This is a genomic window from Dasania sp. GY-MA-18 (genome assembly GCF_024734385.1).
Taxonomy (GTDB): Bacteria; Pseudomonadota; Gammaproteobacteria; order Pseudomonadales; family Dasaniaceae; genus Dasania; species Dasania phycosphaerae.
In genome coordinates this window covers 1-57,671 of the sequence record NZ_JANHAP010000016.1, presented here as the reverse complement: position 1 = coordinate 57,671, position 57,671 = coordinate 1, and the positions used below count along the sequence as shown (strand labels likewise).

Sequence of the window (57,671 nt, the reverse complement as noted above, 5' to 3'; positions counted from 1 at the left end):
CAGGTACAGCTGACGCTAGGTATATTCTTTTTAGGTTATGGTTTTGGCCAATTATTTTTTGGGCCACTCTCAGATAGCTTAGGCAGGCGACCAGTATTACTGGCTGGTTTATATATTTATACCGCCTCTAGCTTGCTATGCGCGCTAAGCAGCGATATTAATTTTCTCATTGCCAATCGCCTGCTACAGGCCCTAGGTGGCTGTGCGGCAGCGGTAACATCGCGGGCAATTATTCGCGATTGCACCCAAGGCGAAGAAACCGCCAGAGCCATGGCCGGGGTCATGACGGTGATACAGATCGGCCCTCTTATTGCGCCAACCATCGGTGGCTTAATACTGTTGTTTGGCCCCTGGCCCGCCACCTTTTACACCCTAACAATCTACGGCCTCATATGCATAGTCGCCGCCCACTTGTGGATAAAAGAAACCCATCCACCGGAAAAGCGCCAAAGCATACACCCGTTTAATATTGTTAAGGGCTACTGGGAAACTTGCTTAAATAAATCTGTGATGCTGTTGCTGTTTGCCGAGATTGCAGCGTCCATCTCTTTGCTGACGTTTGTCACTGGCTCTGCCCGCATTTTTAGTCATTACTATGCGCTTAGCGCCCAGCACTACGGCCTGCTTTTTTCACTGATGGCCAGCGGAATTTTGGCGGGGTCGTGGCTGAGTAAACACTATGTCGCCAAGCTGGGTACCCACAAGATTATTACTGGCGGTTTAATACTGGCCGCTTGTAGTAGCGCCCTATTGCTGTATCTAACTAAACACAATCCAGAGCAGCTACTGCTAGTGGTTATTACGCTGTGGTTTTGTTTATTGCCCTGCGGTGCAATACGCCCCAACTATGTGGCTCTAGGCTTACAGTATCTACCCAGCCGCACAGGCACACTGTCAGCCTTATTTGGCGCATTCAGCCTAGGTATGGGTGGTGTTACTGCAATTATTATTGGCGGCTTTACCGATTACAGCCCCTATACCATGGCCATCATGATCGCTGTGGGCTTTGCCGCTTCGGCTAGCTGTTACACACTCTGGCGTCTGCTTGAGGCCAAACAGGCCGCATAAGCTTAGCTAAACTCGTCGCGTTTACCCATCTTGCTCAGCACTGCCATCTAAACCTGACAGTATGCGACGGCGAAACTCTCTGGGGGATGAGCCCGTTTTTTTAGTGAAAAAACGACAAAAATAAGCAGGATCTTTAAAACCCAGCTCATCAGATATGACGTTGATGGACTCAGCCGTATAAATCAGCTGCCATTTTGCTTCTTCTATTTGCCGCTCGTAGACTAAGCTTTTCGATGAACCACCAGAAAGGCGTCGACAGATATCGGCTAAACGGCTAGGGGAAACATTTAAAGCTGCCGCATACTCTGACAGCGGCCAATGTTTTTTATAATTTTTCTCTATGAGCTCATGAAAAGATTGAAAAATTTTCATCTCTTCATGCCCCGACTCCAACTGCCTGGCTGGCAACTGCGACAGGCGAAACACACAAACCAATACCAAATTAACCAGCGCGGGCAAGGTATGCTTACGCCCCGGGCGGCGCTCAAAAAACTCTTCGGCCAACATTTCCATTAGCTGCTCAAAACGCTTGGCCTCCTTAGCCAAGCTACCTGCTACGGCGTGCAACTCAGAAAATACTGGCACCGTAAAACGTCTCTCTAAGGCAGCATCTTCATTGCCAGACACCAGCCTGTGCACCACCTCTCTGCGCACGGTTAATACTAAACCGGCGGGCTGTGCATCCAATTGAAATGAGTGCGGAATAGCAGGCGGGGTAAAGTAAAACAACGGCGCGCTGCCGCTATAAGATTGCTCCCCCAGCTGCACTTTTACGGCCCCAGACTTCAGCCAATGAATTTGATAAAAGCGATCATGGCGGTGACCCGGCATATCAGCACCAAAAAAATCTGCTAGATTAGCTAAGGTATCTACATGAATATCGGCGCCTTTATAGCGCTGATCATAGGTTTTTCCTATGTCTATATTGGGTATCAATGGTGGTTTACTGGGGTTAGCCATCACTTAAGGCCTACTTTCATCTAGGAGTACACAACTACAAAAAGTACAAGTTTTTGCTAAGTTTGTCTATGGATTAATCCTCTACACTGGCAGATTATAGTAACCAAACAGACCAACTACAGGTTACAGAAGGGCTTAAAATGAATACTAAAACAGAAAATACAGCAGCCACCACGTCACCGGCAGAAATAGCATCGAATCTCGATGCCTGTCAATCACTCACTGAAAAAGTACAGGTCATACTGCCAATTATTGCCAACAATGCGCAGCTGGCCGAAGAAGAGCGCAAGGTTCCCAAAGAAAACATCGAACTTCTTAAAAAAATCGGCTTTACCAGAGCGTTTCAACCTAAAGCCTATGGCGGCCTAGAAGTGACCTTGGCTGAATTTGGCGAATGTGTTGCCACCTTGGCTGGTGCCTGTGCCAGCACCGCCTGGGCCTCTAGCTTGCTGGCTACCCACAGCCACCAACTAGCTCTGTTTTCACCCAAATTACAGGAAGAGGTATGGGGCCAAGACCCACTAGCCACTCTTAGCAGCAGTGTTGCGCCACTGGGCAAAATTGAAGAAGTAGAAGGCGGCATACGCATTAGCGGTGACCTGACCTGGAGCAGCGGCTGTGACCATGCCGAGTGGGCCATCTTGGGCTTTATACGCAAAGGCAATGAGCACTTCCCCGAGCCACACACCCATTTTGCGGTAGTGCCCCGCAGCGATTATGAAATCATAGATGACTGGTATGCCTGTGCTATGAAAGGCAGCGGTACTAAAACCTTAAAAGTACGCGATGTTTTTGTACCCAACTACCGCATAGAATCAGCAAAAGCCTTAATGGAAGGAAAATCTTCTGGCTATGGTTTATACCCTGACAGCGAAATATTTTTCTCACCCTATCGCCCCTACTTCGCCTGTGGTTTCTCGGCGATTAGCTTGGGCATAGCCGAGCAAATGATAAAGTGGTTTATTGTACGCAGTAAAACCCGCGTACGTGCCTACACTGGCGCCGAAGTTGGCAAAGATGTGCCCGCCTATATGCGCTTGGCTGAATCCCGTCATCAGGTTAATGCCGCCAGAGCCTTACTGGAAAAAGACTGGAACGACCTTACTCAACAAAGTAAATCGCAAGTACTACCCAGCGCCGACCAACTAGCTAACTGGCGGACCAACCAGGCCTACGCCGTTAAAATGTGCATACAAGCTGTAGATCGTCTGTTTGAATCCAGCGGTGCTAATGCCTGGTTTAATCACAACGAGGCCCAGCGCTTGTTCAGGGATTCTCATATGACTGCCGCACACGCCTACACCGATTATGATGTGTGCGCACAAATATTCGGCAGGCACTTGGTAGGCTTAGAGCCAGACCCCAAAGTTATCTAAGCTTTTTTCATATCCTGAAGTTCAACCCTTTTCCAATGACTTAACATTGCGTAAGCAGTTAAGTCATTGGCTTTTTTGTTTAAGCATTTGTTTCATAGCATTGGCGCCATAGTCGCTGCTGAAGTATGAACAGATTTATGTCACCATTAGCCTGCCTTTTTCACCCGCTTTAACAAATAATTTAATCTTATGACTTTACGTATCAGCGTTACCGATCAAGCCCCTATACACGCCAATTCCAGCTCTGCTGAATCACCGCTACTTTCCGTTAAATTAGCGCAGGCCTGTGAGCGCTGGGGCTATCACCGTTACTGGATGGCCGAGCATCATAACTCTGGCATTTTTGCCTGCCCCTGCCCAGAAATTTTAATAGCCCATATCGCCAGCCAAACCCAGCGCATCAGAGTGGGCACTGGCGGTGTAATGTTATCCCATTACAGCCCCTATAAAGTGGCCGAGCAATTTCGCATGCTGGAAGCGCTGTACCCTAATCGCGTAGACCTAGGCATAGGCCGCGCTCCCGGTGGCGATGAACTCGCCAGCCAGGCACTGGCCTTCCCCGCACAAGCCGCGCACGGCCAAACCTATGCGCAGCAGGCCGAGTATTTACAACACTTTCTGCAGGGCAGCATGCCTGCCGATCACCCTTACAGCCAATTAAAAGTTACGCCTGAAATCGACACCAGTCCCAGCTTGTGGATGCTGGGCTCAGGCAGCGGCTCCTGTCAGTTTGCGGGTGAACTGGGCATGGGTTTTGTACTGGCACAGTTTATCGATAGCACCACGCCCGCCAATAAAATTTTTAACGCTTACCGCGCTGCCCATCATGCAGCAGGCCATAAACACCCCGCACAGACCATGCTCGCCTTAGCAGTGGTTTGTGCCGACAACGCCGAAGAAGCCCTGCAAATTGCCTCTATACGCGCCTACTCCAAAGTGCTGGCTCATATGCACGGCATACGCGATGGCTTTCCCTCACCGCAACAGACTATGGATGCCATCAAAAAAATGTCGCACAGTGAAAAAGGCTATTTTGATAAATGCCTGGCCGATATTATTGCCGGTACAGGAGAAGCCTGCCGGCAGCGCATAGAAGACTTAGTCGCTAGCTGCCAAGCCGATGAAGTATCTGTGGTGAATGTGACCCACACTTTTGAACAAAGACTGCGCAGCTATGAGTTACTGGCGCAGTCTTTTGAGATTTTTTGATTGAGTTGTTTTAAAAAAGAAGCGCCCGGTATAGAACACCGGGCGTGTAAGGCTTTAGGCTTTAGGCTTTAGACTACAACGCCAGCACTTGCTTAGCTGCACGCTCACCTTCATGGCAGGCATTAGTCCACAACTGCTCACCGGTTAATTCGGAATGAGCAAAGCGTATGCGACCATAACCTTCTCTAACAATATCTCTAGGCGCAGGCTGACCGTTCTCACCAAAGAAAAACCCCGGTTGCGGTGCCACATAAGCATGGCCCCAACGGTTAGTAACTATACCGGCAATATCGCGCTTAGCATCAAAGCCATAGTCAGCAAACATTTCCGTCATTTGCTTTCTGATCCTGTACTCTATATCCCTATAGCTCATGGCAAATAGTGAAGCCCTGCCTATGGCACCTTGCGCCTTAAGCGGTAAGCCTTTATCCGAAACCGCATCGGTAAAAGCATTGTAAAACGTTAGCGTAGTGGGCAAATTAGGGTCTAGCGGCATGTGCTTGCCTTCTATACTCATAGGCGCACGTATATTGGTAAACCAGCCAAAGCCCTCAAACCAACGTGCAGCGGTAATGCCTAACTTTTCCATAAAACGCCAATTGTGTAGCGCAACATTGATCACTAACATAGGCGCATGATGAAACTCACCCATGGCCTGCGATAATTGCTCGGGGGTATCACGCAAGATATATTTATTGACCCACTGGCCACTGGCCATCACTACCGATTTAGCTTTAACGCGCTTAGGTGTATGGGTTTCATTATCAATATACGTTACATTAACATGCTTAGCGCTAGCGACATCGCCTTCGTGCTCAACAGCTACTACGGTAGAATTAACCCGTATACGTAAGTCTTGTCCCGCTTTATCCAGCGCATCCCAGTTTATATCGCCGTAAACAATATCGTTGAGCGTGTCTTTACCGGAGATGGATGCAGGGATCATTTTCTTAACAAAATGACGCGCGATAGCAGCATTGCCACCGGGAAAACTAATCAGGTTAAGGTCATAATCTTCAAATGGATTAGAGTGGCCATTGGCTCGTGGCACATCTCTCACACCTGGCATACCGAAAGAAAGCGCACCAAATGCAGATATGACATCGGTACCCAAACCAGGGCCATGTGCGGCCATCATTGGGTTTAGGTAGTTAAAAACATGTGGGTGGCTAATGCCGACTTCTTTCTCTAAAAACTCTTTATAGGTCATTGAATCCAGCCAAGTTTCCCAGTCAGCCCGTTTTTTGCCACCTGAGAAATTTTCCAACTTGATTAGCTGATCTTTGGCTTCTTGATCTATAGGCGCGTCTTTAAAGTTAGTTCCCCAAGGATCTAGCGCCCACTTCCCTTTACCTTTTCTATCCTTATAGTAATAACCTAGAGTTGCCGTTTCTTTAAACAACTGCATGGCATCATAGTTATCTTCACTAAACTTTAGCTCTTTATCTGTGCCATTGGCTTTATAAACAAACTTCAGTGCATCGGGGCTATCTTTTCCTGGTAAACCTAACTCATGCCATACCGGATGATAGAAAAAACCGGCCCGTTCTGCTTCTTCCGGCGGCCACAGCGTACCGTTTGAACCTTGTGGCGCATGTAATCTGTAGCCATCCACTTCAAATTCATTTTGTTTACCCTCACCGCCAAAAATAGGATGATTTTCGACAATAAGAACTTTACCGCCCTTCTCTTTTAAAAAAGTATAAGCCGTCATTAAACCGGCAAAGCCACCGCCCACAACAACCAAGTCATACTCTTCATTAATATCCATTTTGGCGGCTGGTATAGACTTCCATTTACCATCACGAATAGAGTGAGCACCATTGACGACTTCATGGGTATTGCCATTAGATCTGGAGTAATCCCCTACACCTCCAGGCCCAGTCCAATCAAGGCCCAAGCCTTGTGCACTTGCTTTTTCGGATGTTAAAGGCACTGCTGTAGCCAACAAACCCAAGCCAGCTCCTTTTAATACCCCCGAGGTAAAATCCCTGCGGGTGATATCTTTATCCATACCCAATTTTTTTTCGTCTATAGTGCTCATTTTCTGCCCCTTACTGTATTTAATCAGGCTCTAAATTAACTGTCCTTAAAACTTACCAGGGATGTACATATCACTGATGCAGAACCACTCACCGTTAATTTTTTCCCAAATAAACAGTAGTTTTAAATCAAACTCATTACCATCGACAAGGCTCACATGAAAGGTGGTGTAATCGTAACCCACGCTGCCTTCTTTCGATAAATACGTGTAATTAGATTGTATACCTACAGATTTCGCACCAGGCACCAGCTCTTCATACATTTTAACGACTTGCTCATAGCCATTAACAACTTTTTTCTCTTCCACTAACAAGGCATTTTTAGCGTAAAAACCGTCGACTAAGCCCATTACGTCATTCTCTTTAAAGGCACGTTCCTTTAAGTCATACTTTTTACGTATTGCTTGTTTAAACGCTTGCAAAGCTTTATCACTAGCTCCGCCCTTAATATCAACTGTCTTACTGTCAGCGTTAGCTGCGCTCATACTTAACCCCACTATCATCATTACGCTAATTAGATTAGCCGTTAAACACTTAATAAAAGCCTTCATATTTGAACCTCGATACAATATTATCAATTTACCCGTCAACCGACGGCGTATCGCTAATTTATACGCAGCGCCTTAGCATGTCAACGAAAACCCGATCATTGATATAGATGATGGCGACATAATTAGCAGCTAAATACATAGACTATTACCGTTTAAACAAAAGGTTATAAGTGAGGAAATCTAGTGGCATATTTAATATAATGCCCCCTGCAATTAGATTAGGACTAGCACTATGAGCACCAGTAAAACTAGACGAGCGAGCTCTGAAGAAAGAATAAAAGAGATTTTAGAAGCAGGTAGAATCATGCTTTCTGAAGAGGGCTACTCAGAACTGTCTTTGCGTAAAGTCGCTGCCAAGGCCGGCATACACTTAAAAACACTGCAGCACTACTTCCCCAGTAAAGAAGAGCTTATACAATCTATTTTAGAGTATACCGACTCACTCTATAGCGCGGCCTTTGAACAACTAAGGCTAAAATCCAGCACCCCTACCGAACATTTTAAAAGCTATATCAACTACCTCATCGTAGACGATAAAGATAAGCAAACTGCTGGTTTCTTCTACCAGCTATGGGCTAGGGCCCACAGCGATGAGCATGCCCAAAAGATTATGCGCAAGATGTATAGCAACCACACCCAAAACATTGCCAATCTGATGCAACCTTTAAACCCCGACCTACCTGAGCAAGTCCGTAAAGAAAGGGCTTATATGATAGCTTCGCTAATCGACGGCGCCATGCTGCATATAGGCCATGGTAAAAAGCGGCCCGCAGGAATAAAAAACTTTGAGAAAGGTATAGTTGAGCTTGCTTTAAACCTTGCTAGCAACAACTAATCTATTGCAGGCCTGAGTTAAGCTAGCAGTTTCCGCTTTATGGCATATGAATTGCCAACCTGCGCAGCCTCACCCCACTAATTGCCCACAATAATCCGGGCGAAATAGTGTCAGTATTTTTTACAATATTATGTGACCGCCCTAGCTGCCAAACCCCAACGTATTGATATAAAAGGAAAAAATTGTACTGGCTAGATACTTGCCTTAATTTATGCTCGTGCTGTACAACTAAAACATCAATTTCAAATGGACTAGATATATGACTATTAAAAACAAACTGCTACGCCGCACAGCCCTTGCTACTACCTTTTGCGCCACCTGTCTTTCGTCAATATCAGCCTCAGCCCACCTGCAAGAATTTGCTTGGAATGAGAATATTGATGGCACCATAGACTTTTTCGGCTCTACTTATCACGGTAGCCAGGCCTCGGCATTAGGTAGCGGCCTCACCATAAATGGTACAAGCTTTAACTACACCTCTTTCACCTCTATAGGAGATGCTGCTTGGACAACATTTTTAAACACCCAGGCCGATGGTTATCAATTTATTGAAAACTTTGCCAACGTATCTGGCTACGGTAAATTTACCCTGTCGCTGACAAACATCGCTTCCCTAGGCTGGGTTACTGGTGCTAATCCGTTCACAGCTTCAGTGTTCTCCTCTGGCGCGGAGTTTGTTGACATCAATGGTAACGGCACCAACTACTACAATACCTTAAACTACACCGCTGTTGCTGAGCCAGCTAGCTTAGGCTTAATGGGGCTGGGCATCGCAGCTCTAGGTTTTATTAGAAGAAAGAAGAATAGCTAACATCACCACGGCCAGTTGTAGCATGCTATAAATTTTGTTTTTAGCTACAACTGGTCAGCCTGCTCCCCCTCCCCAAGGCAATATCTGCTTTCAACCGCAGTCATATCAAACACTTCTCACAGCATAAGCTTTTCCACGACACGGCCAAGCCCACCAGTTTTTGCCAGCACACGCTGACTCACAAGAATCGTAAACACTAGGAATTTCAACCCACACGCCGCCAAGCGGTTTAGGGCTACAAAGAAGCTTCAGCTAAACAACTACAACAAACTTATTCATCGGTAATTGTAGACTGATGCTGTTTAGATAATATATCTGAAAAATGGTCTCTAGCAGCTTTAGCTCTAGTAAAACAGCCGGTAATAGCTTCACTATCTGCCTTAGCAATGGCATCACGCAACTCATTCATCTGCGCTGAAAACAAATCAATCATCTTAAGCAGCGCTTTGTCATTAGCCAATGCGATGTCATGCCACATTTTAGGGTCGCTGGAAGCGATGCGGGTAAAATCCCTAAAGCCGCCAGCGGCGAAACGAAAAATATCCTGCTGCTCTTTTTGTCCGGCTAAAGCATCCACCAAGGCGTAGGCCAATATATGGGGTAAGTGGCTGGTGGCTGCCAACACTTCGTCGTGATCGTCCACCGCCATGGTGACTACATCAGCGCCGGTAACTTCCCACATATCGGTTATGGTAGAAACCGCTTCTATACTGGTTTCCTGCGAGGGCGTTAGGATGACACGGTGATTAATAAACAGCTTTTCATTCACTGCTTCCACACCGCTTTTTTCTGAGCCCGCTATAGGGTGGCCCAAGACTAAATTAGCAGGCACCTCGCCAAAAAATTGCTTGGCGGCACGCAGCAAATTGCCTTTTACACTAGCCACATCGGTAATAATGGTGGTGGCAGGTACCAGCTCAGCTAATTGTTGCAGCATATCTACCGCAATCAAGGTAGGGGTTGCGATAACGACTATATCGCTACCCTGCACCGCTTGAGCCAAGTCCAGCTCATAGCTGTCTATCACACCTAATTCTATTGCGCGCTGCAGAGTGGACTCATTGCGCCCCCAGCCTACTATTTCATTGGCATAGTTTTTTTCACGCAGGGCTTTGGCTAAAGAGCCGCCAATTAAACCTACCGCTAATACGGTGATGCGATTAACGCTGGCCATGGGTAAACCTTATAACTTGATAGTTTATAGTACAGCCGCTGGGTATGAGCCCAGCACTTTTAGCATCACCGATTGCTCGATGAGATTATCCAGCACCGCTTTTACACGCGGCTCTTGCTGGTGACCTTCAAACTCTACAAAAAATAAATACGCCCAGTTTTGTGTGCGCGAGGGCCGTGTATCTATACGCGTTAAGCTAATACCCGCCTGTTCAAAAGGCGTAAGCAAGTGCAATAAAGCACCGGGCTTATTGTGAGCCGAAATAATTAATGAGGTTTTATCGTTACCACCTGCAGGTACATCCTCACGGCCTATAATTAAAAACCGCGTAGTGTTATTGGCTAGATCTTCTATGCTGGAAGCCAACTTCATCAGGCCATATTTTTCAGCGGCAATATCCCCTGCCACGGCGGCAATTGTGGGGTCATCTTTAGCCATACGCGCAGCTTCGGCATTGCTGCTTACTGCCAAGCGCTCTACTCCCGGCCAGTTATTATCCAGCCACTGACGGCACTGGGCTAAAGCCTGCCTATGAGCACAAATGGTTTTAACGGTTTGGGCACTTGCGCCTTCACAAACCAGCAAGTGCAGCTCTATGCGCAAGGCTACTTCGCCACAAATCTTTAAGGGGGAATCTATAAAATTATCTAAGGTGTGATTAACCATACCCTCGGTAGAATTCTCTACTGGTACCACACCATAATTACACTGGCCTGATTCCACCTGAGCGAATACGTTAGCAATTTCTGGCTGCGGCATAGCAATAACACCGTGGCCAAAATGCTTCATCGCAGCGGCTTGGGTAAAAGTTCCCTCGGGACCTAAATAAGCGACTTCCATAGGCTTTTCTAAAGCCAAGCAGGCCGACATAATCTCGCGAAACAGGTGCGCTACCGTTTTATCCGGTAGCGGCCCCGTGTTTCTGTCTATCACTTTTTGCAATACCTGGGCTTCACGCTCAGGCCTATAAAACATGACCTTCGATAAATCGGCTTCACCGGTTTCGGCTTTCAGCTCTGCCAGCTTAACTTCAGCTACACGCTCAGCCAGCCTGGCCCGGTAATTTAATAAATTATGAATTTTACCATCCACTTGATCAATGGCCTTACGCAATTGATCAAGGGTATTTAAACTGGCTATTTCATCCAGCTGTTTATCGTCACTCATTTTTTATTGTTTTATCCGTTACGTTGCGCAAAGTCTTTCATAAAGTTGATTAAAGTATCTACAGCCTCTTCCGGCACGGCATTGTAGATGCTGGCACGCATGCCACCCACACTGCGGTGGCCTTTGAGGTTTAACAAGCCGGCTTCGTCAGCTTCAGCCAAGAAGGCTTTATCAAAGTCAGCGCTGGCCAAGGTGAAAGGCACGTTCATTAATGAACGGCTGCTCAGCTCAACGGGGTTAGCATAAAAGCCGCTGTTATCGATATAGCTGTATAGCTTTTCAGCCTTGCGACGGTTGAGTTGCTCCATTGCGGCCAAGCCACCCTGCTCTTTTAACCAAGCAAACACTAAGCCAGCCAAGTACAGGCTATAAGTCGGCGGCGTGTTATACATAGAGTCATTATCAGCAGCGGTTTTATAGTCCAACATGGTTGGGCAGTGGGCGCTTGCATTACCCATTAAATCTTTGCGCACTATGGTCATGGTTAAACCGGCAGGGCCAATATTTTTTTGCGCACCAGCGTAAATCACCCCAAATTTGCTCACATCTATAGGACGCGACAATATAGTAGAAGACATATCCGCCACTAAGGGCACATCGACATCAGGCACATCAAAAAACTCTACGCCACCGATGGTTTCATTAGGTGTGTAGTGCAAATAGGCCGCATCTTTATTTAACTGCCATGAATCAAACGCTGGGATAGTGGTGAAGTTAGTATCTTCTGAACTAGCCACTACATTAACATCACAAAAACGCTGCGCTTCTTTGATGGCTTTTTTAGACCACTGCCCGGTATTAACATAGTCAGCCGATTTTTTATCGCCCAACAAGTTTAAAGGCACTGCTGAAAACTGCGTGCTAGCACCGCCTTGCAAAAACAGCACGGCATAATCATCAGAGATATTTAGCAAATCGCGAAAATCCTGCTCGGCTTTATTCGCAATACCTACTAGCTCTGAAGAACGGTGGCTCATTTCCATAATGGAAAGGCCGGCGCCCTGCCAATCGACTAACTCTTGCTGTGCCTGTTGTAAAACGGACTCAGGCAAGGCCGCGGGGCCCGCACAAAAATTAAAACGTCGTGTCATAACAATTACTACCTATAAAGATTAATAAACTTTTTAAGCGCAAGGCTGGCTTAGTCTTCGCCAACCTCGCTGGTATCTACACCCTCTACACCTTCCGCGCTATCGCCTGCAACGGCATCTGCCGCTACCGGGTTAGTGGCCGGCGCAGGTTCGCCCTCTGCTATAATTTCGGCGATTTCGTCAGGCTCTTCTATGCGCTCTATACCGACCACATGTTCACCTTCTTTTAGCCGTATTACGCGCACACCTTGGGTATTACGACCCAAGATAGAAATTTCATCAGTACGGGTGCGCACCATGGTGCCTTGATCAGAAATCATCATTAGCTCATCGCCATCAAACACCTGTACCGCACCGACCATGGCACCATTGCGCTCGCTGGTTTGCATAAAGATCATACCTTTATTACCACGGCCTTTAGTGGCGTATTCACTCACATCCGTACGCTTGCCGTAGCCATTTTCGCTCACTGATAAGATGCGACCGCCTTCTTTAGGCACTAGCAGAGAAATCATTTTTTGACCCTCTTCCATGCGTATACCGCGTACACCTTTGGCGGTACGGCCCATGGCGCGTACATCGTTTTCATTAAAGCGCACCGCTTTACCTGCAGAGCTAAACAACATCACATCGCAATCACCCGTGGTTACCGCGGTACCCACCAGTACATCACCTTCTTCCAGTTCTAGGGCGCGTAAACCTACGCTGCGCTGTCTGGCAAAATCGGTCAGCGCTGTCTTTTTAACAGTACCGTTAGCAGTAGCCATAAAGATGTAATGACCTTCGGTATATTCGCGTACCGGCAGGATAGAGGTAATGCGCTCACCCTCTTCTAGCGGTAGCAAGTTAACCATAGGTCTGCCGCGAGAGTTGCGGCCCGCTAAAGGAATTTGGAATACTTTTAACCAATACACTTTGCCCACATTCGAGAAGCACAAAATAGTATCGTGGGTGCTGGTCACCAATAAGTGTTCAACAAAGTCTTCGTCTTTAACCGCTGTTGCCGACTTACCCATACCGCCACGGCGCTGGGCTTGGTAATCGCTAAGGGATTGAGTCTTGGCGTAACCGCCATGCGAAATGGTAACCACGCGATCTTCTTCGGCAATTAAATCTTCGGTAGTTAGGTCGCGCTGTGACTCAACAATTTCAGAGCGACGCTCATCACCATACTCAGTAACTATAGCTTCTAGCTCTTCGCGTATTACCGACATTAATACCAATGAATCGCCTAAAATACCTAGGTATTCAGCAATTTCATCCAGCTTCTCTTGGTATTCTTTTAACAGTTTTTCATGTTCTAGGCCGGTCAGCTTTTGCAAGCGTAAATCTAAAATCGCTTGCACCTGAGCGGGGGATAAACGGTATTTGCCATCGCGGAAACCGTAGTGAGCCGGTAGATCATCTGGTCTACAAGCCTCTTCACCAGCGCGCTCTAACATACCTAATACATCGCCCGGTTCCCATACCGCTGCCGATAATTTTTCTTTCGCTTCAGCAGTGGTATCCGAGGATTTAATTAACTCAATCACGGGGTCTATATTAGAAATAGCAACCGCTAAGCCTTCTAATATATGGCCACGCTCGCGGGCTTTACGCAGCAAGTAAATCGTACGGCGCGTTACCACTTCGCGGCGGTGACGAATAAAATGCTCTAGCAATTCTTTTAGGTTTAACAGCTTGGGCTGGCCATCGACCAAGGCCACGATATTAATACCGAATACATTTTCTAACTGAGTTTGCTGATACAGATTGTTAAGCACTACCTCGCCGCTTTCGCCGCGCTTCATCTCTATCACTATACGCATACCGTCTTTATCAGACTCATCGCGCAGCTCGGCTATGCCTTCTATTTTTTTCTCTTTAACTAACTCGGCGATTTTTTCAATTAAACGCGCCTTGTTAACCTGATAAGGGATTTCATGAACAATAATAATGTCTTTATTGCGCTTCTCGTCATGAATCACTTCTGCTCTGGCGCGTATATAAATACGACCTCGACCCGTACGATATGCTTGCAGTATACCGGCACGGCCGTTAATGATCGCTGCCGTTGGGAAATCAGGGCCGGGGATATATTCCATCAACTCATCAATAGTGAGTTGCTCGTTATCGATTAAGGCCAAGCAGCCAGTCACAACTTCTTTTAAGTTATGAGGGGGGATATTAGTTGCCATACCCACCGCAATACCGGAGGAGCCATTCACCAATAGGTTAGGCACCTTAGTCGGCAATACCGCTGGCATTAACTCAGAGCCATCGTAGTTGGGTACCCAATCGACGGTTTCTTTTTCCAAGTCGGCTAACAGCTCATGGGAGAGTTTGCGCATACGAATTTCGGTATAACGCATGGCGGCCGCAGAGTCGCCATCTACCGAGCCAAAGTTACCCTGGCCGTCTACCAGCATATAGCGCAGCGAGAAAGGCTGCGCCATACGGACGATAGTGTCATAAACCGCCGAGTCGCCATGCGGGTGATATTTACCGATAACATCACCCACCACACGGGCAGACTTTTTGTAGGGTTTATTAAAGTCGTTATTTAATTCGCTCATAGCGAATAGCACACGACGATGAACCGGTTTTAGACCATCACGTACATCGGGTAAAGCACGCCCAACAATAACGCTCATCGCATAGTCTAAATAGGATTGTTTCAGTTCATCTTCGATGTTAACTGGCAGGATTTCTTTGTTTATATCACCCATAAAACTCGGTGTTCCTTATTATAAATTGAACGACTGCAGCACACTGCCGCCGCTTTACCCCACCCTTAATACCCACTGGTATCAGGGCTGGTACTGACTTATCACTAGATCAATATTATGACCAATAAAAAGACCAATAAAATAGACAAACAAAAACAGGGCTAAGCCCCCTTACACAAAGGCGAAATCATACCATAAAACCCCAGCAAACCCACAGTTCTTAATCGCTTTTGTACAGGGTCTAAGCCTCTACCAGCACTACAGTTTTCCGCCCAGCAGTACACCTTTAGCGGCAAATACCGTTATACTCGCTGGCAATCGTTTGCAGGGCGACTGGCCACTGCAATATCGCTCACCTGCAGCCCAACAGAAATCGCCTACTTAATGAACAATAGCAGCCCAAAAACTGTCGATACATTAATACATGCGCAGTGGATAATCCCCATACGCCCCGCCAAAACACAGCTACAACAACACAGCCTGGCCATTAAAGATGGCATCATTGTTGACCTACTACCCACCGAGCTAGCCAAGCAACAATATTGCAGCGCCGACACCCAAGAGCTAGAGCAACACCTGCTCATGCCCGGGCTGGTCAACGCCCACGGCCACGCCGCCATGAGCTTATTTAGAGGCATGGCCGACGACCAAGAACTGCACACTTGGTTACAAGATCATATCTGGCCTGCCGAAGCGCAATGGATTAGCGATGAGTTTGTAAAAGATGGCTCGCTGCTAGCCATAGCCGAAATGTTGCGCTCGGGCACCACCTGCTATAGCGACATGTACTTCTTTCCCGATGCCGCCGCCGAGGCCGTACTCAATAGCGGTATCCGCGCCCAGTTTTGCTTTCCCGTGCTGGACTTCCCCAGCGCCTGGGGCCGCGATGCCGATGACTACATTAGCAAAGGCCTGGCCGCCCGCGACAAATGGCAGCACCACCAATTACTGGATTTTGCTTTTGGCCCCCACGCCCCCTACACCGTTAGCGACGAGCCCTTTATTCGCATTGCCACCCTGGCCGCCGAGCTGGATATAGGCATACAAATACACTGCCACGAAACCCAGCAAGAAGTAGACGACGCCCTAGCTAAAGACGGCGAACGCCCGCTGGCCCGGCTCAACCGCCTAGGCCTGCTAGGGCCCAGCACCCAACTCGTACACATGACCGCCCTTAATCACGCCGACATAGAGCTGGTAAGGCAATCCGGCGCCCATGTGGTGCACTGCCCCGCCTCTAATTTAAAACTAGCCAGCGGCTTTTGCCCTACTCACCAACTAATGGAACACAATATCAACGTGGCACTGGGCACCGACGGCGCAGCCAGCAATAACAACCTAGATTTATTTAGCGAAATGCACACCGCCGCCCTGCTAGCCAAAGCCGTTAGCGGCAATGCCGCCGCCGTGAGTGATTGGCAGGCGCTTGAAATGGCCACCCTGGCGGGTGCCAAAGCTCTGGGGTTACAACACAAAATAGGCAGTTTAGAAGCGGGGAAACAAGCCGACTTTATCGCCATAGATATGAGCAATATAGAACAACAGCCCATTTACCAACCCATCTCGCAAATGGTGTACACCCACAACGCCAGCAACGTGCAACACAGCTGGGTGGCTGGCCAACAAGTATTGCGTAATCGCCAGCCTACCCAAATAAACCTCGCCCGCCTGGTACAAAAAGCCCAGCAATGGCGCGATAAAATTCAACCCACGCAGCCATAACACTGCCACCATTACCATAAGAGAGCACAGCGTGAGCAACGTAGACCCACAGGAAATTGCCAAGTTTGAAGCCCTAGCCAGCCGCTGGTGGGATAGCAACAGCGAGTTCAAACCCCTGCACGATATCAACCCTCTGCGCGCCAACTATATAGATGAGCGCTCACCGGTAGCCCAGCGCAAGCTTATAGATGTAGGCTGTGGTGGCGGCATATTAAGCGAGGCCATGGCCCAGCGCGGCGCCATAGTCACCGGCATAGATATGGGCGCGGCACCGCTATCTGTAGCCAAACTGCACGCCCTAGAGAGCCAGCTCAATATCGATTACCAGCAGTGCACCGCCGAGGAAATGGCCGAGCAACAACCCGAGAGCTTTGACGTGGTTACCTGCCTGGAAATGCTAGAGCACGTACCCGACCCCGCCTCGGTCATCAAAGCCTGCGCCAAACTGTGCAAGCCCGGCGGCCACGTGTATTTTTCTACCCTTAACCGCAACCCCAAGTCCTATTTATTCAGCATTATAGGCGCGGAATATTTACTTAAATTGCTGCCCAAGGGCACCCACGACTACAGCAAGTTTATTAAGCCCTCAGAGCTGGCCAGCGCCATACGCGAAGCTGACCTGCAGCTAAGCCACATGACCGGCATGACCTACAACCCCATCAGCCAGCAATACCGCTTAAAAGATGGCGATGTAGGCGTCAACTATTTAGTACACAGCCGCAAACCCGTGGAATCATAATGCAACTCAACGCCGTACTGTTTGACCTAGATGGCACCCTGCTAGACACCGCCCCAGATTTTTTTGTGGTGGTTAATCAGCTGTGCCAACGCCACGGCTGGCCGCAGCAGGATTACCCCAGCATACGCAACACCGTATCCCACGGCTCGCGCGCACTGATTACCTTAGTGTCGGGTATAGAGGTCCACGAGCCCGTATTTGAAAGCCTGCGCGATGAATTACTAGCGCTATACATCAATCATATTGCAGTCAAAACCACCTTTTTTGACGGCATGGAAGCGGTTATTGATTGGCTGGAAAGCGAAAACATACACTGGGGCATAGTGACCAATAAGCCGCGGCTATACACCGAGTTATTATTAGAGCAACTGCAATTAAGCCAACGCTGTAGCACAGTGGTTTGCCCCGATGATGTTAGCGCCACCAAGCCCGACCCTGAGCCACTGTTTTTAGCCTGCCAACAGCTCAACATCGCCCCCGCCAATACTTTATATGTAGGCGACCACCGCCGCGATATAGAGGCAGGGCAACGGGCTGGCATGCAAACCGTAGCCGCCAATTACGGCTACATAGACCACAGCGATCCAGCGGCAAGCTGGGGAGCCAGCCATTTTGTAGAGCACGCCAGCGAGCTGCTGCCCCTGCTGCAAAACACTCAACTCTTCTCACGTTAAAGCCATTCTTAGAGAGCCCCATGAAATCTGCCCAACAATACCAAGCCCCCGCACAACTACTTAACGACCGTATCATCCTAGTCACCGGTGCCGGTGATGGCATAGGCCGCAGCGCCGCCCTAGCCTACGCCAGCCACGGCGCCACGGTGATTTTGCTGGGCAAAACCGTAGAAAAACTGGAAGCGGTATACGATGAGATAGAACAGGCAGGCTATCCACAGGCCGCTATTTACCCTATGGATTTAAAGGGGGCTGTCATGAGTGATTATGAAGATATGCAGCAAGCCCTAGCGCAAAACTTTGGCCGCCTGGACGGACTACTACACAACGCCAGCGTACTGGGCGACCGCAAACCCATAGCCCAGAGCAACGTCGATATTTGGCAGGAAGTAATGCAGGTTAACGTTAATGCCGAGTTTATGCTCACCAAGGCCATGCTACCCCTGTTAGAAAGCAGCGCCAGCGCCTCTATTATCTTTACCTCCTCAGGGGTGGGCCGACAGGGCCGCGCTTACTGGGGGCCTTATGCGGTATCCAAGTTTGCCACCGAAGGCCTCATGCAGGTGCTGGCCGATGAACTGGCCAACACTAGTAATATACGGGTAAACGCCATTAACCCCGGCGCCACCAACACCAATATGCGCCGCAGTGCCTACCCAGCCGAGCAGCCCACTAACAACCCCCAGCCCGCAGCCTTAATGCCCTGCTATTTATATCTTATGGGCGATGACAGCCAAGCTGTTAATGGCCTATCCATAGACGCACAATAAGCTTCATTACCGCCCGGCTACAGCCGGGCTACTCATCTAGCGCAAAGCGGCAAAATTCTGGCTGATCACTGGCAAGCTTGCCGCCACAGCGTCAAATTCGCGACTAAGTTTGCCACGTTCACGACACAAACCCTGAATTTTCAACGAGTTAGCCCCGTAAAAAAAGTGGCATGATTTTCGCTACTGTAACAACTAGCCATTAAAAGCGACGCAGAAGCGCTAATGGCACGATGTTATTGCAATGAAAGGCGCTACCTTATGGCAAACACTTTACATAGCCACTCCGACGAGCAAACAGCAGAGAGCTTTATCTTTGAAGAGCCCGCCAGCCCGTCATATAGGCAGCAAGGCCAGGGCCATGACGCCCTTAGCAGCCAAGACCTGCAATTGCATATCAGCCAGCTACTGCAAACCAGCCTAGAGCTGGAAAAAGTACTGCATCTATTCCACAGCGAGTTGCAACAACACTTAGCAATAGACAGCCTGGGCTACCGCAACGAAGAGCATAGTATTGTTTTAAATTACGGCAATAGCCGCCCACACAGCTGCCACTACAGCCTGCAAATTAACAGCAGCCAACAAGGCGATTTAATCTTAACTCGCAGCAAAGCCTTTAGCAGCCGCGAACTCAATTTTATTGAGGGGCTGATAGGCAGCTTGGTGTGCCCCATACGCAACGCCCTGCTATACCAACAGGCAATCTCGGCGGCATTAAAAGACTCACTCACACAAATAGGCAATCGCGCAGCGCTGGAAACCGCATTGGAAAGAGAAGTCAGCCTGGCCAAAAGACACCAACACCCCTTCTCGCTATTGGTGCTGGATATAGACCACTTCAAACAGATTAATGACCGCTACGGCCACTCAGCCGGCGACATGGTTTTAAAAGAACTGGCTCGCAGCCTAAGCTTATGCTGCAGAGAAACCGATAACTGCTATCGCTTTGGCGGCGAAGAGTTTGTACTGCTACTCAACCAAACCGATAGCGAGGGCTGCCAACGCATCGCTGAGCGTATACGCCACTGCATAGAAGAAAGCGTATTTACCATCGACGAGCTGATTATCAAAACCACCATCAGCATAGGCACCGCAACCCTACAAGCCCAAGATAAAACCTTTGAGCTGTTCGACAGGGCAGATAAGGCCCTATACCTAGCCAAACAACAGGGTCGTAACCGCGTTATCTAGCCCTCCCCACATACAAACTGCTGTCGGACTTTATTACACCCCACCAGTTTATTTACCCCAAAAAATAGATAAAACCCTATAAAAACAAACAGTTAACACAACAGGCATAAAACCTGCTTATAGTTAAAAGTTATTAAAATTAAATAGGGAAATAACATGTCTATAAAAAAACTCTTCTTAATGGCGGCCTTTGTAATGTCCTCCAGCTTTGCCTCTGCCAGCCTCATCACTTTTGATGGCGCCACAGGCACTATCATCGGCTCTTTCAGCGAGTCAGGTTTTACCTTCACTCTTAATGGCGGCTCTACTCCCCACTTCGGTGACGGCGGTCAACCCAACGGTATACTCGACTGGCACAACGGCGGCGCCAATGCCAGCAACGCTATAGTGACCATGACAGAGAACGGCGGCAACCTGTTTAACTTAAGCGGCTTTGACATCTATGGCTCAGCCATGAACATAGGTGGCGTTATATACGGCATAGGCTCACATGCTGTTAACCTAACCGGTCTATCATCAATCACTTTTGATCTCACCAGCTTTCAAGGTGGCATAGACAACTTAAACGTTAATGTTTCTGAGCCCTCTCCTTTTGCCTTATTGGCCTTAGGCTTAGCCGGCCTAGGTTTAGCGCGTCGCAAAGCTCGCCGCTAGTAACCTGCCCCGCACAAAAAAGCCACCTATATAGGTGGCTTTTTTATTCAACTGCCGCGCTCCGAATGTTTATGGCTATCATCACCAAGCCTGCCGCCACATTAAAGACAGACGCAAGCCACCCACTAATTCGGTTTACATAGATTAGCCGCTAACTATTTAAACTTTTAGAGACCACCTCATACACATCTTTAGAAAGCTGCTCTTGCGCCATAATTCGCTGCAACGCTTTACGCATTAATGCCGCACTCTCATCTTTGTACTGCTGCCACTTGGTTAACGGCCCCAGTAAACGCGCAGCAATTTGTGGATTCAAGGCATTCAGGGTAATAATCTGATCCGCTAAAAATTCATAGCCACTGCCATCTTGATGGTGGAAGTTGACCGCATTGGCAGTAAACGCCCCCACCACTGAGCGCACCTTGTTGGGATTTTTTATATCGAAAGCTGGGTGGGCCATTAGCGCCTTAACTTTATCTAAGGTACCAGCTAAATAGCAGCCCGCCTGCACCGACAACCACTGATTGACTACCAACGCTTCAGATTGCCAACGCTGGTAAAAATCTGCCAGCGCCTGCTGTTTTTGCTGCTCAAATGAGCTATTAACCAAGGCTGACAAAGCAGCCATGCTATCCGTCATGTTTTGCGCCTGCTGATATTGCGCTAAGCACAATGCCAAAGCCTCTTCAGTTTCGGACAGCATTAAATAATGCAGGGCGGTATTTTTAAGGCTGCGGGCAGCAATTTGCTGCTCGTTAGCTTGGTAAGGCTGACTTAGAGTATTAGCCTTATAGGCCTGCAAAAATAAAGCCTGCAACTGATCCGCTATCTCAACCTTTGCAGTCATGCGCGCAATATGGATAGCCTGCACATCAGCCTTGGGCATAATACCTGCCATATACGCTTCAGAAGGCAGGCTCAACATCAGGGCTACCATGGATTTATCTAAGCTTTCATCGCTGAGTAAATGCTGGTATGCCGACAACAAGCGCGGCTCCAACTGCATGTCCTGCCCGGCTTGATAGGCGGCGATCATATCTTTAAGCGCCAACACCCCCAGCTGCTGACAGGCATCCCAACGACAAAAACCATCGCTGTCGTGGCTCATCAAAAACATTAATTCATCGCGGCTGTAATCGAAGTGCAGCTGCACCGGCGCTGAAAAGCCACGCAGCAAACTAGGCACGGGGCGCTCGGGTATATTCTCAAAAACAAACTGCTGCTCACTCTCGGTAACATCCAGTACCAGCTCGGTATTATCGGCGCTATCGGGGTTGGGCTCAGCCCCCTGCAATTGCAAGCGCAAGGCCCCCGCTTCACCTAACAGCGCCATGGCCAAGGGAATATGAAAAGCCTTTGGCGTCTCTTGCACAGTTTTACAAGACTGTTTAACCGTTAAGCTGTAAGTACTGGTAACCTCATCATAGCGGCCGCTTACCGCTAACTGTGGCGTACCGGCCTGGGAATACCAGCGCCGGAACTGGCTTAGGTCTTTACCGCTGGCATCTTCCATAGCCTTAACAAAATCTTCGCAGGTCACCGCCTGGCCATCGTGGCGCTCAAAATATAAATCGCTGCCCTTGCGGAATAAATCCTTACCCAATAAATGGGCAATCATACGCACAATCTCGGCGCCTTTTTCATACACGGTAACGGTATAAAAATTAGAGATTTCCATAAAAGATTCGGGCCGTATGGGATGCGCCATGGGGCCGGCATCTTCAGCGAACTGTACCGTGCGTAAAAAGTTTACATCCTCTACCCGCTTAACCGTGCGCGAGCCCATATCGGAGGAAAACTCAGCATCCCGGTAAACAGTAAAACCTTCTTTTAGGCTGAGCTGAAACCAATCCCTGCAGGTAACGCGGTTACCGCTCCAGTTGTGAAAGTATTCGTGAGCTACTATGGCTTCTACTCTTTGGAAAGCTGCATCGGTAGTAGTTTCTGGTTTGGCCAATACACAGGAGGTGTTAAAAATATTGAGGCTTTTGTTTTCCATAGCCCCCATGTTGAAGTCATCTACCGCCACGATATTAAAAATATTTAAATCGTATTCGCGGCCAAAGGTTTCTTCGTCCCACTTCATGGAGCGTTTTAGCGACTGCATGGCGTGATCGCATTTATCTAAATCTTTGGCTTCTACAAAGATACGCAGAGTCACGTCATTGCCTGAGCAAGTGGTAAAGCTATCTTCTATAAATTCTAAATCACCAGCTACTAAGGCAAATAAATAAGCTGGTTTTTTAAAGGGATCTTCCCATTTCACCCAGTGGCTACCGTCACTGTTTTCACCTGAGTCGACATTATTACCATTGGATAACAGTACTGGGTATGCTGCTTTATCGGCCACTATGGTGGTGGTAAACAAGGACATCACATCGGGACGATCCAGGTAATAGGTAATTTTTCTAAAGCCTTCGGCTTCGCACTGGGTGCAATACATACTGGCGGAACGATACAGCCCTTCTAAGGAAGTATTATCCTGGGGCTTAATCAATGTTTCGCATTCCAAAACAAAACTATCGGGCACGCTAGCCACTGTCAGCGACTCTTCATCGACTTTATAGGCCGACGCTGACAGCAATGTGCCATCTAAAGTCACGGCCTGTAACTGCATATCCTGGCCGTGCAACACCAAGCTAGCATCCTGAGTTTTGGACTCAGGGTTGCGGCGCATACTTAACCGCGAACGCACAGTAGTCATGTCATCCGCTAAGGTAAAATGCAGGTCTGTATGATCGATTAAAAACTCGGGGACCTGATAATCTTTTAAATAAATCGTTTTGGGTTGTGAATCGCGCATCGTAGGCTCCACGGTTTAAGCTAAACGGGCCGGTTTAGCTTAGGCAAAAAATTGAATTTGGTAAGCGCTATATTTTCGTATATTAATCACGCCGGTATCTAAGATTAAATACTGCCCTTTAATACCTTTTAATACACCCTCAACTACGGGGGTTTTATCTAGATTAAACGAGCTAATTTTAGTGGGGTACTCCTGCACGGGGTAATCAATATCCACCAGCTCGGCATCGCTAAGCTGCTGTATGGCTTGTACGCCATGCTGCTGTTGCAACTCATTGATTTGTGCCTGGCATTGCGCAAAAAGCTGCTCACGCTGGGCGATTAAGTCTATGGCTTCAACCTCACCTTTTAGCATCTTGCGCCAATTGGTTTTATCGGCCACATGATCTTTAAACATCACCTCTACCAAGCCCGACTGCAAACGATTAGACACCCTAAAGATAGGCAGTGCCTGTATGGCTCCCTGATCCATCCAGCGAGTGGGGATTTGATTGCCACGAGTGATACCTACCTTCACCCCAGTAGAGTTAGCCAAGTAAACATAATGATCTTGCATGCAGTGTAGGTCAGCCCACTCGGGCTCGCGACAGGTGCCCTCAAAATAATGGCATTTTTCTGGGCTCATAATGCAGCTATCACACTGCGCCAGTTTTTTAAAACAGGGGTAGCAAAAGCCCTGGCTGAAACTTTTATTGGATTTGCGACCACAGTGCTGGCAAAAAATACTGCCTTGGTAATGTATGGCTATAGGCTGCCCCAGCAAGGCGTTCATCGCCACTGTTTGCTCGCCTACCGGCAAGTTGTAACTCACCATAGGCTGGCCGTTGTGTTGTTGCAATGAGGTTTGCATTTTGCGCAAAGCGCCCTCGGCAATTAATGCTGGCAACCGAATTCTCCTGTGTATTTGCGGATTGTTGTTATTGCAGGTGGTTATCTGGGTGGGCTTATTGCCACTTAAGCGGGCTTGCAGCTGCAGGGTCGGGCTGATCGTCGCACAACTCACCCTCGGCCTTACTGCCCCGGTCTATATAACCCACGCGCTGCTCGGCGCTAACATGCTTTTGCTCATAAGCGATTACCGCCGCCATGCAATGGGCTTTTTGCTCATCGCTCACAATAGTGCCATCAGGCCATTTGCCTAACTCTATGGCGCGTTTAAAATTTTGATAAACATCGGGCGTGAGCTGAGCAATAAGCTCATCGTAGCCCATGGTTTGCTTGGTCATTTGAATTACCACATTGAATCTATAACAGCGCGGGATTATAACACCCTATCTACCGCTATGGCTTGTTACTAAAGCGCTCTATTAAGGCGGCCGCTGCGCCTATTAACAAACCTATTAGCAACCCACCCACATGGGCGGCATTGGCCACATCCCCCAAGCCCAGCAGGCGAGTAAAGCCCATTAAGCACAACACCAGCCACAACAGCATAAAAACCACAATCGCATGGGGTATATGCATGCTTTTATGGGGGACCAGCACACTCCACAGCCAGCCATAACCCAGCAAACCATAAATCACCCCCGACATGCCGCCAAATATTGCAGCCCCCGCCACCATGGCCTGCGCCAGGTTTGAGCCCATGGCCACCAACACAATTAAACCCAGCAGCTTGATACTGCCCTGAATCATCTCAACCCTGCGCCCTAGATCCCACAGCCACAGCATATTAAAAACGATATGCAGTAAGGAGAAGTGCAAAAACATAGGGGTCAACAAGCGCCACAACTGATCCTTAGGCAAGGTAAAACTATAGGCCGCGCCATCGCGAACAATGGCAAAAAAAGTAAACTGCGCCGCCAGCCCTAGCTGAGTATCAAAGCGCACTAACAGGTAACCCAACACGCTAAGTGCTATGGCTATAAGCGTAACGGGCAGATGATAAAAATAGCGCCATAGTGGCGGCCTTGGCGCCTGAGGTGCCGGCACCACAGGCTCCGACCACTGCAGCTGACCTTGCTGCATAGACTGATAGGCCTGCGCTACCTGCTTGGCATCCTCAGCATTGGCAACCAACAAATACTGCTTGTGACCCTGCACTAAAATTCTATGCCGCAGTTTATGCTGCCATAACAGGCGGCTAAACTCCGTTAAATCCTCACCGAGCTCTGCCTCTACTGCCTTATACTCCGCCATAAATACCCCTAGCCAACACCTGCGCTAATCGCCCAGGCGAGTACTCCAGCCTAACTTGCCTCGGCAAGAGGCATAGAAGCTGTGGCCAGGGGGGTGTATCAAAATTAATTTATGGGGTTTTTTGCGTATATGTACAGTATCGCCAGGGCTGGCGGTTAGTGTCACTTGGCCGTCACAAGTCACGGGTGGGTGAATTTGATTATTACTGTGTATGCTGATTTTAATTTCACTATTGCCATCTACCACTATGGGGCGGCTGCTTAAGGTGTGGGGAAACATAGGCACTATGCCTATGGCATCTAAACTGGGGTGCATAATAGGGCCACCGCCAGACAATGAATAAGCCGTTGAGCCGGTGGGCGTACACACAATGACACCATCCGAGCGCTGGTTATACACAAAGTCGCCCTCTATGGATAAATCAAACTCTATCATCCGCGCCGAGGTACCCGAGTTAACCACCACATCATTTAGGGCATCACCCTGGCCCATAACCAAGCCATCGCGCATAACCACCACATCTAACAAAAAGCGCTTTTCTACACTGTAATTGCCAGCCAATACGGCAGCCACTGAGGCCTCTATTTCATCGGGTTTAACATCGGTTAAAAAGCCCAAACGGCCGCGGTTAACACCCAAGACCGGCACGCCATACTTGGCCAGCATGCGTGCAGCACCTAATAAACTGCCATCGCCGCCCACCACAATAATTAAATCGCAGCTCTCGCCCAACTCTTCATTGCTACTGATGGTTAAATTTTTATTGGCAAATAAATTGGCAATCTGTTCGGACAGTATCACCGTCAATTCACAGCTAACTAAAAAATTGACTAGCACAGCTAAGGACTCGGGCACGCCTTCGCCGTCTCTACCGGTAATGCCTATATTTTGAAAATGATGCATAACAGTGATAACGCCAATATGATAATGGGCGAACATTGTATAAAAACAATGCCCCAAGCACCATCACTACCCTTGCGGGCCAATATTTATTATTAACGCGCTAACTGGCGCTGTGCTCAAAGCCACCACTTAAAGATACGACATTAAGCCCTTCGGCCATTAAAAAATGCGCGGCCGCATCACTGCGCCGGCCGCTGTTGCAGTAGAGTATATGCAGCTTAGCTTTATTGAGCATACGAGACTTTAGCTTAAGAATATCCAGCGGCATATTTAACGCCCCTTCTATATGGCCGTTTTCGTATTCGTCCTGGCTGCGCACATCCACCCATACTGCCGCTTCTTCCAGCTTGGCCTGATTAAAATTTAGGCGCTGCACCTGTGGCATTTTAAGTAATAAGTGAAAATCTTTTTTATCTAGGCGCATTAACACGCCATTGGTCGCCATAATAATGGAGGCATTTCTTACCGCGTCATTAACCAGTGCATCCTCACCAAAACACAAACCCTCGCCCAGCTCATTAACCAACTGCGGTGCCTGCTTGCCATCGGTGGACTGCATCACCTTAACCAGGCCCTCCTTGATTACATAGCAGCAATCCCCCACCTCCCCTTGGCGTATAACCGTATCGCCGGCAGAAAAATAACAGGGCTCAAACTTGTTAAGGATTTGCCCTATATTCATGGGCGGCACTTTATAAAATAAATTGGATTTTAATAGGGTCGTCATCCACTGCGCATCTTCATCCAGCGAGCGGTCGGAGGAAACGCTTAAGGCAATATATCGGCAGGCTTGATCCCAAGCGACCATGCCGTCTAAGCGGTCATTATTAAAACGGATAATATGGCAATCCTGCTCGGCCAACACAGTTTCGCGGCGCGGTTGATAATGCAGCAAGGGAAAGCGGCATTCAGGCTCGTTAGCATTGAGCACCCGCAGCTTGTCTTGGCCCGCCCAAATACCTACTGAACCACTCAATAAGTAAACATGATTATTATCGTAATCCCCCTCAGAGAATAAAACCTGCCCTTTACAGACCACCTCTATGGAGCACTCACGCAGCAAGGCATCTAAATGATCCAGCGTTAAGGCATTTACCGGCACCAGGGTGTTTAAATAACGCTTATCGAAATGTTCAGTCTTATTCATAGCTTATTATTGTCTCTTTTTACGCTAACGCAGTGCATGAGCATACTGCCCACAGCATAGCAAATCATTATTAATCTGCCGCCGCCAAACGCTTATCCATTATCGCCTGCATACCCCTTAAGCCCTGCATGCCCCCCGTGTGGATTAGCACTATACGACTGCCCGGCGCTATGGCCGCTGAGTTAATCATAGCATCTAGGGCAAAAAATAATTTGCCGCTATAAACAGGCTCCAAAGCGATGGGGAAATTGTTAATAAAACGCGCCAAAGCTACATCACACTTCGCGTAGCCACCGCCGTGATAGTCATGGCATATTTGCCACTTAGCATGGCTGTTATTAGCAACCTGTGCCAAATATCGCTGCACTTCGGCCTCTAAGTAACCTTCGCCCTTTAGCACCGCCACCCCCAATACCTGTTTACTAGGGGGTAAACCCATGGCCACGCCTGCGAGGGTGGCACCGGTACCACAGGGCAACAACACGGTATCGAAATTATCACCCAAACCCTGCCGTATATGCTCGGCTATCTCTGCACAGCCCTGTACCGCCAGGGCATTACTACCCCCCTCAGGAATAACCCAGGCATCGGGGTATTGCTGTTGCAGGCTGCGCACATATTCAGGCTCAGCACGGCGCTTATACTCGCTGCGGCTAACAAACTGCAGCTGCATGCCCCAAGCTTGCGCATCACTGAGGGTGGGATTAGCGGCATAGCCATGATCGCCGCGAATTATCCCCAGCGCCTGCATGCCGTATTGTTGGGCGGCATAAGCCAGCGCATGTATATGGTTAGAGTAGGCACCACCAAAGCTAATCACCCGGCTATAGCCTTGGGCCTGCGCATGGCTGAGGTTATGTTTAAGCTTGAAGTATTTATTGCCCGAGAGCTGCGGGAAGAATTGGTCTAAACGCAATACCGACACGACCACCTGTTTCGCCAACCAAGGCTCATAGCTGATAGCTTCAACGGCAGCATAGGGCTGCGTGGGGCTTAACATAGTAATTTAAGCCTGCTCTTGGCTATCGACCTGCAGGGCCGCAAAGTCATGCTGCGAGCAGCGATCACTGTCATTGGGAATGAAATCCGCAGGGCGCTCTACTTTCGCTATGGGCTCGCCGCATACCGAGTCCCCCACTGCATGGCGGCACACCGGCAGCTGATAATGAGCCAGCCATTGCTCGTATAAGGATTGATCCACCCCGTAGCGCTCGGCCACATAGGCGGTGGGGGATTCTAGATAGGCAAATAATTCAGGCTGCGGTACGGACAGGTGATCCAGGCCGGGCTGATAGGCCACAAAGGTAATGCCAGCCTGCGCCAAGCGCGACAGCAGCTTATCGCCACCATCACTGAGCAAGGCCTGCTTTTCGGTGCGCAGCTGAGAGATTTCTTCTCGCAAGTTGCTAAGCTGCTCCTCACGGTAAAACAGCTCTACTTCGCGCATCTCCAGCATCTCTTTTAACTCTACCGTGGCAGTGTCTACGGTTGCGCGCAACTCTTCGCCAAATTTTTGCTCCAGGGCTGCCACCTGCTGAGACTCTACATCCTTAGCGGCCGCAATACTTTGCTGAAACTGCTCGCGCTCTTGGTGCCGGCTAAGGGCCTGCGCCTCTAGCGTCTCCTTGTAGCGACGACTGGTAGTTTTTTCGTTTTCTAAAGCCTGTACTGCCTCGCTAAGCTTAATCGATAGGGCCTGAGCCTCGGCGCGGTAATGCCTATGCAGCTTTTCTACATGCTCCCTGGCCTCGGATTTGAGTGTGGCTATACGCAACTTTTGCTCATCTAACAGTGCCGCTTGGCGCTGCTTAAACTCTGTCTGCAACTGCTTGCGCACTAGCTCCTCATTAAGCGCTGGCTTAGCGCTTAACTGCTCAGATAAAACCGGAATATTGCTAGCCGTCTCAGGCTCTGGTGCCAGCACCGTTAACCCTAGGCGATTGCGTTTTAATAAGGCAGTGATTTTTTCAAAAGTGGTAGGCTTGCTATCGGTAACCGGGTCCCATAGCTCACGCTGATGCCAAGATACCGCACACTGGCTGCGGCAGGATAATTTGATAGGCCCCGCGCCCAAGTCTGGGCCACGGCCACCCTTCTCGGCCAAATGCTGCAAGGGTATATTCCAGCGGTCATCAGCATTGCCTTTGGCATCAAAGCTGAGATTAAAAAATACCGCCGCGGTAGGCTGTAACTGGGCATTGATGCACAGGTAAACAGCCGTCACCTTTTGACCGGCAAACTCAGAAATACCCACCACCCTGTCGAGTATCGCTTCAAACTCTGGGTATAACATCTCCTTAATCACGTGATTATCCGCAAAGAAAATTATTGCTTCTGTCGTCATACCCTATCTCGCCTACTCATCCGTAATAGTAGCCCTGTTATTAAGTGGCAATCATAACGGCATATTACGCTGCTCGCCTAGCCATATTCGCTTAGTTTAATGAGCATAGCGGGATTTACTGTGACTTGTTGAACAGATTAATCAAATAAGCCCCAAGGGCTTAGCATTAATAGCTAGGCAGAGCGCCAAAGCAATCAGAAACAGGAAAGCAGCTATGGGCTTTTCTTCAGGCATAAAAAAACCACCTCGCAGGTGGTTCTTTTTGATTGTTGCTAGCGGCCAGTAATCTATTATTCGAATGGTGGGTGATGACGGGATCGAACCGCCGACCCTCGCCTTGTAAGGGCGATGCTCTCCCAGCTGAGCTAATCACCCCTGCTTCGAATACGGGCGTACTACACAGTAACAATTTACTGTTTTCCAACAGACATAAAAAAACCACCGCTCAGGTGGCTCTTTATGATTGCTTGTTGGCGGACCGGACGGGACTCGAACCCGCGACCTCCGGCGTGACAGGCCGGCATTCTAACCAGCTGAACTACCGGTCCTGAACAATCATTACATTCGAATTGGTGGGTGATGACGGGATCGAACCGCCGACCCTCGCCTTGTAAGGGCGATGCTCTCCCAGCTGAGCTAATCACCCCCTGCTTCGAACGTGGGGCGCATTCTACAGTAAACACTTTGCTTGTCAAACGCGGATTAGGATTTTTTTTATTTTTTTCCAAAATCAGGCTAATCGCTTGTTTTACATACAAAAACTGGTGGATAAAGCAACGCTTTGCACAGCCTTTATACAGGCGCCTGGACTCAGCCCTATCAGGATTTTAAAAATCGATATACAGTCATTAGCCTGGCCTTTATCATGACGCCGCATTCACACTTAGATAGTTTTATACCTATGGAAATCTACAAAGAATTTACTTTTGAAGCCGCCCACCTACTGCCCCATGTAGAAGAGGGCCACAAATGCGGGCGCCTGCACGGCCACTCTTTTATGGTAAGAATTTATGTGGAGGATGAAATAGACCCCCACACAGGCTGGGTGATGGACTTTGCTGAGCTCAAACAGCATTTCAAACCGCTCTATGAGCAGCTAGACCATAATTACCTCAATGATATAGAAGGCCTAGAAAATCCTACCAGTGAAGTGCTAGCTAAATGGATATGGAATAAACTCAAGCCCAGCCTGCCCATTTTAAGCCAGGTTTACATCAAGGAAACCTGCACCAGCGGCTGCATATACAGGGGCCAATAACACCCATTACACCAGCGTTGCCCCCAAGCCCGCCAAAAACTTTACTCACACCGCAAAAGCCTGCTGGCGAGCTGGGGATAAAATAGGCAAATGATAATGATGCGCTTTAACTAAAACTTTTAAATTATTGATTTTTAAAGAAAAAGACTACAAGTGCAAAAAAACAGCAACATTTCAATGTATAGGCGCCATAGGGCCGCCAGCGTTAAGCAAACAAGTTGCTCACAGTTTTATCCACAGATACTGTGGATAAACTAGGGTAAATCAAAGCCTGCCGCCAATAGGGTTACGTATTCACCCATTTCCGCCATGGTGTCATAGGGGCGGCGCTTTAAAATCTCCCACTCATTTTGCTCTTCTGGGGATGCCAAATACACCGACATCACATGATGCTGGGTGATAATAATGCCATGCACCCCCGCGCCTGGCGCATAATCCGCCGACACGATCATATCGAACTCAGGTAAGTTTTTGCGGTGGGGAACCTTGCGAAACTCCATAGAGCGCTGCTCAGAACGGCTGTTATAAACCCGCCCCAACCTATCGGCAAACCCCTCTAGTGCCAGCTGCTCTAGGATAGCCATTTGGCGCCCAGCCTGGTCTTGATCACTTTGCGGCGCAGCCATTGCCTCATCAGGCTTAGGCTGGGCTGTACTGTTATGCAACTCAACAGCGCCAGCCTCGCCCGGCGCAGAATTTTTTAAACGGTCTAAAAAAGTGTGCAGCTTTTTAACTTCCGCACTGTCGTGAGCCAGTATTTTACTGTAATTAAGTTGGCGGGTTAGCGTTAATAACGCAGTGGCTCGCTCTATTAAGCTTTCTACTGAGGGTTTATTCATAACAGCTTCTTATTATTTAGTCATAGATGGCTACTGCCTAATAGCTTGGCAACATTCTACGGCCTGATGCCACACAAATAAAGCCTACTCGCTATCCCCAGTTATTGCTAAGCAATTGATAAATTTGTTTTTTTCATAATTGCACTATAATTTCAGCCACTGTCATATTCCTGCAACATTAAAGTCACAAAATGCACAGCATTACAGAGCAGACAGTTTTATGTGACCTATAAAAAAGCTGCGGTCTGTTATTAGCGTTACCACAATTACAATGATCCATTTGGAGAGTCGAATGAAACCTAGCAACCTAGCTTTAGCCATAGCTGCATTAAGTGGCGCAGTATTAGCAACTCCCGCCTTAGCCGAGAATGACATCACTATTTACGGTAAGGCCAATCTCAGCTTAAACCAGGTCGATTATGAAACAGACCCTGAAGACCAGTGGAACCTGACCAGCAATGCTTCACGCATAGGGGTAAAAGGCAGCGTAGCCATTAACGACGAGCTTAAAGCCATCTACAAAATGGAATACGAAGTCGCTATAGATGATGGTGATTCAGATGGCGACGAATTCAAACAACGTAATATTTATGTAGGCCTGCAAGGCACTTGGGGTACTGTTATAGGCGGCAAGCACGACACCCCCACTAAACTCATAGGCAAGCCGGTAGATCGCTTTAACGATTTAGAATTAGGCGACATTAAAAACCTGTTAGAGGGCGAAAACCGCGAGTCTAATATTGTAATTTATAGCTCGCCTAAGTTTGCGGAAAACTTCAGCGCTTCTGTGGCCTTTATTCCCGGCGAAGACTCTGATGACTCAGACGGTGAAACTAACGACGGCCTAGCCGATGCCACATCTATTGCCCTAAGCTTCAAAAACGAGCAAGTTTACGCTGCTATTGCTAACGACAGCGAAGTTGATGGCTGGGACTTAACCCGCTTAGCCGCCGACTTTACCCTTAGCGATAAGGCCAAAGCAGGCTTTATCTTTCAAGATGGCGAGTTATCTGATGGTGATGTAGAGCAAACCGGCTATATATTTAGCGGCCAATACACCATTGATAAAATTGTATTGAAAGCTCAATACGGCATGAGCACTTATGATTTTGGCGCCATTGAAACTGACTTAACGCAGATCACTATTGGCGCTGATTACAAAATCAATAAAGCGGTAAAGGCTTATACCTATTACTCAAACATTGAAACCGATATAGAAACGGATACCACTTACGACGATTCGGTTTTCTCTGTAGGCCTAGAAGTTAAATTCTAAAGCACATAGCCGCAGGCTTGAGGGGCGTTTATCGCCCCTTTCTTCGTTTATTTCAACAACCCTACCTAGCAGCCAATAAACCGTGGAGCCACCAATGCTAATACGCCTATTGTTACTCAGCTTAATCAGCAGTAGTGCCATAAATGCGCAAGCTGATTTTGATGTGGATGACGCCGACTCATTAGACTTTTCGTCTTTTCACAGCAGCAAAAAACCGGCGGCTAAAGTTATAGAGCAAAGCCAGGATAAAACAAACAACGCCTCTCCCAACACACAGCCACCGCCAACCAGCAGGGTTGTGTACGAACGCTACAGCTTAACCCGCAGCGACCACACCCCCTACTCTGCCTTTTATGTGATTGAAGCCTTGCATCGGCAACTGGCGCAGCACTGCCCCCAGGGCTGGCTAAAAGAAAAAGAATGGAGCCAGCATATAGAAGCTAGCGACTACCTGCTGCACTATCAATACCACTGCCTTACTGAATAATCTGTATTAAGTTAACTCAGGGCGCAAGCCCTGCTTATCAGCATAAAAAGCTTTAATCGCCGCCATATCCTGCTCTAAATCACCGGCAGGGGTAAACACTTTGCCCAAGCCTACCACTTTCTTAGCGCCATCGATGTAACCCAGCACTATGGGTACCTCGGCGCCCTTGGCGATATGGTAAAAACCGGTCTTCCAGACGCTTACCTTACTGCGGGTACCCTCTGGGGTCATAATCACAATAAGCTCATCGTTAGCTTGGTAGTGCGCTATCATTTGCTCTACGGTGTTATTAGCCTTGCTGCGGTCTACGGCTATGCCACCCAGCCAGCGCATAAACCCGTCAAAGGGCTTAGGAAAGAGACTATCCTTCCCCATCCAATGCACATCAGCGCGCACCGCAAATACCACCAGCAACATCAACATAAAATCCCAATTGCTAGTATGAGGCGCCCCCACCAGTACAAATTTAGGGGCCGTCGGAAACTGCCCCTCTATACGCCAGCCCAACAAGCGCAGTAATATTTTCGATATCGCTGTCAGCGCACTGTTGAGTATAGGCGTGCTAAAAATAGTGGCTCGCATGATTCCCCCCAGCTAAGCCGCAGCCCAGCACTTAAGACCAAGGCTGCACATAGTCTTCAACAGCTAAAACCGGCAGGGGTTTATAGCCTCCCTCTATAGTGCCCAAATATAAAAAGCCCACTATCAACTCATCACTTGCCAGCCCTAAACGCTTCATCACCAGCTGATCAAACGCATTGTCACCAGTACGCCATATGCCTGCGTAACCCAAAGCCTGCGCCGCTAATAGCAGGCCATGGGCCGCACAGCCCGCTGAAAGTAGTTGTTCTACCGCGGGTACTTTAGGGTGTGGTAGCTGCTTGGCCACCACCACTACCAGCAAAGGCGCTCGCAACGGCCGAGTACGCGCCTTATCCAGCTCTGCCTCGGTGGCTGCCGGATTACGCTGTAATAAAGCCTCGGCAAATACTTCACCCAGCTTATTGCGTGCCTCACCGCTAATCGTTAAAAAACGCCAAGGTCGCAATCTGGCATGATCAGGCGCTCGCAGCGCGGCTTGAAACATAGTCGCTAAATCTTGGCCTGCGGGGGCGGGCTCAACCAGTTTGGGGGCCGAGTTGCGTTCTAATAATAAATCTATTGCATTCATAACAGGAAAATCTCAATAACAATGCAGCGTATACACAACTTAGTGAATAGCTAGTGAACAGCTAGCGATTAGGAATTTAGCGGCTATGATATAACTTTACTTAAGAGCTTGGTACAAATCATAAATAGTCTCTATAATTTAGCCAGCTTAACAATAAAATACATGGAGTTGCCTCGGGCTCACGTGAAAAAAACTATTAGTAAACCTGGCCGCACCATTAGCAGCAGCGTAAAGCGCCCCATACCCGTCGCAGGCTTAAAAATAGGCATGTATGTCGCCGAACTGGATAGGCCCTGGCTGGAAACCCCCTTTTTGCTGCAAGGCTTTCGTATAGAGTCGTTGGAAGACATCGATACCTTAGCGGGCTACTGCGATTATGTTTATGTAGAAGAGAGCGAGCAGCAATGGCTAAAAGGTGAACAGCGCACTATTTTAGAGCAGCCCACTCCCAGAAAAATTTATCCGCAAAATGCCCTTAATAAGCAATCCTTTGCAGTTGCTGGTGCCACCCATAAAAATGCCCGGCAACTCACCCGCTCATTTATGGACGATGTACGCCTGGGCCGTGGTATTAATATAGAAGAAGTAAAAACCACGGTATCTGAGTGCGTAAAAAGCATCATGCACAATCCCGATGCCCTGTTGTGGATGGGTAAGATACGCCAAAAAGATGAATATACTGCCGAGCATTCATTAAACGTGGGTTTTTTAGCCATGACCTTTGGCAGGCACTTGGGCGCTAGTGAAGAAGAACTTAATGTGCTGGGCCTATGCGGCATATTGCACGATGTGGGCAAAATGAAAACGCCTTTAGATGTGTTAAATAAAGAAGGCCGCCTTACTGCCGAAGAATTTCAAATTATGAAAAGCCACCCGGTTGATGGCCGTGATATTTTAATGAATCACAAAGATGTGCATCACAGCGCTGTTGATGTTTGTTATAGCCACCACGAAGCCTTAGATGGCAGCGGCTACCCTAGAGGGCTAAAAGACAGCAATATTTCTGAAATAACGCGCATGATCACTATCTGTGATGTTTACGATGCTATTACCAGTGAAAGAGTCTATAAGCAGGGCCAGTCTTCACTGGAGGCCTTAAAAGTACTGTATCAAAACCGCGAAACAAAATTTGATAACCGTTTGGTGACCGAATTTATTGAATGCATAGGGCTATATCCCCCAGGCAGTATTGTTGAGCTTAAAAATGGTGAAGTGGGCATAGTCATTAGTACCAATTATCGCCATCGTCATTTGCCAAAAGTGTTAATCGTACGCGACAGTAATAAAATGCCTACCAAAGAAAATGTGATAAATTTAGAGAAAAAAGCAGGCTCTGAAAATAATTTATATGTCATCAACACGGTATTGCCTAATGGCAGCCACGGCATACGCATAGAAAAATATATTAAACGCGGCCTCACCATAGAGTAGCCTGAGACTCGCTTACCGCACCACCAAGCTAGGTGCCCGTAAAAAAATCAGCCGCATATTTTTTTATCCACTCCGCCGCGGCTTCCTCACCATCCAAGACTCGACCTTCGCGCTCGTAAACCATATTTTTATACATTTCTATTTGGCATACCTGCTGCACCATGCGAGAACGAAAGGCCTCTTCCTGATTTAAAAAACACACCCCAACTTCGTAACTATCATTTTTAGGTTTACACCATACCACTTGCCCTAGGCCATGATACTCTGGCGACACCGTGTTGATATCTACCCTGACCTTACAACCCACTGCCAAACAATTTTTAACATCACAGGCTATGCCCCCCTGACTCACATCCACCATGTCACAAGTCACATCAGCAGCCGAAAGTGTAGCGCTGCCATTAACAGCATTGCCATCAGCCTTGCTGCCATTTAAATCCAGTGAGATTTGTATGGGTACATCTACGGGGTGGCGTATGTACTTACGCATAAACTACCTCCACACCTAAAACTAAGCAGGTGTTGCTATAAGTGTAGTTTGCTTCTAGCTAGGGTAAAGAAAATGCCGCTGTGCGCGGCATTAAGGGGATAAAAGGAAAGGCCGGTGCTTAAACACGGCCTTAACACTGGCTTTACAACAAGTCTTATTACAAAAAGTCTTTATAGGGCGAATCTATCTCTAAATCTACATCTCGGCCATAACCCGGCACGCCTATAGCGTGGCTATCTAAGCTCAAGTCTTCACCGCCCAAGACATTATTATCAAACTTATAAATCAACTCGGCTGCACCTTGGGTGGCCAAAGTATCATAGGCGGCAGTTTGCGCCTTAACCGCCTCATTGCTTTTTAAATATTGCTGATAGGCCTTGTCGCCATATTTTTTAGCCAGCATTCTGCGGGCTATGTGCGGCGCCAATATAGGGGCTGAAGCGTTATTGCCACCAAAACCTTTAGAGTTAAGCAGCGCAACATCCATGCCCTCTGCCCCCACTTCTTTATGCTCGGCACTAATAGACAAATTGCTGCGATGTACATCTTCAGCAACCGCATCGATGGTTTTAATGCCGGGGATAATACCCTTATCCCACACCCCTAAGCTGTTAATCAGCTGGTCGCCTGAGGAAACTCCCAAAGAGTGACCTATATAAGCCTTAATCGCGGCTACTGGCCACTGGCTAATACCAAACTTCTTGGCCACTTCATTTAAAATACGAGATTCCGTCACCCGGTTTTGCGGTGTGCTGCTGCCGTGGGCGTGTATATAAGAGCGCTGCTGTATCGCCTGCTCACCCAAGATGGCCTTGGCCACGGCCATAGACTTGGCCACGGTTAAGTAATTGCCTATGCCCGGTGAGGAGATAGACTTTTTGTAGCCATCGGCGTTGATAAACACATCGGTAACTGCGCCATACACGGTAGCGCCCAGCTCCATGGCTAAGGCGTCGTCAAACAGCACCACAAACTGAGCGGACTCAGCAATAGTAAAACCACAGTTGTGACCAAAGGGTCTAGCTGCACGGCGGTTATCCGGGGTATCAGTGCCATCCAAGGCCATCAGCTCGGCATCAGTGGCCAAGGCTCCCATGGCGGCGTAGCCTGCAACCACATCGGGATTAATAGGTGCTTCACTGCCGCCCACTATCACCACCCGCGAGCGGCCAGCCCGGATTTCATTAACCCCTTGGCGCAGGTTGTATAAAAAGCTGGCACAGGCGCCCAAAGTGGCTCCGGTAGTGCCAGCACCGCCTATCACATAGGCATTAATAAAATCGGCGGGCATTTCGGCAAAGCCCAGCGCGCAGTTTTTAGAGGTGACGCGTTTGCCGTCAAAACGTGAGCCTATCATGCCGCCATGACCATCGGCGTCAGATTGCCCCATAGAGCTACCGGCAAATACGCTGATTTGGTCGGCCGCCACATGCTGGCGCACCAACTCCCAGTCTATACCCAAGTTACCTAGCGCATCGGAGGCACCAAACACGGTCATTTGTAAGCCGCGGGGATGGCTGCGCGAGGGATATAACTTACCCGGTGCAAAGCCGCTGGGCAGCTGCCCTGCCGAGCTCACCGCTGTGGCCCTAGGGTCGGGCACTAACATTTCAGTGGCTTGGTGTATCTCTACCTTAACCGTAGCACCAGCTAATTCTGTCACCACCCAGCCTGCAGGCAAGGTATCTGGCAGGTTGCGTTTTTTGGTTTCAAAGGTGAGTGGCGTAGCCGCGTCAACCTGCATGGGCATGCGCTTGTTAAACATTACCGCATCGGGGTTATACCAGGCATCTTCTATGCGCCTCACTAAACTGTGATCGAGTATATGCTGACGCTGGGCCTCGCTAAGGGCTTGCCCCTCAGAACTCATATTCATCAACGCAGCAAGATTTTGGTAGGTATGCTGCGCCTCGGCTTGAGATAAGCTATCAATAATCATACGGCGGTACCCATGGTGGCCCGAGCTACGCCCGGCAGAGTTCACGCCGCCAAAACCCACAATAAGAGGAATACTTGTCATAACACCTACGCTCAATTGTCTAAATATTGATAAATCACCAGAAAAGTGACTAATAGTCATAATTGGCAGCTATTGTAGACCTCAGGCCGGGTTTAAAACATAATAAAAAAGACATAAAATATCTCTTTTTTGCCAAAGCCTGTTGTGAGGCCACGCATGTATACCGTTAGCTTTATTGCCCTGCCCCAATGCCTAGCCACCAGCATCAGCCTGCCCTTGGAAATGCTGCACGCAGCCGACCATTACCATCGCAGCCACAACCGCAGCCGCCAGACGCTACAGGTCAACATAGTGAGCACCGAAGGGGAAAGCATCACTACAGCTGGCGGCCTGCAGCTACTGGCCAGCTGTAAGTTAGGGGATGTTAAACACAGCGATTTAATTATTTTACCCTCGCTGTGGCGCAACCCGCTCAAAACCCTGCGCAAACAACCTCAGCTGTTGAGCTGGTTGCAGCAAATGGCCAGCCAAGATGCCACCATCTGCGCTGTGGGCACCAGCAGCTGCCTACTCGCCGAGGCAGGCTTACTCGATGGCAAACCCGCGACCACGCACTGGTATTTTTGCGAACAATTTCAGCGCCAATACCCCAAGGTGAATTTAAAACCCCGCTATTTAATCACCCAAGCCGACAACCTCTATTGCGCGGGCAGCGTCAACTCGGTAGCGGATTTAATGGTGCATTTGATAGAGCGCAACTTCGGGCCCGAAATCGCCCATTTAGTAGAAGGCCAGTTCTCGCCGGAAATACGCCGCTCCTTTTCCAGCCACGCTTATGATGAATACGCCAGTAATCTGCATCAGGATGAACTGATTATTCAAGCCCAGGAGTGGCTGCAGCACCATGCCCTGGAAGACATCAGCATTAGTGAACTGGCCAGCTCGCTGGGGCTGAGCATGCGTACCTTTAACCGCCGCTTTAAACAAGCCACTACGGTTACCGCCTCGGACTACCTGCAAAACTTACGGGTTAATGCCGCCAAAGAGCTACTGCGCACCAGCAACTTAAGTATCGCCGAGGTGGCGGAACAATCGGGCTATCACGACAGCAGCTATTTTTGCTCGCGCTTTAAAAAACTGACTGGGCAAACGCCGCTGGCCTATAGAAAAAGCGTTAGGGGCAAGTTATTTCAGGTTAGCGTGTAATATCAAAACTTTATATAAGCCTATTGCTAGCTATACTAACAAGCACAACAAGATTATTTTTCGTACTCACACCCCATATAAAGCGGCCACGCTGATGATTAGAGATCTATTTCTACGCTGTTTGATACCTTTACTCTTAAGCGCTGGGCCTGCATATACCCAAGATGCCCCCCCTCCTCCCGAAACTGAGATCAATATTGCTTTTGATTTGTGGCCGGGGTACTACCCGCTTATTATCGCCGAGCAACAAGGGTATTTTCAAAAATACCAACTCAATGTTAAATCCACGTACTTCGACAGTGTCAGCAATCTACAAACACGCTTTATCCACAAACAATTTGATGCCGTATGTATAGCATTGGGGGATATATTTTCTTTACTAGAACAACAGCCCAACGCACGTATTATTTTAATTGCCGACTTATCAGCTGGCGGTGATGCCTTACTATCGCTATCACCGCTAGCTAAAAATCGCAGCAATTTACGTATAGGCATTAACGTTAATGGTTTTGGTGAATTGTTTATTCGCGAGTTTCTGAACGACTACAATTATCAGATAGAAGATATAACTCTCGTTAATGTCGATGCATCGCAAACGACCCAACTACTGCTAAGTAAGCAAGTGGATATCATCCATAGCTGGGAACCTTTTGTGACCGATGCCGTAAATGCGGGCGCTAGGATTTTATATACCAGCCGGCAGACTCCCGGCTTACTGCCTGATGTTGTTGCCTTTCATGGTGATTTTTTAAATCAGCAGCCGCAAGCCGCCAAAAATTTTACTAAAGCCTGGTTTGAAGCGGTTGAATGGTGGCTTAACAACCCTATTGCTGGCAATGCAATGATTGAAAAAGCACTAAAACTAGACAAAGCTATAAACTTAAAAGACATCAAGCTAATGAGCTATGAAGATAACCTAGATGCCTTTAACAACCCCAATTCGGCCAGATCCCTAAGCAGAGTACTCAATCGCTACATCGAATTTTTTACTCAAAAAAATGTCATCACTAATAATTTAAATGCCGGCGACATTATTAACTCAAGCTTTTTAACGCCTCCAGCCAAATAAACAACATCATCCAGCTACAAAAACTAGCAGCCCAAAAAAAAGCCGCGCCATGAATAAACATGACACGGCAAGTGAAGTCTAACGTATTACCTTAAAAGTTGTAGCTGGCTTCTATACCGTAAAACCTAGGCATATTAGGCATACGGGCCACACCCGCAGTACCATAAAATGCTTCCGTCGCCACACGCTCATCAGTGACATTTTCAACAAACAGGGTTACGTCATAGTTTTCTGTTTGTATACCGGTACGAAGGTTTACAAAGTTTGAGGTATCAGAGCGAATAACATTATCCAGCTCCCAAGCTAATGGCCCTTTGCGAATAAGATCTAGTCGCACCATTGCATCCATGACATCACTTACAGGCGTTGAATATTCTACGCCAGCATTGATATTGTACTTATGAACACCAGGCACTTTGTTACCCGTGATATCGCCGTAATCTTCAGTCGCGGTAAATTTATCAATTTCCGAATCTGCGTAACCATAACCCAAGTTAAAGCGTAAACCCTGCATAGGCTGAATAACCGCTTCCAACTCTATACCTTTCGAGGTGCTTTCATCTATACCTAAGTTTTCCAAGGTAAATGTTGATAAGTTAAGTCGAGTAAACTGCGTATTTTCTATATCGATATGGAACACTGCACCGCTTAAGGTCATTGCTCCGCCCCATAATACCGATTTGAAACCTAGTTCGATATTTTCAGACACTTCCTTATCAAATACTCTAATGATAGTTGGGTCATACTCATTAAAACCACCGCTACGGAAACCTTTAGAAGCAGAAAGATACGTCATCATATCTTCGCTCCAGTTATAGGTAATCTGTAATTTTGGCTGTGTTTCACTAAACGTTTCTGAAGCTTTTGATGCGCCTTTTTGGCGTTCGTCAAATGATTCACGCTTATCTTCGTCGTAACGTAAGGCGAAAGCGATAGATAGCTCATCATTAACATCATAATCGGCTTGACCAAAGACCGCCCATGAATCACTGGTGTTTTCATCTACCACTGAGTAGGCGTATTCAGTGCCAAAATCAGCATCGAAATCAGCAGCACTAACGGCTAAATTATATTCATCTCTAGGTATAGTAAAACTACCCCGATCTCTTTCTGCGGTGCCTACCCAATCGGAAAACCAAGAAAACTCAGAGTTGATTTTACGGTGTTGGTAATAGGCTCCTACTTGCCACTCTAGTACTTCGCTGTCACCAGTAAAGCGGAATTCGGCAGTATAGGAATCGACGTCGTATAAGGTTTCTTGTGCTCCGGCAAAAAAAGTAAAATTGACTAAGTCATCTGGCATATTTGTATATTCACCATCTGAGAAAGCTTCTTCCTCAACTTTGTTATAACCTAATACAAAAGTAGCTTCACCCAGCTCGGTAAATAGATCCGCTTTAACCGACACTTCTAAAATATCACGCTCTGACACCCCCATAATATTGGCTGTGGCATCAATATCGTCTATATTTTTATTGGCATCAATTTCATCAAAACTCGCTAGCGTATAGTTACCTATACCATCTTCGCTGTCGGCATACTTAGCGCGAAAGTCTACGGTTAAGTCATCGCTAACCATGGTTTGCAACATGGCTTGTAGCGTTGTTCTTTCGCTAAAGTCTGTTTCTTCATTTAAGAAACTGTTGTCGTTAAAACCGTCTCTGTCACTGTAGCTGGCGCCTACTTGGTACAGCACCTTATCTTCGATTATGGGGCCAGACACATAGCCATTGAGGCTAGTAGTGCCGCCGTTGCCTACGGTAGCTTTCACTTGACCTTCAACCTCATTGCCAGGCTGACGAGTGACTATATTAATCGCACCACCTACCGCACCTTTACCGTATAGTGCGCCCTGCGGGCCGCGCAATACTTCTATACGCTCTATGGCGAATAAATCTTGGTTAATAAAATCGATACTGGGAGCAGTAATACCGTCGATAACATAGGCAATCGGAGGATCACCAACCTGTGGCGTAATCATGCCGCGTATAGTGATTTTGGCAACACCTGGGCGATAGCCTTCGTTCATAGACAAGTTGGGAGTTAGGTTGGCAAAGTCGCCAAAACCTTTAATACCCGCTGACTCGATTTGATCACGGCCAAAGGCGGTAATGGAATCCGGGACTTCTTGTAAGGTTTCCGCGCGTTTACGCGAAGTGACCACCAGCTCCTCTATCAACGACTGGGCTTGCACCTGGCCGGAAACAGCGGCACTGAGCAGGGTGATACCGACTAATGGCTTTCTGAGTGATTTGATTTTCATAACGTCCCCTTCGGTTCTATTAAGCTACCTAAGCCTTAAGTGATACGACTTAAGTGGTATATTAAAAGCTGTTGTTTTTATAATGGTTAGACCTACCAAAATAATTTAACACAGCCATCAAACAATAAATTTACAAGTAGCAGTGCTTTCAAAGCATAAAATGTCGAATTATTCGCCAAAGCCACTCATAATTTTGTAGCCAGCTATTTGCGCCTTTTCAGGCAATGGCAATCATTCACTACTTGATGAAATAGCTGGTATATAATCGCAATCTAGGCCCACGTAAGCAGGCCCAAAAGCAGCCAAGCCACGCTCACCGGTAAACGCTTTGGGCGCCGGTAAAATAACAACCGCTACATTCATACCCACGGTATGATTAGGATTAGTCACAGGCTCTTGGCTATCCATATCAATTAAGCAAATAAGATCAGGAATCGTCACCTGCACTACACCATCTAAAGTGGCATACATATTTTCGTTTTTAATATCTATATGGTAGTCGCCACCTTGATATTCACCCTCACCGCTAATGTCGACGTAACCTACGGTAAAGCCCTCTTCAGTGCGGCAGTCAAAGCTTCTGGTCTTACCTCTAAATACCACTTTACCGCCACCCTTTTTAGCTATGGCCTCGGCAATATCATCATCTTGCGCTTTGGCTAGTCTATAAGCCTCACCTAGGGCCATCGCCTTGGATATAGTCCCTTCTATAACCGCGCCTTTTAATTGCTCGACGGGTAAAGCGTGATCTATCGCTGCTATATCATTACGGCTAACTTTAGCCAGCGCTCGCACCAAGGTTTCTGCCCGCTGATCGTCTTTGACGTTTTCACATATAAAACATTCACCAAACCTATTGGACGCCACTATCGGTGCAGCGGGTAAATCATTGAAATAATAGGTTGAATGGGTGATCTCTGGCACTGCTCTGCCGGCAGGATCGGCATCGATAATATAGCCACCAGCCATAGCCGCCACATAAAAAGAGATAGCGGTATTCGCCCCACCCATTTCACAACATATAGTGCCGTAAAATGAAGAATCCATATAAGCTTCTAAACGCTTATAGGCAGTCATTATGGCGGGCTCGTTATTACTGGGCAGCCCTTCATAGAGTTTTTCTTGCTCGGGCGGCAACTCAGAAATAGCGCCTAACATATAGGGCGTACAAAGAACCTCACCCGCTGGCACATCATTAATATCCAGCAGTTTGAATTCTTTACCTGCAGCCAGCGCCTGCTCTATATAGGCAAATCCCTCACTTAAATCGCCACCACCACCAGTGCCTAAGATAGTACAGCCGTATAGAATGTCGGTTAGATTTTGTTTGCTTAATAAGATTGCCAAAGTACACCTCTATAATAATTAATCACTGCGATTGGTATCGCTTAATAAACCGATAACTTACTATCTAGGCTACCTGAGACACTGCAAATATAATCACATTTTACCCAGCCACAGCGCTCGCTTATGTCTTAACAGCACCAGAAAGTGAATATTCTGCACAATTAACTGACCAGCGCTTTTTGGTATTGATCTATCTATAAACCATCACCTAGGATTAGACCTTACACTGCCTCGCTAGCGCAGGCTTTTTTGGCAAACACGGCAAAGGCCTTTAATGATGAATATAGATTGCAACTTTGATGGCGGCAACATACAGGTAGTTGATAGCAGTGATAGCAATGCTATAAAACTGGAAATTAAAAAAGACAAACACGCTGACTACAGCCAGTGGTTTTATTTTAGAGCACAGCTAAACACGCTAGAAAAATGCAGCTTTACCATTATTAATGCTGGCCAGGTTTCCTACCCAGAAGCCTGGGATGCCGGCACTATAGTCGCCTCATACGACCGCCAAAACTGGTTTCGTATCAGCACCGACTATCAACAGCAGCAATTACATTTTTCGCTAACACCCACACAACCCATAATTTATTTTTCCCTGTACATACCTTATAGCTATGAAAGGCATAATGATTTAATCGCCTGGGCACTATCACAAAAGCATTGCCAACTGCACAGCGTTGGCCGCACGGTAGAAGGCCGCCCGGTAGAGTTGTTAAAAATCACTAACAACACCCGCTCTAGCGATCAACAAGACAAAAAAAATATTTGGATTATTGCCCGCCAACACCCCGCCGAAACAATGGCTGAGTGGTATATAGAAGGTTTATTACAAGCTTTGTTAAATGAAGATAACAGCCTTAGCCGCAGCTTGCTGGCTAACGCTAATTTTTATATCGTCGCCAATATGAACCCCGATGGCAGCATCGCAGGCAACCTGCGCACCAATGGCGCTGGTGTCGATCTCAACCGCTCATGGTTGATCTCCAACCCTGAACAAGCCCCCGAGTCGGCCTTTGTTAGCAAGGCCATGGACAAGCTAGGTGTGGATGTGTTTTTAGATATACACGGCGATGAAGAGATCCCCTTTGTATTCGCCGCAGGATGCCAAGGTACCCCCAATTACTCTGCACACTTAGATAAATTAGACAAAAAATTTAGAAAAACCCTGCACCAAATTAACCCCGACTTTCGCGTCGAAAACGGCTATCCAGTCGACGAACCCGGCAGTGACGATTTAAGCATAGCCTGCAATCAAATTGGCCATCGCTTTAATTGTTTAGCACTGACCATAGAAATGCCTTTTAAAGACAACCAATACCTACCCGACCCCATTAAAGGCTGGGGCACTGAGCGCTGCAAAGCGCTGGGGCAAGCGAGCTTAATTGCACTGCAACAAATGCTAGCCGATATATAAATAGCGTTATCCCTCATCACTACCACTAATACAAGCCCTATACCGCCGCGGTGCATAACCAACGATTATAGGGCGGGTTTTCAACGAAAGATTCGGTAACTAGCCAGTATTTCAACTACCTGTTTCCCTTTTATTGCCTACCATTAACTAAGATTTAAACACTTATTACAGGTATACACATGACAACCGGCCTAACTTTTAGCAAATCAATACAACGCCTATCACAACGCAGCTCTAATGTATGGGATATACATGACAAAGCCTGTGCTCGATTAGATGCCGGCGAAGAGATACACCTGCTATCGGTGGGCGACCCAGACCTAGCCACGCTAGACAGTACCATCAATCACACTATAGAAAGCCTCAGAAAAGGCCGCACCCACTACTCACCCGGTGCTGGCGAAGCTGAGCTACTAAAAACCATTGCCGAGATAGAAGCCAAGGCCTCACAAAAGCCCTGTAGCCCCGACGAGGTGTTAATCTACCCCGGCGCTACCCACGCTATCTACTCGGTTATGGCCTGCTTATTGGACGATGGCGATGAGATAGTCGTGCCCGAGCCCATGTACATAGGCTACCACGGCATTTTTGATGCCATAGGCGCGAAAGTGGTGAACGTCCCCTTAGAAGTGCACGACAACTTCAACCTCGATGCCGATGCGGTGAAGGCCGCCATTAGCGAAAACACCAAGGTACTGTTTTTAAACACCCCCGGTAACCCCGCAGGCAATATGATCGCCCCCGAAGTGCTGGCTGATTTGGCCCAGTACTGCCTGGAGCGCAATATCTGGTTGGTATGCGATGAAGTGTACTCCATGATTACCTATGATAAGCGCCACACCTCTATACGCCGTGCGGCAGCCAAGCTGGACAACATCATTATTATTGACGGCCTTTCCAAATCCCATGCCATGACCGGCTGGCGTCTGGGCTGGAGTGTTGCCCCAGCCGCAGTTACTGAAAAATTACTGCAATTTAGCTCATCGATTATTTTTGGCTGCTGCCAGTTTATTCAAGATGCAGCCACCTTCGCCCTGAAAAACGACGAAGAGTATATGAACAGCATGCGTGAAGAGTACAAAACCCGCCGCGACTACGCCTACAAGCGCCTAAAAACCATGCCTGGCCTTAAATGCCAAGCGCCACAGGGCGGCATGTTCTTAATGGTGGATGTCACCGATATCGCGGCCGACGGCTTCGCCTTTGCCAGCGACCTATTAGACAAGCAAGGGGTATCAGTATTACCGGGCGAAGGCTTTGGCCCTTCGACCAAAGGCTTTGTGAGAATATCCCTCACCCTAGGTGTTAGCGAATTGGAAAAAGCACTGGATAAAGTAGAGCAATACACCCTATCGCTTAACGCATAAACACAAAACGGTCGAACTTTATGGACTCATCAGATATTTGCGCCCAACGGCAAGGGCGTTTAAGCTTGTTAGGAAATAATAAGCAACAACAGGCCCATTTGATGCCCCATAAAAACTTCAAGTTCGACCGTATCAATAAAAAGATCATTGAGGCGCTGCAAGACAATGCCCGCATCAGTAATCTTGAACTAGCAGAAAAAGTACACCTCTCCCCCAGCGCTTGCTTAAAACGCACCAAAAAGCTAGAAGAACAAGGCTATATACGACGCTACACCACCAATTTGGACTTAGCCAAAATGTGTGTCAGCGTCACCGTTATCTCGAACATTACCCTAACCGACAACCGCTCCTCCCATGGCGCGGGCCGTTTTGAGCAGGCCATAAAAAAAGAACCCTGCGCAGTTGAATGCTACAAGGTAGGTGGTGAGATAGATTATGTGGTGCATTTTATTTGCGTGAATTTGGAACAGTACGAAAAAATTACCGAAAACTTGCTAGATCAAGACATAGGTATTGCGCGTATTACCAGCCATGTAGCGCTATCCACCCCTAAGCCTTTTGCCAAATACCCACTAGACGAGCTGCTATGGCTAGTCGATAACGACTAGCCATTTAGTTGCCGGCTTTAACCCCCGCAGCGATTAAGCATAGCCATCGGCAAACTGCGCCTGTGGCAATTCTATTAGCGTAGGTTTGTTGCGCTGGCTGGCAGCGATTAACTCTTCATGCAACTCGGCATGGCTATTAACTTGGCGGGTTTCACAACCAAAGGCCTTACCTATACCGATAAAGTCCGGGGTATAAATATTTACGCCGATTTGCTCAATATTGCCGTTTTCCATAAAGCGCTTTATTTCGCCGTAGCCGCTGTTATTCCAGATTAAAAAGATCACCGGCACCTCTGCCTCTACCGCACTGGCCAACTCACCTATAGTAAATTGCGAAGCGCCATCACCAATTAATGCCACCACCGGTAACTCAGGCTTAGCCAACTTTGCGCCTATAGCTGCGGGTATACCGTAACCTAAAGTGCCAAAGCCACTGGCTGAGTGAAAGTAGCGTCTGGCGTGTTCGGTTTCATAACTTACCCAGGCATAATAAGTGGGCTGGGTAGAATCACCAGCTATCACTACCTCGGGCAAAGCATCGCGCACAGTGTCAAAAAAGGCTGCGTACTGCTCGTTGCGCACGCTAAACACCTCTTCTTTTAGGGCCGTAGCTCTGGCTACACCCGCCTCTTTATCGGCGGCCACATCCAGCAGCTGGCTATTGATGGCCTCTACCGCAAATTTGGCATCACTTAAGATGGCCACCTGCGCTTTAACATTGCGGGTTAATTGGCTGGCATCAATATCTATACGAATTAATTCACCACCTATAGTGATATCACCTAAAAAGAAAAAGTCATAATCGGTTTCGCCAAATTCTGTGCCCACCGCCAGCACCACATCGGCCTCAGTAAACTCTTTGCGTATGGCCTCCCAAGAGCCAGAGCCGCCCACCGCTAACGGGTGGCTATAAGGCACTATGCCTTTGGCATTGACCGTATTCACCACTGGGGCCCCTAACTTTTCTGCTAAGGCGATAATCTCTGGCCCAGCATTAGCGGCACCACCACCCAAGGCAATTAAAGGGCGTTTGGCTTTAGTTAACAACTCTGCTGCGCGACTTACCGAGCGCGGCGAAGGCGCAGGCGGCTCGGGTAATTCAAACATACTTTGATCGATATGGTCGGCAGGCGAGGTAATCACATCGATGGGGATTTCTATATGTACTGGGCCGGGGCGCTCGCTGTTAAACACGGTAAAGGCCCTGGCCAACACTTTGGGCAGTTCATCGGCGCGCAATAAGGTGTGGCTAAATACTGACACACCGCTCATTACATTGCGCTGGTTGGGCATTTCGTGCAAACGCCCCTCGCCCATGCCTAGCTCATAAGTACGGTTAACCGAAGAAATCACTAGCATAGGGATAGAGTCGGCTAAGGCCTGCCCCATAGCAGTCGCTATGTTAGTCATACCGGGGCCGGTAATAATCAAACACACGCCGGGCTTGCCACTAACACGGGCATAGCCATCGGCCATAAAACCTGCACCCTGCTCATGGCGCGGGGTAATGTGTTTGATATGGGTGTCGGGCAGGCCGCGGTACAACTCCACGGTATGCACACCAGGAATACCAAATACGGTATCCACACCGTAGTTTTCTAAAATTTTAACCAGTACTTCACCGCAGGTTGCCATAATTGTCTCCGCCACATAAACACTAATAAATCAGAACATACGTCATCAAAACACGCTGTTGTTAGACATGTTGTTATACCTTAGCCCCTGAGGGGGAAAATGCACAACACCAGCCAATTTTGATAACAATTGATAGTTTTAGAGTGTACCGTTTTGCAGACAAATTATTTGCTGATTACAGCGGTTTTTATGGCATACAATGCATTCCTTAAGCATAAAAACCGTGTTTTCAGTACTGCAGCTTTACTACGACCTAGCCTGCAATTGTTTAACAGCCTCTATATGGCCATCCCTAATTAACAGCTTAGGCTTAGCTATGGCATTAAACTCTGACGCCGTCACCGTGGTATATGCGCCCATACAAGGCCCCACCACCACATCGTTTATAGCTAATTTAGGCAACATAACATCTTCGTAAATAACATCCACACTATCACAAGTAGGCCCCGCCAATACCGCATTACTCTCTGGCGCGGCATCGCTAAACACCTGCAGCGGATAACGATTGCCCGAATAAAACGCACCGCTAAACGAACCATAGACACCATCATCCAAAAAATACCACTGCGCTTTTTCAGCCGCCGCTACCCCCATAATCGTCGCCACCGAATAAAAACACGGCGCTGATAAACAGCGGCCTGGCTCGGCAATAATCCGTATACGGCTATCCAGCTGCTGCAATGCCGCGCGTATAGGCGCACAAAAATCTAGCAAATTCACTACCGTTTTATCATAAGGCGCAGGGAAGCCACCACCTATGTCTAAACATGTTAGGTAGGGGTGGCTGCTAAAAAAACGTGCACACAGGGCAATAGCATCAACATGCATGTCAGCAGAACCACACTGCGAGCCCACATGAAAAGATAACCCCTTCACTGTTAGCCCGCGCCGCCTAGCTTCGTCTAACACGCTGGCAACACTAGCCTCGTGACAGCCAAACTTTTTCGATAAGTCGATTTTTGCCGCCGAGTTTTGGCAGCTCACTCTTAGCAGCAACTCAACCTTATCCGCATAGGCGGCAAACTTATCCAGCTCTTCAACACAATCCACCACAAAGGTATTGCAATCAAAGTCTAAGGCAGCACGTATGTCAGCATCTTTTTTAAAGGGGTGAGTATGAATCAACTGCTTAGGGCGATGCTCAAGTTGCTGCAAAATAGCAATTTCACCGTTGGTTGCGATATCGATACCCGCCCCCTCGGCAATTAATACCTCTAAAAATGCGGGCTCACACTGTGACTTCATCGCATAGTACAGCTCAACATTAGGTAGCGCCTCGCATAACTCCCTATAACGTGAACGCACCTTATTTCTATCTAATACTAATAGCGGCGAGCCATGCTCTTTGGTCATAGCCTGATAATACTCACCTAGCTGCGCGGGCAGAATCTCTATAGTCGACACGGGCTTATCCTTTCAATAAAACGTAGTAAAAACACCAAACAAAGACATTTTGTGGCTTGCTAAAGTCATGCTTATTCCCTTAACTTAAGCCACTACAAACGCCTAACACAGCGCTAATAATACGAGCCTTTAGCGCTGCAAACTGTCGGTAATCACCGTGAAAACGTCGCCATTAGCTGGCGTTTTGACGTATCAAAAAATGAACATTGAAATTAACAATTGAGAGCGTACGTGGATAAATTTGATCAACTTATTGTTGCCGCCCTGCGCAAAGATGCCAGGCAATCAGTATCAGTTATTGCTGACAGCATTAGCCTTTCCCGCTCAGCGGTATCTGAAAGAATAAAAAGGCTGGAAACTAGCGGGGTTATTCGTGGCTATCAAGCCATACTGGGAAAACTGCAAGCAACCCAGATCAAAGCCTATTTTGAAATTACTTATAGAGATAGGAGCTGCAGCGAGATTGCCGATATTTTTAAACGCATACCTGAAGTGCAATCCTGCCACGGCATCTCAGGTGAGATAGATTTATTGGTTTATCTATGCGCCGATTCCATGGATAGCTTGCAGCAAATTAGAGAGCACATCGCCAGCCACGCAAGCATTGCCAAAGTCAAAACTCATATAGTACTCAGCGAATGGGTTAATCACCTAGGCTAGCGGTTAGGGCTAACTTTATATAAGTATTATGCAGCAACAGTACGGCAATGTTTTTTAAACGCCATTAGCAATACGTAAATAATCACCGCCGATAAAAACGAATCACAGGCTGGAATAGTGGTAAGGCGTATCGCCCCCTCACTGGATACAAAGGCCACCAATATACCTAGTAGCCAGGCTGATATTGCCGGCCAAGAGATAGCAGGTACCGAATCGCAATGGCGCTGCGCGTAATGACCACGGTTGACCAGAAAAAAGTCAGCGACATAAATCGCCGCCACCGGTGAAAAAATAACACCTAGGGAAAAAATAAAGTCTATAAAGTGCTCCAATATACCGGCAAAAGCAACGATAGTGCCCAATACTCCTGAGGCTAAGGTGATATGCCACTCTTTTAATTTTGGGAACACCGCTGCCAAGCTCAACGAGCAACCGTACAGGTTAACCGCATTGGTAATCGTGCTAGAAAATAAAATAAAAATAAACGCCATGGAGCCTAAACCAGCCGCCACCAATAGCTTTAATATATCGGTTTCCAACAACCACAAAGCAGCTAAGGCACTGCCCACATACACTATCGTAGCCATAAATAAATAGGGGATAAAAGATGCCATCGCGGCATCAGCGGTGGTTTTGCCATAGCGGGTAAAGTCGGGCATCACTAAAGCCGCCACCATAAAACTACCTACCACGGCAGAAATTGCCGCTCCCATGCTCATATTAGCCACTATAGGCCTAGCCACCAGCTCGCCCAAGTCAACGTGACTGAGGGTATTAAAAACCAATACCGAAAAAATAATTATTTGCAGTGGCACTACCACTGCGGATAATTTTTGTATGGATTTAAAGCCGACTATCGCCGCCGCTGTCATTAACACCCCCCCCAGCAGCACAAAAATCCATGATGGCAATGCCTGCTCGGCGAATAAAGCCCACAAGCCCGCACCGGCATCACCAAATAAATAGACATTAACGCCAAACCAACCAAACATAGAAAAAGCGATACATATATTGACCAGTTGCGACCCTTTTTCACCAAAGGATAAGCGAATCAACATATAGGAGCTAAGCCTATTACGAACACCTACTAGGCCAGTAATAAAGCCAAACAGCGCCAATATTAAGCCACCAGCAACAAAGGCAATTAAGGCATCAATCAAACCCAGCGACGTGCCTATAGCCACACCCGTAACCAAGCCAGGCAGTGAAAATGTTAATGCGGTATTAATCATGGAAATACGTAAACCGCCCACCGCTATACCCTCGGGCACAGGGCTGGTGGCGTAATCCTCTAACAGGTCTTCTATATTGGATTTATTCTGACTCATTAATACACACCGCCTCTCATTCACACAATGTTAACCACCATAAAGGAAACACGAGTAAATATGTTATTCTTTAAGCCCTGAAAAACGCATAATCTAGCCTATTAAAATACCACTCAGCTCTAGATATAGGTACAAGTAACTACCAAGCTAGAGTATCAAGGCAAAGAAAACCAACAGCTTGCCCACTTTCGCCGGCAGTAATCGCGCTAAACGTTCAGCCTGTTCTCAATAATAGTACTCAGAAGAGAATACGACTGATTGTTTACTAAGGGCCTAGGCCTGGAATACATAGCTCTTCCGCCTATGCCCCTGCTCCATTTGACCCGGCACCACGGGCTAACTTTACAACCAAGCTAAGCATAAGTGGCTAGGCAGCCACACAGCACCTTGCCACTTTATAATATGATCACAATCCTCAGCAGACTTATAGCGATATAGCATTAGATATTACATTAAACGAATATCGCCGCCGGCCCCTAGATCACAATAGTGATCTATACTTCAAATATTATCAGCCCGCTTACCACTGCCTTACTAACACAAGGGAGAATAGCTACGCCTATGAACTTATACACCTTTATAAAAATATTTCTGGCGGGGCTACTATTCAATTTTAGCTTTACACCACACGGCCATAGCAACCCCGATGAGAATTTAAAAACTATTTATGTTGTGGCCGATCACTGGCCCACATACACCGAAGCACAGGGTAAGGGTTTATATTTTGAAGTCATAAGACGTATTTATGAACCGCTGGGCTACACAATAAAACCGCAAATTATTCCTTTTCGCCGCGCCATCAGCTATATCAACCTTGCTAAAACCGATATTTTTTTGGCCGATGATAATTTGCGCTATCTCGCTAAATTAGATATCTACAATACTGCTAAAATTTTACAACCCTTAATGCCGCTTAATCAGTCCTTAGTCACTGCAATTTACTGGAAAAACAAACGAAGTGATTGACAATCTATACGTAATAACAGCAGCCTGAAAATGGCCTGGGTTAATGGCTATGGCTACGGCAAAAGTTTAGACCTGCCTCATAAAAATATTTTTCTTGTAAACGACACGCTACAGGGTTTACGGCTGTTACGCTCTGGCAGAATTGATTGCTTTATTGATGACCTGACAGACACCAACGTTACCACTAAACAGATGGGGCTTAATGTAGATGATTTCCATTTTGAAGTTATTAACCACAGGCATCTTTACCCGATATTTACCAACAATGCTCGCGGCAAAAAGCTAATGGCAATCTATGAAGAGGCTATGAAAGCCATGGTTAAAAGTGGTGAATTATTTCGCTTATATCAAACCGTAGATCTTAACTACCGTGAGATATTAGATAGCAGCGTGGCCGGATTAATCTACACCGAACCAGCACAAGCTCAATAACATTTTTAACCGGCGATAAGCTTGGCTATAAACACTAAACTAGAGGTAAAAATAACAGGCATAAAAAAACCGGTTCAAATGAACCGGTTTTTTTATTTGGCTCCGACGGTTGGGATCGAACCAACGACCAATTGATTAACAGTCAACTGCTCTACCGCTGAGCTACGTCGGAATAAACTGTACCACCCTTGCTAACATTGACTAACTCTATACAGAGTTAAGGTGGAAGCGACATCACATGTCGTCAATGTGGCGCGAATATTAAAGCCCAAGTCAGCAGTCGTCAACCTCTTTGCAAAGAGTTTTTAACTATTTTTGTAATAAACTCCTCTATCGATTAATCATTAAACAGATTTTAGGGTTTTACCTTTAGTATGCAGGCTAAGCTGGTGTAAAATTGCCCATTTACTACTGGTAATTGTGTATGTCCAAAGCCTTTCAAGTGCAGTCTAAATACCAGCCGGCGGGCGACCAGCCCAACGCCATAAAAAGCTTGGTAAACGGTATTAACGCCGGTCTGCACAGCCAAACCCTGCTAGGGGTCACCGGCTCGGGTAAAACCTTCACCATTGCTAACGTCATAGAGCAAATCCAGCGCCCTACTATCATTATGGCCCCCAACAAAACCTTGGCGGCCCAGCTATACGGGGAATTTAAAGAGTTTTTCCCCAATAATGCGGTGGAATACTTTGTTTCTTATTATGACTACTACCAGCCCGAAGCCTATGTGCCCTCCTCCGACACCTTTATCGATAAAGACTCCTCGGTTAACGAGCATATAGAGCAAATGCGGCTTTCAGCCACCAAGGCCCTGATAGAGCGCAAAGACACCATAGTGGTTTCCACGGTGTCGGCCATATACGGTTTGGGCGACCCCGAGCAGTATTTCAAAATGGTAATGCACCTCGATCGCGGCGACTTAATCGACCAACGCGCCGTGCTCAGACGCTTGGCCGAGCTGCAATACACCCGCAATGACATAGACTTTGCCCGTGGCACCTATAGAGTCAGAGGCGATGTGATAGACATATTCCCCGCCGATGAAGAGGCCCAGGCCGTACGCCTAGACCTGTTTGACGATGAGTTAGACAGCATCTCGCTCTTTGACCCACTCACAGGCGAAGTCTTCCAAAAAGTACCGCGCATCACCATCTACCCCAAAAGCCACTATGTCACCGAGCGCAGCACCCTACTAAACGCCATAGACGACATAGAGCTAGAGCTTAAAGAGCGGTTAGAGCAGTTACGCAATAACAACAAGCTGGTAGAGGCCCAACGCCTGGAACAACGCACCCGCTACGACCTAGAGATGATACGCGAGCTGGGCTATTGCAACGGCATAGAAAACTACTCCCGCTACCTCTCTGGCCGCAAATCCGGCGAAGCCCCCCCCACCCTGTTTGACTACCTACCCGATGACGCCTTGGTGGTGGTGGACGAATCCCATGTTGGCGTGCCACAAATAGGCGGCATGTATAAGGGCGACCGCTCACGTAAAGAAACCCTGGTGGAATACGGCTTTAGGCTGCCCTCCGCGCTAGACAACCGGCCCATGCGCTTTGACGAGTGGGAAAGAAAAGTACCGCAATTAGTCTTTGTCTCCGCCACCCCGGGCAAATACGAAGCCGAACATGCCGACAATATCGCCGAACAGGTAGTGCGCCCCACAGGCCTGCTAGACCCAGAGGTAGAAGTACGCCCCGCCGGTACTCAGGTAGACGATGTGCTATCGGAAATCCACAAGCGCATAGCCCTGCAAGAACGGGTACTGATCACCACCCTCACCAAGCGCATGTCCGAAGACCTCACCGACTACCTTAGCGACCACGGCATCAAAGTACGCTACCTGCACTCAGATATAGACACCGTAGAACGGGTAGAAATTATCCGCGACCTGCGCCTGGGCGAGTTTGACGTGCTGGTAGGCATTAACCTGCTGCGCGAGGGCCTAGACATGCCAGAGGTATCACTAGTAGCCATACTGGACGCCGACAAAGAGGGCTTTCTACGCTCTGACCGCTCACTGATACAGACCATAGGCCGCGCCGCCCGTAACCTTAACGGCAAAGCCATACTCTACGCCGACAAAATCACCGGCTCTATGGAGCGCGCCATAGGCGAAACCGAACGCCGCCGCGAAAAACAAATCGCCTTTAACCTGGCCAATAACATCACCCCACAGGGCCTCAACAAAGACGTTAAAGACATCATGGAAGGCGCCCACGCCCCCGGTGCCAAAAAAGGCAAGCGCAAAGGAAAAACCAGCCAAGTCGCCGAACCCAGCGCCAACTACATGAGCATGAGCCCCAGCCAATTAGCCAAGGAACTCAAGCGCCTTGAAAACAAAATGCATGAACACGCCAAAAACCTAGAATTTGAAGAAGCCGCCGCCACCCGCGACCAACTGGCCGAAGTCAAACAACACAGTTTTATACAATAGAGGGCAGTCTCTAGTAATTAGTCGCCAGTCGCTAGTAAAAGCACTTGTGCATCACAGGGCGGCTCATTATAATGCGGCCCTTGTTTAGCAAAGCTAAGTGCTTGCTAAATAAACAGTTTATAGGTTTATACAACCGTAGTTCAGTTGTTTAGAGGACTCCTTTAAACAGGGTCGGTTGTTTGGCCAAAATGCACAGCATTTTGATCAAGTCGCAAAGCGACGCAGCCCGCAGGGGCAAAACAGCCTTAAGCTGTTTTGAATCATCCACTCTGAGTGGATGAGGATACAAAGTTTATACGACCGTAGCTCAGTTGGTTAGAGCACCACCTTGACATGGTGGGGGTCGGTGGTTCGAATCCACTCGGTCGTACCAAATAAAAAAGGCTCACCCAAAGGGTGGGCCTTTTTTATTTGGCTGTCCCGTCCTGAAATAGGTTTACACATTGAGGACCTATTAATGGACAACTCTACACCTAAACGCCGGAAGCGCACTCAGCGCGATTACAACTTGGGCTTTAAATTAGCCGTAGTCGAACAGATCGA

50 protein-coding genes and 5 tRNA genes (1 of these 55 running past the window's edge) are annotated in these 57,671 nt (G+C 47.8%); 26 read left to right on the top strand and 29 right to left on the bottom strand.

From position 1 onward, the window contains the following. Positions 1 to 1,068, top strand: partial view of a multidrug effflux MFS transporter gene (locus NO559_RS15925; protein ID WP_258332870.1) — the 3' portion only. It extends 141 nt beyond the left edge of the window; 1,068 of the gene's 1,209 nt are visible here — the last part of the coding sequence; the start codon falls outside the window, past its left edge; the stop codon is at positions 1,066 to 1,068. Between the two features lie 21 nt (positions 1,069 to 1,089). Here NO559_RS15925 and hpaA read toward each other — a convergent pair whose 3' ends face one another. Continuing rightward, entirely contained in the window at positions 1,090 to 2,028 is a 939-nt protein-coding gene (gene hpaA / locus NO559_RS15920) for a 4-hydroxyphenylacetate catabolism regulatory protein HpaA (RefSeq protein WP_258332869.1), read from the bottom strand. Positions 2,029 to 2,168: 140 nt separating this feature from the next. Between hpaA and NO559_RS15915 the strand changes: the two genes are divergently transcribed. Next, positions 2,169 to 3,404 (top strand): p-hydroxyphenylacetate 3-hydroxylase oxygenase component, encoded by a 1,236-nt coding sequence (locus NO559_RS15915; RefSeq protein ID WP_258332868.1) that lies wholly within the window; start codon positions 2,169 to 2,171, stop codon positions 3,402 to 3,404. Between the two features lie 189 nt (positions 3,405 to 3,593). After that, positions 3,594 to 4,613 carry an MsnO8 family LLM class oxidoreductase gene (locus tag NO559_RS15910; protein WP_258332867.1) on the top strand — a complete coding sequence of 340 codons (1,020 nt, stop codon included), beginning with the start codon at positions 3,594 to 3,596 and terminating at the stop codon, positions 4,611 to 4,613. Between the two features lie 73 nt (positions 4,614 to 4,686). On the opposite strand, the gene NO559_RS15905 is transcribed toward NO559_RS15910, so the two are convergent. Together NO559_RS15905 and NO559_RS15900 are read right to left on the bottom strand one after the other, a co-directional pair. Continuing rightward, positions 4,687 to 6,657, bottom strand: a complete 1,971-nt coding sequence (locus NO559_RS15905; RefSeq protein ID WP_258332866.1) for an FAD-dependent oxidoreductase — start codon at positions 6,655 to 6,657, stop codon at positions 4,687 to 4,689. Positions 6,658 to 6,702: 45 nt separating this feature from the next. Continuing rightward, positions 6,703 to 7,140 (bottom strand): hypothetical protein, encoded by a 438-nt coding sequence (locus NO559_RS15900; RefSeq protein WP_258332865.1) that lies wholly within the window; start codon positions 7,138 to 7,140, stop codon positions 6,703 to 6,705. A gap of 298 nt (positions 7,141 to 7,438) precedes the next feature. On the opposite strand from NO559_RS15900, the gene NO559_RS15895 reads away from it, so the two are divergent. Together NO559_RS15895 and NO559_RS15890 are read left to right on the top strand one after the other, a co-directional pair. Beyond that, positions 7,439 to 8,041 (top strand): TetR/AcrR family transcriptional regulator, encoded by a 603-nt coding sequence (locus tag NO559_RS15895; protein ID WP_258332864.1) that lies wholly within the window; start codon positions 7,439 to 7,441, stop codon positions 8,039 to 8,041. A 259-nt stretch (positions 8,042 to 8,300) separates the two neighbouring features. Then, positions 8,301 to 8,852: a PEP-CTERM sorting domain-containing protein gene (locus tag NO559_RS15890; protein ID WP_258332863.1), complete on the top strand. Its 552-nt coding sequence runs from the start codon at positions 8,301 to 8,303 to the stop codon at positions 8,850 to 8,852. A gap of 271 nt (positions 8,853 to 9,123) precedes the next feature. On the opposite strand, the gene NO559_RS15885 is transcribed toward NO559_RS15890, so the two are convergent. From NO559_RS15885 to gyrA, 4 genes are read right to left on the bottom strand one after another with little or no spacing between them, the layout of a single operon-like run. Then, on the bottom strand, positions 9,124 to 10,026 hold the full coding sequence (locus tag NO559_RS15885) for a prephenate dehydrogenase/arogenate dehydrogenase family protein (protein ID WP_258332862.1): 903 nt from the start codon (positions 10,024 to 10,026) through the stop codon (positions 9,124 to 9,126). Between the two features lie 24 nt (positions 10,027 to 10,050). Beyond that, on the bottom strand, positions 10,051 to 11,193 hold the full coding sequence (gene pheA / locus NO559_RS15880) for a prephenate dehydratase (RefSeq protein WP_258332861.1): 1,143 nt from the start codon (positions 11,191 to 11,193) through the stop codon (positions 10,051 to 10,053). An 11-nt stretch (positions 11,194 to 11,204) separates the two neighbouring features. Beyond that, a complete protein-coding gene (gene serC, locus NO559_RS15875) occupies positions 11,205 to 12,284 on the bottom strand; it encodes a 3-phosphoserine/phosphohydroxythreonine transaminase (protein ID WP_258332860.1) in 1,080 nt (359 codons plus the stop codon). Positions 12,285 to 12,334: 50 nt separating this feature from the next. Continuing rightward, the gene (gene gyrA, locus NO559_RS15870; protein WP_258332859.1) at positions 12,335 to 14,992 is read right to left on the bottom strand and encodes a DNA gyrase subunit A; all 2,658 of its coding nucleotides are present in this window, start codon (positions 14,990 to 14,992) and stop codon (positions 12,335 to 12,337) included. A 384-nt stretch (positions 14,993 to 15,376) separates the two neighbouring features. On the opposite strand from gyrA, the gene NO559_RS15865 reads away from it, so the two are divergent. The 6 genes from NO559_RS15865 to NO559_RS15840 all read left to right on the top strand — a co-directional run bounded on the left by NO559_RS15865 (position 15,377) and on the right by NO559_RS15840 (position 20,739). Further along, a complete protein-coding gene (locus tag NO559_RS15865; protein WP_258332858.1) occupies positions 15,377 to 16,714 on the top strand; it encodes a TRZ/ATZ family hydrolase in 1,338 nt (445 codons plus the stop codon). A 31-nt stretch (positions 16,715 to 16,745) separates the two neighbouring features. Further along, positions 16,746 to 17,453: a bifunctional 2-polyprenyl-6-hydroxyphenol methylase/3-demethylubiquinol 3-O-methyltransferase UbiG gene (ubiG, locus tag NO559_RS15860; RefSeq protein ID WP_258332857.1), complete on the top strand. Its 708-nt coding sequence runs from the start codon at positions 16,746 to 16,748 to the stop codon at positions 17,451 to 17,453. Next, the gene (locus NO559_RS15855) at positions 17,453 to 18,127 is read left to right on the top strand and encodes an HAD family hydrolase (protein ID WP_258332856.1); all 675 of its coding nucleotides are present in this window, start codon (positions 17,453 to 17,455) and stop codon (positions 18,125 to 18,127) included. The genes ubiG and NO559_RS15855 overlap by 1 nt, the downstream gene beginning before the upstream one ends. Positions 18,128 to 18,147: 20 nt before the next feature. Next, entirely contained in the window at positions 18,148 to 18,897 is a 750-nt protein-coding gene (locus NO559_RS15850) for a YciK family oxidoreductase (RefSeq protein WP_258332855.1), read from the top strand. A 258-nt stretch (positions 18,898 to 19,155) separates the two neighbouring features. Next, entirely contained in the window at positions 19,156 to 20,085 is a 930-nt protein-coding gene (locus NO559_RS15845) for a GGDEF domain-containing protein (protein ID WP_258332854.1), read from the top strand. 156 nt (positions 20,086 to 20,241) lie between these two features. After that, positions 20,242 to 20,739 carry a PEP-CTERM sorting domain-containing protein gene (locus NO559_RS15840; protein ID WP_258332853.1) on the top strand — a complete coding sequence of 166 codons (498 nt, stop codon included), beginning with the start codon at positions 20,242 to 20,244 and terminating at the stop codon, positions 20,737 to 20,739. 151 nt (positions 20,740 to 20,890) lie between these two features. On the opposite strand, the gene pepN is transcribed toward NO559_RS15840, so the two are convergent. The 11 genes from pepN to NO559_RS15785 form a co-directional block, all read right to left on the bottom strand. Further along, complete coding sequence (pepN, locus tag NO559_RS15835) at positions 20,891 to 23,542, bottom strand: aminopeptidase N (RefSeq protein WP_258332852.1); 2,652 nt, start codon at positions 23,540 to 23,542, stop codon at positions 20,891 to 20,893. Between the two features lie 39 nt (positions 23,543 to 23,581). Further along, positions 23,582 to 24,427 (bottom strand): DUF2797 domain-containing protein, encoded by an 846-nt coding sequence (locus NO559_RS15830; RefSeq protein WP_258332851.1) that lies wholly within the window; start codon positions 24,425 to 24,427, stop codon positions 23,582 to 23,584. Between the two features lie 58 nt (positions 24,428 to 24,485). Beyond that, the gene (locus NO559_RS15825; protein WP_258332850.1) at positions 24,486 to 24,767 is read right to left on the bottom strand and encodes a YeaC family protein; all 282 of its coding nucleotides are present in this window, start codon (positions 24,765 to 24,767) and stop codon (positions 24,486 to 24,488) included. 55 nt (positions 24,768 to 24,822) lie between these two features. Then, positions 24,823 to 25,680: a rhomboid family intramembrane serine protease gene (locus tag NO559_RS15820; protein ID WP_258332849.1), complete on the bottom strand. Its 858-nt coding sequence runs from the start codon at positions 25,678 to 25,680 to the stop codon at positions 24,823 to 24,825. A 24-nt stretch (positions 25,681 to 25,704) separates the two neighbouring features. Continuing rightward, positions 25,705 to 26,583 carry an NAD(+) kinase gene (locus tag NO559_RS15815; protein WP_258332848.1) on the bottom strand — a complete coding sequence of 293 codons (879 nt, stop codon included), beginning with the start codon at positions 26,581 to 26,583 and terminating at the stop codon, positions 25,705 to 25,707. 100 nt (positions 26,584 to 26,683) lie between these two features. Continuing rightward, the gene (locus tag NO559_RS15810) at positions 26,684 to 27,730 is read right to left on the bottom strand and encodes a cyclic nucleotide-binding domain-containing protein (RefSeq protein WP_258332847.1); all 1,047 of its coding nucleotides are present in this window, start codon (positions 27,728 to 27,730) and stop codon (positions 26,684 to 26,686) included. A gap of 70 nt (positions 27,731 to 27,800) precedes the next feature. Further along, positions 27,801 to 28,730 carry a 1-aminocyclopropane-1-carboxylate deaminase/D-cysteine desulfhydrase gene (locus NO559_RS15805; protein ID WP_258332846.1) on the bottom strand — a complete coding sequence of 310 codons (930 nt, stop codon included), beginning with the start codon at positions 28,728 to 28,730 and terminating at the stop codon, positions 27,801 to 27,803. A gap of 6 nt (positions 28,731 to 28,736) precedes the next feature. After that, positions 28,737 to 30,074: a hypothetical protein gene (locus NO559_RS15800; protein WP_258332845.1), complete on the bottom strand. Its 1,338-nt coding sequence runs from the start codon at positions 30,072 to 30,074 to the stop codon at positions 28,737 to 28,739. Between the two features lie 299 nt (positions 30,075 to 30,373). Then, positions 30,374 to 30,449 (bottom strand) — tRNA-Val (locus NO559_RS15795). A 96-nt stretch (positions 30,450 to 30,545) separates the two neighbouring features. Next, positions 30,546 to 30,622, bottom strand: a tRNA-Asp gene (locus NO559_RS15790). Between the two features lie 22 nt (positions 30,623 to 30,644). Next, positions 30,645 to 30,720: transfer RNA gene (locus NO559_RS15785), tRNA-Val, on the bottom strand. A 255-nt stretch (positions 30,721 to 30,975) separates the two neighbouring features. Here NO559_RS15785 and queD point away from each other — a divergent pair. Beyond that, a complete protein-coding gene (gene queD / locus NO559_RS15780) occupies positions 30,976 to 31,332 on the top strand; it encodes a 6-carboxytetrahydropterin synthase QueD (RefSeq protein ID WP_258332884.1) in 357 nt (118 codons plus the stop codon). Between the two features lie 254 nt (positions 31,333 to 31,586). Here the strand turns inward: queD and NO559_RS15775 are convergent, their stop codons facing one another. Further along, entirely contained in the window at positions 31,587 to 32,171 is a 585-nt protein-coding gene (locus tag NO559_RS15775; protein WP_258332844.1) for a hypothetical protein, read from the bottom strand. A 292-nt stretch (positions 32,172 to 32,463) separates the two neighbouring features. Here NO559_RS15775 and NO559_RS15770 point away from each other — a divergent pair, with 292 nt between their 5' ends. Together NO559_RS15770 and NO559_RS15765 are read left to right on the top strand one after the other, a co-directional pair. Next, positions 32,464 to 33,447 (top strand): porin, encoded by a 984-nt coding sequence (locus NO559_RS15770; protein ID WP_258332843.1) that lies wholly within the window; start codon positions 32,464 to 32,466, stop codon positions 33,445 to 33,447. Between the two features lie 94 nt (positions 33,448 to 33,541). Then, positions 33,542 to 33,934 (top strand): hypothetical protein, encoded by a 393-nt coding sequence (locus NO559_RS15765; protein ID WP_258332842.1) that lies wholly within the window; start codon positions 33,542 to 33,544, stop codon positions 33,932 to 33,934. Between the two features lie 6 nt (positions 33,935 to 33,940). On the opposite strand, the gene NO559_RS15760 is transcribed toward NO559_RS15765, so the two are convergent. Both NO559_RS15760 and NO559_RS15755 read right to left on the bottom strand, forming a co-directional pair. Then, positions 33,941 to 34,516, bottom strand: a complete 576-nt coding sequence (locus NO559_RS15760; protein WP_258332841.1) for a lysophospholipid acyltransferase family protein — start codon at positions 34,514 to 34,516, stop codon at positions 33,941 to 33,943. A 31-nt stretch (positions 34,517 to 34,547) separates the two neighbouring features. Further along, the gene (locus tag NO559_RS15755) at positions 34,548 to 35,105 is read right to left on the bottom strand and encodes a nitroreductase family protein (RefSeq protein WP_258332840.1); all 558 of its coding nucleotides are present in this window, start codon (positions 35,103 to 35,105) and stop codon (positions 34,548 to 34,550) included. A 183-nt stretch (positions 35,106 to 35,288) separates the two neighbouring features. Here NO559_RS15755 and NO559_RS15750 point away from each other — a divergent pair, with 183 nt between their 5' ends. Next, a complete protein-coding gene (locus NO559_RS15750; RefSeq protein ID WP_258332839.1) occupies positions 35,289 to 36,536 on the top strand; it encodes an HD-GYP domain-containing protein in 1,248 nt (415 codons plus the stop codon). Between the two features lie 28 nt (positions 36,537 to 36,564). Here NO559_RS15750 and NO559_RS15745 read toward each other — a convergent pair whose 3' ends face one another. After that, positions 36,565 to 37,026: a PilZ domain-containing protein gene (locus NO559_RS15745; RefSeq protein ID WP_258332838.1), complete on the bottom strand. Its 462-nt coding sequence runs from the start codon at positions 37,024 to 37,026 to the stop codon at positions 36,565 to 36,567. Between the two features lie 157 nt (positions 37,027 to 37,183). Further along, positions 37,184 to 39,046: a beta-ketoacyl synthase gene (locus NO559_RS15740; protein WP_258332837.1), complete on the bottom strand. Its 1,863-nt coding sequence runs from the start codon at positions 39,044 to 39,046 to the stop codon at positions 37,184 to 37,186. Positions 39,047 to 39,202: 156 nt separating this feature from the next. On the opposite strand from NO559_RS15740, the gene NO559_RS15735 reads away from it, so the two are divergent. Both NO559_RS15735 and NO559_RS15730 read left to right on the top strand, forming a co-directional pair. Then, positions 39,203 to 40,192, top strand: coding sequence for a GlxA family transcriptional regulator (locus NO559_RS15735; RefSeq protein WP_258332836.1), 990 nt, complete (start codon positions 39,203 to 39,205; stop codon positions 40,190 to 40,192). Positions 40,193 to 40,286: 94 nt separating this feature from the next. Further along, positions 40,287 to 41,261, top strand: coding sequence for an ABC transporter substrate-binding protein (locus tag NO559_RS15730; protein WP_258332835.1), 975 nt, complete (start codon positions 40,287 to 40,289; stop codon positions 41,259 to 41,261). Between the two features lie 91 nt (positions 41,262 to 41,352). Here NO559_RS15730 and NO559_RS15725 read toward each other — a convergent pair whose 3' ends face one another. Continuing rightward, positions 41,353 to 43,524 (bottom strand): TonB-dependent receptor, encoded by a 2,172-nt coding sequence (locus NO559_RS15725; RefSeq protein WP_258332834.1) that lies wholly within the window; start codon positions 43,522 to 43,524, stop codon positions 41,353 to 41,355. Positions 43,525 to 43,755: 231 nt separating this feature from the next. Continuing rightward, on the bottom strand, positions 43,756 to 44,871 hold the full coding sequence (locus tag NO559_RS15720; protein WP_258332833.1) for a DUF917 domain-containing protein: 1,116 nt from the start codon (positions 44,869 to 44,871) through the stop codon (positions 43,756 to 43,758). 274 nt (positions 44,872 to 45,145) lie between these two features. Between NO559_RS15720 and NO559_RS15715 the strand changes: the two genes are divergently transcribed. The 3 genes from NO559_RS15715 to NO559_RS15705 all read left to right on the top strand — a co-directional run bounded on the left by NO559_RS15715 (position 45,146) and on the right by NO559_RS15705 (position 48,263). Beyond that, positions 45,146 to 46,288, top strand: a complete 1,143-nt coding sequence (locus NO559_RS15715; protein WP_258332832.1) for a M14-type cytosolic carboxypeptidase — start codon at positions 45,146 to 45,148, stop codon at positions 46,286 to 46,288. 179 nt (positions 46,289 to 46,467) lie between these two features. Beyond that, positions 46,468 to 47,655, top strand: a complete 1,188-nt coding sequence (locus NO559_RS15710) for a pyridoxal phosphate-dependent aminotransferase (protein WP_258332831.1) — start codon at positions 46,468 to 46,470, stop codon at positions 47,653 to 47,655. 20 nt (positions 47,656 to 47,675) lie between these two features. Further along, complete coding sequence (locus tag NO559_RS15705; RefSeq protein WP_258332830.1) at positions 47,676 to 48,263, top strand: Lrp/AsnC family transcriptional regulator; 588 nt, start codon at positions 47,676 to 47,678, stop codon at positions 48,261 to 48,263. 33 nt (positions 48,264 to 48,296) lie between these two features. On the opposite strand, the gene NO559_RS15700 is transcribed toward NO559_RS15705, so the two are convergent. Beyond that, positions 48,297 to 49,898 (bottom strand): 5-guanidino-2-oxopentanoate decarboxylase, encoded by a 1,602-nt coding sequence (locus NO559_RS15700; protein ID WP_258332829.1) that lies wholly within the window; start codon positions 49,896 to 49,898, stop codon positions 48,297 to 48,299. A 246-nt stretch (positions 49,899 to 50,144) separates the two neighbouring features. Further along, entirely contained in the window at positions 50,145 to 51,302 is a 1,158-nt protein-coding gene (locus NO559_RS15695; protein WP_258332828.1) for a type III PLP-dependent enzyme, read from the bottom strand. A 231-nt stretch (positions 51,303 to 51,533) separates the two neighbouring features. Between NO559_RS15695 and NO559_RS15690 the strand changes: the two genes are divergently transcribed. Beyond that, on the top strand, positions 51,534 to 51,962 hold the full coding sequence (locus NO559_RS15690; protein ID WP_258332827.1) for an Lrp/AsnC family transcriptional regulator: 429 nt from the start codon (positions 51,534 to 51,536) through the stop codon (positions 51,960 to 51,962). A 26-nt stretch (positions 51,963 to 51,988) separates the two neighbouring features. Here NO559_RS15690 and NO559_RS15685 read toward each other — a convergent pair whose 3' ends face one another. Further along, the gene (locus tag NO559_RS15685; RefSeq protein WP_258332826.1) at positions 51,989 to 53,290 is read right to left on the bottom strand and encodes a cytosine permease; all 1,302 of its coding nucleotides are present in this window, start codon (positions 53,288 to 53,290) and stop codon (positions 51,989 to 51,991) included. A 561-nt stretch (positions 53,291 to 53,851) separates the two neighbouring features. On the opposite strand from NO559_RS15685, the gene NO559_RS15680 reads away from it, so the two are divergent. Continuing rightward, entirely contained in the window at positions 53,852 to 54,256 is a 405-nt protein-coding gene (locus tag NO559_RS15680) for a hypothetical protein (protein WP_258332825.1), read from the top strand. Between the two features lie 30 nt (positions 54,257 to 54,286). Then, positions 54,287 to 54,688, top strand: a complete 402-nt coding sequence (locus NO559_RS15675) for a transporter substrate-binding domain-containing protein (protein WP_258332824.1) — start codon at positions 54,287 to 54,289, stop codon at positions 54,686 to 54,688. 97 nt (positions 54,689 to 54,785) lie between these two features. Here NO559_RS15675 and NO559_RS15670 read toward each other — a convergent pair. Continuing rightward, positions 54,786 to 54,860, bottom strand: a tRNA-Asn gene (locus NO559_RS15670). A 252-nt stretch (positions 54,861 to 55,112) separates the two neighbouring features. Between NO559_RS15670 and uvrB the strand changes: the two genes are divergently transcribed. The 3 genes from uvrB to NO559_RS15655 form a co-directional block, all read left to right on the top strand. Further along, the gene (gene uvrB, locus NO559_RS15665) at positions 55,113 to 57,128 is read left to right on the top strand and encodes an excinuclease ABC subunit UvrB (protein WP_258332823.1); all 2,016 of its coding nucleotides are present in this window, start codon (positions 55,113 to 55,115) and stop codon (positions 57,126 to 57,128) included. 296 nt (positions 57,129 to 57,424) lie between these two features. Beyond that, positions 57,425 to 57,501, top strand: a tRNA-Val gene (locus tag NO559_RS15660). Then, positions 57,475 to 57,671, top strand: a 197-nt coding sequence (locus tag NO559_RS15655) for a hypothetical protein (RefSeq protein WP_258332822.1), incomplete at its 3' end; no start/stop codon positions are given. The genes NO559_RS15660 and NO559_RS15655, both read left to right, overlap by 27 nt.

Bases quoted from the DNA above. Each gene is read 5' to 3' on its own strand.
- NO559_RS15715 (WP_258332832.1), top strand. From the start codon at position 45,146: ATGATGAATATAGATTGCAACTTTGATGGCGGCAACATACAGGTAGTT.
- uvrB (WP_258332823.1), top strand. From the start codon at position 55,113: ATGTCCAAAGCCTTTCAAGTGCAGTCTAAATACCAGCCGGCGGGCGAC.
- NO559_RS15840 (WP_258332853.1), top strand. From the start codon at position 20,242: ATGTCTATAAAAAAACTCTTCTTAATGGCGGCCTTTGTAATGTCCTCC.
- gyrA (WP_258332859.1), bottom strand. From the start codon at position 14,992: ATGGGTGATATAAACAAAGAAATCCTGCCAGTTAACATCGAAGATGAA.
- NO559_RS15775 (WP_258332844.1), bottom strand. From the start codon at position 32,171: ATGAATAAACCCTCAGTAGAAAGCTTAATAGAGCGAGCCACTGCGTTA.
- NO559_RS15680 (WP_258332825.1), top strand. From the start codon at position 53,852: ATGAACTTATACACCTTTATAAAAATATTTCTGGCGGGGCTACTATTC.
- NO559_RS15820 (WP_258332849.1), bottom strand. From the start codon at position 25,680: ATGGCGGAGTATAAGGCAGTAGAGGCAGAGCTCGGTGAGGATTTAACG.
- NO559_RS15760 (WP_258332841.1), bottom strand. From the start codon at position 34,516: ATGCGAGCCACTATTTTTAGCACGCCTATACTCAACAGTGCGCTGACA.
- NO559_RS15810 (WP_258332847.1), bottom strand. From the start codon at position 27,730: ATGAATAAGACTGAACATTTCGATAAGCGTTATTTAAACACCCTGGTG.
- NO559_RS15845 (WP_258332854.1), top strand. From the start codon at position 19,156: ATGGCAAACACTTTACATAGCCACTCCGACGAGCAAACAGCAGAGAGC.
- NO559_RS15855 (WP_258332856.1), top strand. From the start codon at position 17,453: ATGCAACTCAACGCCGTACTGTTTGACCTAGATGGCACCCTGCTAGAC.
- NO559_RS15710 (WP_258332831.1), top strand. From the start codon at position 46,468: ATGACAACCGGCCTAACTTTTAGCAAATCAATACAACGCCTATCACAA.
- queD (WP_258332884.1), top strand. From the start codon at position 30,976: ATGGAAATCTACAAAGAATTTACTTTTGAAGCCGCCCACCTACTGCCC.
- NO559_RS15700 (WP_258332829.1), bottom strand. From the start codon at position 49,898: ATGGCAACCTGCGGTGAAGTACTGGTTAAAATTTTAGAAAACTACGGT.
- NO559_RS15865 (WP_258332858.1), top strand. From the start codon at position 15,377: ATGAACAATAGCAGCCCAAAAACTGTCGATACATTAATACATGCGCAG.
- NO559_RS15770 (WP_258332843.1), top strand. From the start codon at position 32,464: ATGAAACCTAGCAACCTAGCTTTAGCCATAGCTGCATTAAGTGGCGCA.
- NO559_RS15805 (WP_258332846.1), bottom strand. From the start codon at position 28,730: ATGTTAAGCCCCACGCAGCCCTATGCTGCCGTTGAAGCTATCAGCTAT.
- NO559_RS15850 (WP_258332855.1), top strand. From the start codon at position 18,148: ATGAAATCTGCCCAACAATACCAAGCCCCCGCACAACTACTTAACGAC.
- NO559_RS15730 (WP_258332835.1), top strand. From the start codon at position 40,287: ATGATTAGAGATCTATTTCTACGCTGTTTGATACCTTTACTCTTAAGC.
- NO559_RS15825 (WP_258332850.1), bottom strand. From the start codon at position 24,767: ATGACCAAGCAAACCATGGGCTACGATGAGCTTATTGCTCAGCTCACG.
- NO559_RS15815 (WP_258332848.1), bottom strand. From the start codon at position 26,583: ATGCATCATTTTCAAAATATAGGCATTACCGGTAGAGACGGCGAAGGC.
- serC (WP_258332860.1), bottom strand. From the start codon at position 12,284: ATGACACGACGTTTTAATTTTTGTGCGGGCCCCGCGGCCTTGCCTGAG.
- NO559_RS15740 (WP_258332837.1), bottom strand. From the start codon at position 39,046: ATGACAAGTATTCCTCTTATTGTGGGTTTTGGCGGCGTGAACTCTGCC.
- NO559_RS15890 (WP_258332863.1), top strand. From the start codon at position 8,301: ATGACTATTAAAAACAAACTGCTACGCCGCACAGCCCTTGCTACTACC.
- pheA (WP_258332861.1), bottom strand. From the start codon at position 11,193: ATGAGTGACGATAAACAGCTGGATGAAATAGCCAGTTTAAATACCCTT.
- NO559_RS15675 (WP_258332824.1), top strand. From the start codon at position 54,287: ATGGCCTGGGTTAATGGCTATGGCTACGGCAAAAGTTTAGACCTGCCT.
- hpaA (WP_258332869.1), bottom strand. From the start codon at position 2,028: ATGGCTAACCCCAGTAAACCACCATTGATACCCAATATAGACATAGGA.
- pepN (WP_258332852.1), bottom strand. From the start codon at position 23,542: ATGCGCGATTCACAACCCAAAACGATTTATTTAAAAGATTATCAGGTC.
- NO559_RS15765 (WP_258332842.1), top strand. From the start codon at position 33,542: ATGCTAATACGCCTATTGTTACTCAGCTTAATCAGCAGTAGTGCCATA.
- NO559_RS15685 (WP_258332826.1), bottom strand. From the start codon at position 53,290: ATGAGTCAGAATAAATCCAATATAGAAGACCTGTTAGAGGATTACGCC.
- NO559_RS15800 (WP_258332845.1), bottom strand. From the start codon at position 30,074: ATGACGACAGAAGCAATAATTTTCTTTGCGGATAATCACGTGATTAAG.
- NO559_RS15705 (WP_258332830.1), top strand. From the start codon at position 47,676: ATGGACTCATCAGATATTTGCGCCCAACGGCAAGGGCGTTTAAGCTTG.
- NO559_RS15885 (WP_258332862.1), bottom strand. From the start codon at position 10,026: ATGGCCAGCGTTAATCGCATCACCGTATTAGCGGTAGGTTTAATTGGC.
- NO559_RS15905 (WP_258332866.1), bottom strand. From the start codon at position 6,657: ATGAGCACTATAGACGAAAAAAAATTGGGTATGGATAAAGATATCACC.
- NO559_RS15895 (WP_258332864.1), top strand. From the start codon at position 7,439: ATGAGCACCAGTAAAACTAGACGAGCGAGCTCTGAAGAAAGAATAAAA.
- NO559_RS15745 (WP_258332838.1), bottom strand. From the start codon at position 37,026: ATGCGTAAGTACATACGCCACCCCGTAGATGTACCCATACAAATCTCA.
- NO559_RS15910 (WP_258332867.1), top strand. From the start codon at position 3,594: ATGACTTTACGTATCAGCGTTACCGATCAAGCCCCTATACACGCCAAT.
- NO559_RS15900 (WP_258332865.1), bottom strand. From the start codon at position 7,140: ATGAGCGCAGCTAACGCTGACAGTAAGACAGTTGATATTAAGGGCGGA.
- NO559_RS15725 (WP_258332834.1), bottom strand. From the start codon at position 43,524: ATGAAAATCAAATCACTCAGAAAGCCATTAGTCGGTATCACCCTGCTC.
- NO559_RS15915 (WP_258332868.1), top strand. From the start codon at position 2,169: ATGAATACTAAAACAGAAAATACAGCAGCCACCACGTCACCGGCAGAA.
- NO559_RS15755 (WP_258332840.1), bottom strand. From the start codon at position 35,105: ATGAATGCAATAGATTTATTATTAGAACGCAACTCGGCCCCCAAACTG.
- NO559_RS15735 (WP_258332836.1), top strand. From the start codon at position 39,203: ATGTATACCGTTAGCTTTATTGCCCTGCCCCAATGCCTAGCCACCAGC.